Source organism: Salipaludibacillus sp. CUR1 (assembly GCF_021028955.1).
Classification (GTDB): domain Bacteria; phylum Bacillota; class Bacilli; order Bacillales; family Salisediminibacteriaceae; genus Salipaludibacillus.
Map to the genome: position 1 here is coordinate 459,104 of NZ_JAIWPE010000096.1, position 51,775 is coordinate 510,878.

General features: G+C 40.6%; 57 protein-coding genes (1 of these 57 only partly in view). 10 read left to right on the plus strand and 47 right to left on the minus strand.

Translation table 11 applies throughout. The annotated features are described in order from the left end of the window. Positions 1–586, plus strand: the 3' portion of a protein-coding gene (gene trpS / locus K8O68_RS21020; RefSeq protein WP_230898695.1) for a tryptophan--tRNA ligase. 401 nt of this gene lie to the left of the window's left edge; the window shows 586 of its 987 coding nt (coding positions 402–987); its start codon lies beyond the left edge, outside the window; its stop codon occupies positions 584–586. 27 nt (positions 587–613) lie between these two features. Here trpS and K8O68_RS21025 read toward each other — a convergent pair whose 3' ends face one another. The 3 genes from K8O68_RS21025 to K8O68_RS21035 all read right to left on the minus strand — a co-directional run bounded on the left by K8O68_RS21025 (position 614) and on the right by K8O68_RS21035 (position 2,575). Next, on the minus strand, positions 614–1,372 hold the full coding sequence (locus K8O68_RS21025) for a DUF3603 family protein (protein WP_230898696.1): 759 nt from the start codon (positions 1,370–1,372) through the stop codon (positions 614–616). Between the two features lie 77 nt (positions 1,373–1,449). Next, complete coding sequence (locus K8O68_RS21030; protein ID WP_230898697.1) at positions 1,450–1,671, minus strand: YuzI family membrane protein; 222 nt, start codon at positions 1,669–1,671, stop codon at positions 1,450–1,452. An 88-nt stretch (positions 1,672–1,759) separates the two neighbouring features. Next, positions 1,760–2,575 (minus strand): DUF2268 domain-containing putative Zn-dependent protease, encoded by an 816-nt coding sequence (locus K8O68_RS21035; RefSeq protein WP_230898698.1) that lies wholly within the window; start codon positions 2,573–2,575, stop codon positions 1,760–1,762. Between the two features lie 104 nt (positions 2,576–2,679). Here K8O68_RS21035 and K8O68_RS21040 point away from each other — a divergent pair, with 104 nt between their 5' ends. Beyond that, entirely contained in the window at positions 2,680–3,402 is a 723-nt protein-coding gene (locus tag K8O68_RS21040) for a Crp/Fnr family transcriptional regulator (RefSeq protein ID WP_230898699.1), read from the plus strand. A 94-nt stretch (positions 3,403–3,496) separates the two neighbouring features. Here K8O68_RS21040 and K8O68_RS21045 read toward each other — a convergent pair whose 3' ends face one another. The 11 genes from K8O68_RS21045 to K8O68_RS21095 form a co-directional block, all read right to left on the minus strand. Next, the gene (locus tag K8O68_RS21045; protein WP_230898700.1) at positions 3,497–4,120 is read right to left on the minus strand and encodes a response regulator transcription factor; all 624 of its coding nucleotides are present in this window, start codon (positions 4,118–4,120) and stop codon (positions 3,497–3,499) included. A 20-nt stretch (positions 4,121–4,140) separates the two neighbouring features. Beyond that, entirely contained in the window at positions 4,141–5,277 is a 1,137-nt protein-coding gene (locus K8O68_RS21050; protein WP_230898701.1) for a sensor histidine kinase, read from the minus strand. Beyond that, on the minus strand, positions 5,270–6,133 hold the full coding sequence (liaF, locus tag K8O68_RS21055) for a cell wall-active antibiotics response protein LiaF (protein WP_230898702.1): 864 nt from the start codon (positions 6,131–6,133) through the stop codon (positions 5,270–5,272). The genes K8O68_RS21050 and liaF overlap by 8 nt, the downstream gene beginning before the upstream one ends. A 364-nt stretch (positions 6,134–6,497) precedes the next feature. Next, the gene (fabF, locus tag K8O68_RS21060) at positions 6,498–7,739 is read right to left on the minus strand and encodes a beta-ketoacyl-ACP synthase II (RefSeq protein WP_230898703.1); all 1,242 of its coding nucleotides are present in this window, start codon (positions 7,737–7,739) and stop codon (positions 6,498–6,500) included. A 44-nt stretch (positions 7,740–7,783) separates the two neighbouring features. After that, positions 7,784–8,716 (minus strand): beta-ketoacyl-ACP synthase III, encoded by a 933-nt coding sequence (locus K8O68_RS21065; protein WP_230898704.1) that lies wholly within the window; start codon positions 8,714–8,716, stop codon positions 7,784–7,786. A gap of 292 nt (positions 8,717–9,008) precedes the next feature. Further along, complete coding sequence (locus K8O68_RS21070; RefSeq protein ID WP_230898705.1) at positions 9,009–9,353, minus strand: hypothetical protein; 345 nt, start codon at positions 9,351–9,353, stop codon at positions 9,009–9,011. A gap of 28 nt (positions 9,354–9,381) precedes the next feature. After that, complete coding sequence (locus K8O68_RS21075; RefSeq protein ID WP_230898706.1) at positions 9,382–9,936, minus strand: DinB family protein; 555 nt, start codon at positions 9,934–9,936, stop codon at positions 9,382–9,384. A gap of 19 nt (positions 9,937–9,955) precedes the next feature. Then, positions 9,956–10,912 (minus strand): BMP family ABC transporter substrate-binding protein, encoded by a 957-nt coding sequence (locus tag K8O68_RS21080; protein WP_230898707.1) that lies wholly within the window; start codon positions 10,910–10,912, stop codon positions 9,956–9,958. A 137-nt stretch (positions 10,913–11,049) separates the two neighbouring features. After that, positions 11,050–11,217 carry a hypothetical protein gene (locus K8O68_RS21085; protein ID WP_230898708.1) on the minus strand — a complete coding sequence of 56 codons (168 nt, stop codon included), beginning with the start codon at positions 11,215–11,217 and terminating at the stop codon, positions 11,050–11,052. A 315-nt stretch (positions 11,218–11,532) separates the two neighbouring features. Beyond that, positions 11,533–11,712 (minus strand): YjzC family protein, encoded by a 180-nt coding sequence (locus tag K8O68_RS21090; protein ID WP_230898709.1) that lies wholly within the window; start codon positions 11,710–11,712, stop codon positions 11,533–11,535. A 112-nt stretch (positions 11,713–11,824) separates the two neighbouring features. Then, positions 11,825–12,547, minus strand: a complete 723-nt coding sequence (locus tag K8O68_RS21095) for a YwiC-like family protein (protein WP_230898710.1) — start codon at positions 12,545–12,547, stop codon at positions 11,825–11,827. A gap of 176 nt (positions 12,548–12,723) precedes the next feature. Here K8O68_RS21095 and K8O68_RS21100 point away from each other — a divergent pair, with 176 nt between their 5' ends. Then, positions 12,724–13,287: a hypothetical protein gene (locus K8O68_RS21100; protein WP_230898711.1), complete on the plus strand. Its 564-nt coding sequence runs from the start codon at positions 12,724–12,726 to the stop codon at positions 13,285–13,287. Here K8O68_RS21100 and K8O68_RS21520 read toward each other — a convergent pair whose 3' ends face one another. From K8O68_RS21520 to K8O68_RS21145, 10 genes are all read right to left on the minus strand, one after another. Next, on the minus strand, positions 13,288–13,419 hold the full coding sequence (locus K8O68_RS21520) for a hypothetical protein (protein ID WP_255717403.1): 132 nt from the start codon (positions 13,417–13,419) through the stop codon (positions 13,288–13,290). It lies immediately after the preceding gene. A gap of 29 nt (positions 13,420–13,448) precedes the next feature. Then, a complete protein-coding gene (locus tag K8O68_RS21105) occupies positions 13,449–14,159 on the minus strand; it encodes a Crp/Fnr family transcriptional regulator (RefSeq protein WP_230898712.1) in 711 nt (236 codons plus the stop codon). A gap of 180 nt (positions 14,160–14,339) precedes the next feature. After that, positions 14,340–15,866: a NarK family nitrate/nitrite MFS transporter gene (locus K8O68_RS21110; RefSeq protein WP_230898713.1), complete on the minus strand. Its 1,527-nt coding sequence runs from the start codon at positions 15,864–15,866 to the stop codon at positions 14,340–14,342. 84 nt (positions 15,867–15,950) lie between these two features. Further along, on the minus strand, positions 15,951–17,243 hold the full coding sequence (locus tag K8O68_RS21115; RefSeq protein WP_230898714.1) for an MFS transporter: 1,293 nt from the start codon (positions 17,241–17,243) through the stop codon (positions 15,951–15,953). Positions 17,244–17,319: 76 nt separating this feature from the next. Continuing rightward, positions 17,320–17,526 (minus strand): hypothetical protein, encoded by a 207-nt coding sequence (locus K8O68_RS21120; protein WP_230898715.1) that lies wholly within the window; start codon positions 17,524–17,526, stop codon positions 17,320–17,322. Beyond that, a complete protein-coding gene (locus K8O68_RS21125) occupies positions 17,519–18,052 on the minus strand; it encodes a Rieske 2Fe-2S domain-containing protein (protein WP_230898716.1) in 534 nt (177 codons plus the stop codon). Before K8O68_RS21125 ends, K8O68_RS21120 begins: the two co-directional genes overlap by 8 nt. 39 nt (positions 18,053–18,091) lie before the next feature. Next, positions 18,092–18,634 carry a 4Fe-4S dicluster domain-containing protein gene (locus K8O68_RS21130; protein WP_093050053.1) on the minus strand — a complete coding sequence of 181 codons (543 nt, stop codon included), beginning with the start codon at positions 18,632–18,634 and terminating at the stop codon, positions 18,092–18,094. 41 nt (positions 18,635–18,675) lie between these two features. After that, positions 18,676–20,799: a formate dehydrogenase subunit alpha gene (fdhF, locus tag K8O68_RS21135; RefSeq protein ID WP_230898717.1), complete on the minus strand. Its 2,124-nt coding sequence runs from the start codon at positions 20,797–20,799 to the stop codon at positions 18,676–18,678. Continuing rightward, a complete protein-coding gene (locus K8O68_RS21140) occupies positions 20,800–21,945 on the minus strand; it encodes an MFS transporter (protein WP_230898718.1) in 1,146 nt (381 codons plus the stop codon). A 395-nt stretch (positions 21,946–22,340) separates the two neighbouring features. Further along, positions 22,341–22,631, minus strand: a complete 291-nt coding sequence (locus K8O68_RS21145) for a HesB/YadR/YfhF family protein (protein ID WP_230898719.1) — start codon at positions 22,629–22,631, stop codon at positions 22,341–22,343. A 136-nt stretch (positions 22,632–22,767) separates the two neighbouring features. Between K8O68_RS21145 and K8O68_RS21150 the strand changes: the two genes are divergently transcribed. After that, positions 22,768–23,460: a Crp/Fnr family transcriptional regulator gene (locus K8O68_RS21150; protein WP_230898720.1), complete on the plus strand. Its 693-nt coding sequence runs from the start codon at positions 22,768–22,770 to the stop codon at positions 23,458–23,460. A 414-nt stretch (positions 23,461–23,874) separates the two neighbouring features. Here K8O68_RS21150 and moaD read toward each other — a convergent pair whose 3' ends face one another. From moaD to ctaG, 6 genes are all read right to left on the minus strand, one after another. After that, entirely contained in the window at positions 23,875–24,114 is a 240-nt protein-coding gene (moaD, locus tag K8O68_RS21155; protein WP_230898721.1) for a molybdopterin converting factor subunit 1, read from the minus strand. Continuing rightward, positions 24,111–24,581 carry a molybdenum cofactor biosynthesis protein MoaE gene (locus K8O68_RS21160; protein WP_230898722.1) on the minus strand — a complete coding sequence of 157 codons (471 nt, stop codon included), beginning with the start codon at positions 24,579–24,581 and terminating at the stop codon, positions 24,111–24,113. The genes moaD and K8O68_RS21160 overlap by 4 nt, the downstream gene beginning before the upstream one ends. Next, positions 24,574–25,104, minus strand: coding sequence for a molybdopterin-guanine dinucleotide biosynthesis protein B (mobB, locus tag K8O68_RS21165; protein ID WP_230898723.1), 531 nt, complete (start codon positions 25,102–25,104; stop codon positions 24,574–24,576). The genes K8O68_RS21160 and mobB overlap by 8 nt, the downstream gene beginning before the upstream one ends. Next, the gene (locus K8O68_RS21170) at positions 25,101–26,396 is read right to left on the minus strand and encodes a molybdopterin molybdotransferase MoeA (RefSeq protein ID WP_230898724.1); all 1,296 of its coding nucleotides are present in this window, start codon (positions 26,394–26,396) and stop codon (positions 25,101–25,103) included. The genes mobB and K8O68_RS21170 overlap by 4 nt, the downstream gene beginning before the upstream one ends. A 173-nt stretch (positions 26,397–26,569) precedes the next feature. Further along, complete coding sequence (locus tag K8O68_RS21175; protein WP_230898725.1) at positions 26,570–27,202, minus strand: SCO family protein; 633 nt, start codon at positions 27,200–27,202, stop codon at positions 26,570–26,572. 17 nt (positions 27,203–27,219) lie between these two features. After that, positions 27,220–28,134, minus strand: a complete 915-nt coding sequence (gene ctaG / locus K8O68_RS21180; protein WP_230898726.1) for a cytochrome c oxidase assembly factor CtaG — start codon at positions 28,132–28,134, stop codon at positions 27,220–27,222. A 166-nt stretch (positions 28,135–28,300) separates the two neighbouring features. On the opposite strand from ctaG, the gene K8O68_RS21185 reads away from it, so the two are divergent. After that, the gene (locus K8O68_RS21185; protein ID WP_230898727.1) at positions 28,301–29,125 is read left to right on the plus strand and encodes a Cof-type HAD-IIB family hydrolase; all 825 of its coding nucleotides are present in this window, start codon (positions 28,301–28,303) and stop codon (positions 29,123–29,125) included. A gap of 96 nt (positions 29,126–29,221) precedes the next feature. Then, positions 29,222–29,677 (plus strand): GNAT family N-acetyltransferase, encoded by a 456-nt coding sequence (locus K8O68_RS21190; RefSeq protein ID WP_230898728.1) that lies wholly within the window; start codon positions 29,222–29,224, stop codon positions 29,675–29,677. Between the two features lie 56 nt (positions 29,678–29,733). Here the strand turns inward: K8O68_RS21190 and K8O68_RS21195 are convergent, their stop codons facing one another. The 4 genes from K8O68_RS21195 to K8O68_RS21210 form a co-directional block, all read right to left on the minus strand. Continuing rightward, positions 29,734–30,039: an AzlD domain-containing protein gene (locus K8O68_RS21195; protein ID WP_230898729.1), complete on the minus strand. Its 306-nt coding sequence runs from the start codon at positions 30,037–30,039 to the stop codon at positions 29,734–29,736. After that, a complete protein-coding gene (locus tag K8O68_RS21200) occupies positions 30,036–30,758 on the minus strand; it encodes an AzlC family ABC transporter permease (protein ID WP_230898730.1) in 723 nt (240 codons plus the stop codon). Before K8O68_RS21200 ends, K8O68_RS21195 begins: the two co-directional genes overlap by 4 nt. Positions 30,759–30,936: 178 nt before the next feature. Continuing rightward, the gene (locus K8O68_RS21205; RefSeq protein WP_230898731.1) at positions 30,937–31,206 is read right to left on the minus strand and encodes a NifU N-terminal domain-containing protein; all 270 of its coding nucleotides are present in this window, start codon (positions 31,204–31,206) and stop codon (positions 30,937–30,939) included. Between the two features lie 833 nt (positions 31,207–32,039). After that, entirely contained in the window at positions 32,040–33,155 is a 1,116-nt protein-coding gene (locus tag K8O68_RS21210; protein WP_230898732.1) for a transposase, read from the minus strand. 87 nt (positions 33,156–33,242) lie between these two features. Between K8O68_RS21210 and K8O68_RS21215 the strand changes: the two genes are divergently transcribed. After that, entirely contained in the window at positions 33,243–33,380 is a 138-nt protein-coding gene (locus K8O68_RS21215; protein ID WP_230898733.1) for a ribbon-helix-helix domain-containing protein, read from the plus strand. An 84-nt stretch (positions 33,381–33,464) separates the two neighbouring features. Here K8O68_RS21215 and K8O68_RS21220 read toward each other — a convergent pair whose 3' ends face one another. Next, positions 33,465–34,070 carry a hypothetical protein gene (locus K8O68_RS21220; protein WP_230898734.1) on the minus strand — a complete coding sequence of 202 codons (606 nt, stop codon included), beginning with the start codon at positions 34,068–34,070 and terminating at the stop codon, positions 33,465–33,467. 172 nt (positions 34,071–34,242) lie between these two features. Between K8O68_RS21220 and K8O68_RS21225 the strand changes: the two genes are divergently transcribed. Then, positions 34,243–35,196 carry a hypothetical protein gene (locus K8O68_RS21225; protein WP_230898735.1) on the plus strand — a complete coding sequence of 318 codons (954 nt, stop codon included), beginning with the start codon at positions 34,243–34,245 and terminating at the stop codon, positions 35,194–35,196. Next, positions 35,189–38,119 carry a DEAD/DEAH box helicase gene (locus K8O68_RS21230; RefSeq protein WP_230898736.1) on the plus strand — a complete coding sequence of 977 codons (2,931 nt, stop codon included), beginning with the start codon at positions 35,189–35,191 and terminating at the stop codon, positions 38,117–38,119. The genes K8O68_RS21225 and K8O68_RS21230 overlap by 8 nt, the downstream gene beginning before the upstream one ends. 123 nt (positions 38,120–38,242) lie before the next feature. Here the strand turns inward: K8O68_RS21230 and K8O68_RS21235 are convergent, their stop codons facing one another. The 12 genes from K8O68_RS21235 to K8O68_RS21290 form a co-directional block, all read right to left on the minus strand. Further along, positions 38,243–38,758: a BsuPI-related putative proteinase inhibitor gene (locus K8O68_RS21235; RefSeq protein ID WP_230898737.1), complete on the minus strand. Its 516-nt coding sequence runs from the start codon at positions 38,756–38,758 to the stop codon at positions 38,243–38,245. A 104-nt stretch (positions 38,759–38,862) separates the two neighbouring features. Beyond that, the gene (locus K8O68_RS21240) at positions 38,863–39,705 is read right to left on the minus strand and encodes a YitT family protein (protein WP_230898738.1); all 843 of its coding nucleotides are present in this window, start codon (positions 39,703–39,705) and stop codon (positions 38,863–38,865) included. A gap of 147 nt (positions 39,706–39,852) precedes the next feature. Then, positions 39,853–40,122 (minus strand): hypothetical protein, encoded by a 270-nt coding sequence (locus tag K8O68_RS21245; RefSeq protein ID WP_230898739.1) that lies wholly within the window; start codon positions 40,120–40,122, stop codon positions 39,853–39,855. 73 nt (positions 40,123–40,195) lie between these two features. Next, positions 40,196–40,339 (minus strand): lmo0937 family membrane protein, encoded by a 144-nt coding sequence (locus K8O68_RS21250; RefSeq protein ID WP_143051210.1) that lies wholly within the window; start codon positions 40,337–40,339, stop codon positions 40,196–40,198. A 131-nt stretch (positions 40,340–40,470) separates the two neighbouring features. Continuing rightward, positions 40,471–40,848, minus strand: coding sequence for a rhodanese-like domain-containing protein (locus K8O68_RS21255; RefSeq protein ID WP_230898740.1), 378 nt, complete (start codon positions 40,846–40,848; stop codon positions 40,471–40,473). Positions 40,849–40,883: 35 nt separating this feature from the next. Beyond that, positions 40,884–41,993 (minus strand): AI-2E family transporter, encoded by a 1,110-nt coding sequence (locus tag K8O68_RS21260; protein ID WP_230898741.1) that lies wholly within the window; start codon positions 41,991–41,993, stop codon positions 40,884–40,886. Positions 41,994–42,153: 160 nt separating this feature from the next. Continuing rightward, positions 42,154–43,197, minus strand: a complete 1,044-nt coding sequence (locus K8O68_RS21265; protein WP_230898742.1) for a LacI family DNA-binding transcriptional regulator — start codon at positions 43,195–43,197, stop codon at positions 42,154–42,156. A 301-nt stretch (positions 43,198–43,498) separates the two neighbouring features. Continuing rightward, positions 43,499–44,341, minus strand: coding sequence for a sugar ABC transporter permease (locus K8O68_RS21270; RefSeq protein ID WP_230898771.1), 843 nt, complete (start codon positions 44,339–44,341; stop codon positions 43,499–43,501). A 23-nt stretch (positions 44,342–44,364) separates the two neighbouring features. Further along, on the minus strand, positions 44,365–45,675 hold the full coding sequence (locus K8O68_RS21275; RefSeq protein WP_230898743.1) for a sugar ABC transporter permease: 1,311 nt from the start codon (positions 45,673–45,675) through the stop codon (positions 44,365–44,367). A 72-nt stretch (positions 45,676–45,747) separates the two neighbouring features. After that, a complete protein-coding gene (locus K8O68_RS21280) occupies positions 45,748–47,073 on the minus strand; it encodes a sugar ABC transporter substrate-binding protein (RefSeq protein ID WP_230898744.1) in 1,326 nt (441 codons plus the stop codon). Between the two features lie 402 nt (positions 47,074–47,475). Then, positions 47,476–49,179, minus strand: a complete 1,704-nt coding sequence (locus tag K8O68_RS21285; RefSeq protein WP_230898745.1) for a methyl-accepting chemotaxis protein — start codon at positions 49,177–49,179, stop codon at positions 47,476–47,478. Between the two features lie 137 nt (positions 49,180–49,316). After that, on the minus strand, positions 49,317–50,195 hold the full coding sequence (locus tag K8O68_RS21290) for an AraC family transcriptional regulator (RefSeq protein ID WP_230898746.1): 879 nt from the start codon (positions 50,193–50,195) through the stop codon (positions 49,317–49,319). A 130-nt stretch (positions 50,196–50,325) separates the two neighbouring features. Between K8O68_RS21290 and K8O68_RS21295 the strand changes: the two genes are divergently transcribed. Beyond that, on the plus strand, positions 50,326–51,714 hold the full coding sequence (locus K8O68_RS21295) for an MATE family efflux transporter (RefSeq protein WP_230898747.1): 1,389 nt from the start codon (positions 50,326–50,328) through the stop codon (positions 51,712–51,714). The last annotated feature ends 61 nt before the right edge of the window (positions 51,715–51,775 follow it).

Genomic DNA, 51,775 nt, shown 5'->3' on the forward strand with positions numbered 1-51,775 from the left:
TCTATATAAAACAGATATTGTACCGGTTGGTGAAGACCAGAAACAGCATCTGGAATTAACGAGAAATCTCGCTGAACGGTTTAACCATCGGTATAACGATATATTTACCGTTCCTGAAGTAAAAATACCTGAAGTCGGGGCGCGGATTATGTCTTTAAATGAACCGACCAAAAAAATGAGTAAGTCAAACCCTAATCCTAAAAGTTATATTTCCATGCTTGACGACGAAAATCTAATCGTGAAAAAAATAAAAAGTGCTGTCACAGATTCAGACGGAGAAGTCCGGTATGATCCTGAAAATAAACCAGGCGTTTCCAATCTACTGACTATCTTCTCTCTATGTTCGGGCATCTCTATTAAAGAGCTGGAAGATAAATATAAAGACAGTGGTTACGGAGTATTTAAATCTGAAACAGCTGAAGCTGTTGTTCAGACCCTCAAACCAATTCAGGAAAGATATGAGCAGCTGATGTCCTCCCAAGAACTGGACGAAATCCTTGATACCGGGGCAGATAAAGCAAACAGAACCGCTTTTAAAATGTTAAAAAAAGCAGAAAAAGCAATCGGCCTCGGCAGAAAAAGGTAATATTTTGGGGGACAGTCCCCCCAAATATTACCTTTTCGTTTTTTTCTTTTCCTGAGGCTGTTGAAGTTCCCACAGTTTCTCGAAAAAGGGCTGGCCTTTTATCATTGCCTGACAATAATTTTCATGACGCTTAGACCATCCGTGTTTTATATCATTAAATAAACCGTCCCAAGCTTCATCAAAAGACATTAATTGTATCTCATGATATTTGTGCGGAGCCCATTCAGTATACCAGTATCTTAATTCAGCCAGTTCAGCCTGGCAGTACAGCTGATCGAAAGCCATAAACAGGAGCTGCTTTAATTGTTTCTCCCGCCTGACCAGTCCGTGCATCAAATGCGGTTCGGGAGACAGCATATGATATTGTTTATCACATTCCAGGTAATCCATATAGTAATCTGATACAGGATGATCCTCCACCAGTTTTCTCAGCTGTTCTTCCTGTCTCGGAACCATCCGGCTTTTGCGAATTGGCGTATGATAACCTAAAGTATCAACGATGAGAGCCCTTGTCCCATTTGTTGCTATAAAACAATACTCTAACGCATTCCGCTCATTTTTCTGCCGAATAAAGCTTTGTTTATAAACGTCTGCAAGCAGCTCCTCAGGAAGTTCCTGCAGAGTATTTTCAATATAATCAAGCAAGGTATCAGTTATTCTGACTACCGCCACTTGATCCAGAAGTTCAATCCTGTCGCTTTTTTTCCATTCAAAAAATTCACAAACATTGTAGCTGTTCTCTTCTCCCTCAAACCAGTTTACCCAAACATCCCTCATGTGAAGCATGGACAGACCTCCTTACTTATTCTTTGCCAACAGTATTCGCAGATCGTATCCATATTATTCCACAAAGGCTTTATTTCTTATATTTTCTTTCTCTTATGTCCTCTTTTCATTGGAAAATAGACAATTATCCAAATGATAAATATACCGGCAGCAAACATATACGTTTCAATTCGCTGTACCAAAAATAATAAGAAGTTCTGAAGGGAGTAACCAACCGTTAACAAATTCAAATAAGCTACTAAACTTACGCCCCCAAAGACGGCGAGAGCGAATCCTATAATTAACATAAAAAACTTCATGAAGCCCCTCCCTTCACAGGACCTGGCGATTAACCACCTAAGGTAGTCTATGAAAGGAAAACAGGCATTAGGACTCGCAAACGAGATTTCATCCCTTTACTTGCTTATTTTTAGTAAATTTACCTGTTAAAAACTGATGATCTTTCATTTCGAGCAAAACCCGGGAGTCTGAAGATTGATCATCTTTCAAATAATTACTAATAATTTCATAACCGAGCTGGTATCCCATTAATGGGGGAATCCCCTTTCTCGATCCATACAATAAATCTGCGTGGTTTTGCCTTCCCCGAAGATTAATATTCTTTGAATAAATATCTTTCCACCAGGTTTCAACCATTTCTGAAGGATATCTCTTTGTCCATGGAGCTGAATATTCTTTCCCCAGACGGTTTTGAACTTCCCATTCAGCCAGTCCTTCCATAATCATTGATTCCAATAAAGTAATCGAACTCTCTTTTATTCTCTGATATTTAATCCGGCAGGCATGATGGTACTCATGCAGCAATAAAGCTTTTTGATCATTTTCCGGAAGCGAATCTTTCCAAAAAGCTATAATATAGTCAGGAAATGTGCAGCCGTTTTTACCATCAAGCTCCTCCATTATGTTTGTATGACGCTGGTTCAAGGGAAATAAAAATATATCAATTTCAGGACCCTTAAACTCTTTTTTTAAAACCAGCATATACTCTTTCAAGTTAATTAAGTTTATTTTTTTTCTCCATACCATCCAGTCCCGTTTTGTCTTTAAAGATACAGGCGTCATTCCCTGGGACATAAGAAAATTGAACCATTCTTCGTTGATTTTTGTTTTATCTTTATCAAACAGCGGCTGGAAGGCCTTGCTTAACGTTATTTTGTCCAGATGGTGGCGGAGCACCCAGGAAGACGTATCATATAGTCTCACTATATACCTCCCAAAAGTTTTTAGTGATTTGCTTCACTTTTTTAAAATATTTACTGTGATATGCTACCATTAAGGTATGCGAACCCAAGAAAGGTGGGTACTCAATGTCAAAAAAACTATATAATTACAAAAATTATAATCCTTTTTTCGAACAGCTGTCCGAGGAAAACCAGCAGCATCTCTTATTACATGGAGAAAAGGTTACGGTTCCAAAAAACAAAATATTATTTTATGAAGGAGAAACAGTAAAATATATATATTTAATTACTAAAGGGCACGTTCAAATGAGCAAAATGACAATGGATGATAAAAAATTTGTTATTCATATAAAAAGGGAAAATGACATTGTTGGGGAATTCAGCCTCTTTAATGACATGCGTGCAAGTATGACAGCGGAAGCAAAAACACCTGCCACACTTATCCGCTTCGACAAGGATATACTCGAAGGGCTGTTTATTCAAAACGGGGAAATTGCCACGGCTTTTATTAAACTTTTTGCAAGAAATACGCAAGCCACCCAGGCCAAATTTTCTGATTTGCTCTTATATGGCAAGACGGGCGCATTTTATTCCATCCTTATTCGCTTCGCACACTCTTACGGAGTTGAACATCCTGAAGGAATTAAAATAGATATGAAGCTGACTAACCAGGAGCTTGCCTATTTTATCGGATCAACAAGGGAAACAGTCAACCGGATGTTCAACGAGCTTAAAAAAGACGGTGTAACCGAGATTGAAAATGGCTATATAGTTATAAAAAAAATAGAAGAGCTAAAAAAGCACCTCCATTGTGAGAAATGTCCTTTGGAAATATGTACATTATCCTGATGGGAAGCAGGCTGGGGATTGCAGCCCATCCAGCCGCCGTCCTCCCTTCCCGGAGGACGGCTTTTTTGCTGCAGAGGAGAATAGAAAGTTTTTTCTATACAAGATGATGTTTATGGGCATATATTGCCGCCTGAGTACGGTCTTCCAGTTCCAGCTTTGCCAGTATATGGCTTACATGAGTTTTCACCGTTTTTATACCTATAAATAACTCTTCCCCTATTTCTTTATTTGATTTACCTTGACCAATCAGGCAAAGGACTTCTTTTTCCCTTTTGGTCAATTCATCATGTTTCGGCTTATTATTCATATGCCGGAACATTTTCTGAGTCACCTGCCCCTGAAAAGTCGGCTCTTCTTTTACAGCTTTACGTATAGCTGAAGCAATTTCATCTGCTGTTGATGTTTTCAGCAAGTAACTGAAGGCTCCTGCTTCCATTACAGGAAACAGCATTTCATCATCAAGGTAACTTGTCAAAACTATAATTTTTGCCCGGGTTTTTGAAAGGACCTTCGTTGCTTCAATCCCGTTCATTTTCTCCATAAGCAAGTCCATCAGTATAACGTCAGGATCGAATTTAGAAGCAGCTTTAATGGCTTCTTCCCCATCTCCGGCTTCCCCGGCCACTTCTATATCATCTTCCACGTTTAAGTATGTAACCAGCCCCATCCGTACCATTTCATGATCATCTACCACGAGCACTTTGATCTTCCTCTCCATCTTCTCTCCTCCTCAACCTTTTATTGGTGCTTTGTCAGCGGAACTCTGAATTCAAGCTTTGTCCCTTTTCCCGGGTACGAAACAATCGTTAAATGACCGCCAAGTTCAACCATCCTTTCTTTCATTGAACTTAATCCGTAGTTCCCTGTCTTTTCTTTCTGCACGTTATCCGTATCAAAGCCCCGCCCGTCGTCTTCAAGTACGATTAGCAGGCGTTCCCCGCGAAGAAAAGCATGCAGCTGAACTTTTGAAGGATCGGCATGTCTTAATGCATTGGACAAACCTTCCTGAAGGACACGGAAAAGCTGCTCTTCGGTTCCTTTTTCCATAGGAGGAACCTTTTTTAAATCGCATTCAAAAGTCAGATGAGGATGCTTGCTCAATAATTCTTTCATTAAACTTTCCATCGCCTGTTTTAACGATTTTCCTTCCAGGGTGACAGGGCGAAGGTGCATAATTAAAGCCCTTAATTCCTGCTGGGCGTGATGAACCATTTTTTCCGTTTGCTTAAACAGATCTTTCGCTTTTTCAGGCCTTTTATCTAAAACTTTCGGAAGAGCTCCAAGGGACATGGATACAGCAAATAATTCCTGGCTGACCGCATCATGCAAGTCCCTGGCAAGCTTCCTCCGTTCTTCCAGACCTGCTCCTTTTTCAGCCTCTTCAATCAGCTTGGCATTCTCGTTTAACAGCCTTCTCATAGATACAATCTGCTGCTGCAGGTCATCTGTTAACTCATTAACTTCATCAGCAAGTTTTTTAAGTTCATCATTTCTTTCCACAGTTATTTTCCTGTTTAAGGAGCCTCTTTGAAACTGTTTCAGCTGATGAATAATATGTGCAAGCGTCCTTTTAAGTGACAGGCCGTAAGAGTAATAATACACCCATCCCGTAATCAGAAATATAACCATAATAATAACTATTAAAAAAGCAAAAATAAGTCTGTCAGAAGCTAAGCCTGTAATGTCGTATAAGAAAGTTGAGGGGGCTCCGGGAGTATGCGGAAGAAAACTTTGTAAAATAAGAAAAAGAATAAACACGGCTGCTCCTGCTGTTAAGACCACTTTAGTCTGTATTCTGAGAAGGTCCCAAAGAATTCCCTGCAGAGATTCTTTATTCTTTTTATTTTTCTCCTGAATCTTTCCGGTTTCAGTCAACTGTGAGAACCTCCACATCTCCAATACTCAGATCAACATTGAGTATTAATCTTTTTTCTGACTCATGGAATCCCGGGCTTGTGTAAGTAGCATTCCTGCCTGTCCCTCCATGAGAATCATCAAAGAGCGTCACTTCACCAACTTTCACGTAAACACCAGCTTTTACAGCCATTTCTTTCGGAACGTAAATTTCCACTGAACCTATCCAGCTGGATACGTCAATTATATTGTCGCCTTCCTTTAGGATCGCTTTAGTCAAATCAAGTTCAATACTTCCTATTCCCATATTTATATCCATACCATCGGGTTCCCATGGCTGTTTGCCAAGAGAAATATCTCCAATAAAGGTCCGGTGTGTTTTTCTGTCTTGTCCAGGTCGCCCCACTGTTCCGCTGAAGGGTCCAAAATTAAAATCAGCAGAGCGGTCTTTGTTTTTACCTTTCCTCTTTTCTCTCTTAACTTTTTCTATATCATCAGGCCCTAAATTAATTACTACATTACCGTCACGGTCAAATAATACTTTAAAACCTATATATACGATCAGAAGAGGCCATATCCAGCTCCATAAATCTCCCAGACCATAGCTGAACCACCCTGCATTGTTTCCTAATAGAACAGCTCCGGCTGCTGTGACAATGAGTCCCCATATAATTTTGCCAATATGCCATCTGTCTCTTCTTAAACCGTGAAAAAAATAGACGAGTCCCTCAAAAAGAATTTTTAATCCGAAGAGAACAATAATTGCCGGCCAGAAAGTCGAAAAAAGACTAGTTACTTCCGTATCAATAAAACCAGTATTTGCCAGAAGAAAGACGATTCCTGTACTTAATATGAGGATTCCTATGAAATTCTTCATCTAACGACACCTCTTTTCAAATAAGAAAACCGGACGATCCATCGCAGCTTTCTTATCTTTTATTGTATCCTTTTATATCATTTCCGCCAATTGATTTTTATGTGATATTCTGGCAGGCAGTTAACTTCCTTTAATACTCCTACAGGCATTAAGTTCCTGCAAATCCCTGTATCCTGCCTAATTAAACTTTAACTTCAAAAAGGACGCAGCTAAACGCCCTTCAGACGGTCTTCTTCTCAACCTTAAGTCTGATTTTTACAGTTGGCCTCTGTGACCCGCGAAATAAGCTTAAGCACACTCTAAACTTTCTTATAACAAAAAAATACCCAGGAAACCGCAGTTTCCTGAGTAGTAAGTTCTTATATTACTTTTCATAACGTTTAAACAGCAAGGAAGCGTTATGTCCTCCAAAACCTAGTGAGTTGCTCATGACCACTGGCACATCCTGTTTCCTCGCTTTATTTGGCACATAGTCCAAATCGCAGTCAGGATCAGGTGTTTCATAATTCATAGTTGGAGGGATAATCCCCTCCTGAATAGCTTTCACAGAAAAAATGGCTTCAACTGCACCTGCCGCCCCTAAAAGATGCCCAGTCATCGATTTTGTAGAACTGATTGCAAGGTTATGTGCAGATTCTCCAAACACTTTTTTAGCTGCAGTCGTTTCGTATTTATCATTATACTCGGTACTTGTTCCATGGGCGTTTAAATAAGTGACTTCAGATGGAGACATTTCTGCGTCTTTGAGCGCCTGCATCATTGCACGCGCAGCCCCTTCCCCTTCAGGAGCAGGTGCTGTGACATGATAAGCATCTCCAGTAGCTCCGTACCCTGCAATTTCAGCGAGGATCGTGGCTCCCCGTTTCTCAGCGGATTCCAAGGACTCTAGAACGAGAATACCTGAGCCTTCACCCATAACAAATCCATCTCTGTTCTTATCAAATGGGCGGCTTGCTTTTTCAGGGTCAGGATTAAGCGATAAAGCCCTGGCAGATGAGAAGCCTGCCATAGACATTTCTGTGATAGGTGCTTCTGCTCCTCCGGTTAACATGACATCTGCATCCCCGCGCTCGATCACTTTATAAGCGTCGCCTATAGAGTTAGCTCCGGAAGCACAAGCTGTAACTGAGCAGGAGTTTATTCCTTTGGCCCCAAGCTGAATCGATACTTGACCGGAAGCCATATCAGGAATCAGCATTGGAACGAAGAATGGAGAGACACGGCGGTAGCCCCGTTTTTCATAAAGACGGAATTGTTTTTCATAAGTTTCCATTCCGCCGATACCGGAACCGATCCACACACCTATTCGATCTGCGTTTGAATCATCAATCGTTAACCCGGCATTCTCAACTGCCATTTTTGCACTGGCAACCGCAAACTGAGTAAACCTGTCCATCTTTCGGGCATCTTTTCCATCCATAAACTGAGAAGGGTCGAAGTCTTTTACTTCGGCTGCTACTGTAGCAGGAAATTGTCCTTCTTCAAATTTTGTGAGGCGATTAATTCCTGACTCGCCGTTAATCAGTTTGTTCCACGTTACATCTATATTATTCCCCAAAGGGGAAACGGCGCCTGCGCCTGTAATAACTACTCGTCTTTTTGACATTGTTGGAAACCCCTTTCCTTTTTCTCCCATTATATCATTTTGTTTTATTTTCCCCATTTAATAGCTGCAGCGCCCCAGACGAGGCCTGCTCCAAAACCAACCATCACTACGACATCTCCCTCTTTGATTTTACCATTCTCCAATTCATGGACCATGGAAAGAGGAATAGAAGCAGAAGATGTATTTCCATATTTATTAACTGTCATCGACATTTTTTCAACCGGAAGATCCAGTCTCTGTCTGGCAGATTCCATAATTCGGATGTTTGCCTGATGAGGAATTAGAAAATCAACGTCCTCTTTAGTTAATCCGGCTTTCTTTACTACATTTAACGAAGATTCCCCCATCTGCCTGACTGCAAATTTGAAGACTTCCCGTCCATTCATAAGAAGATGGTCTTCCATTCGGATATGCGCTCCGCCTGTTCCGTCAGACCCTAATTCAAAAGAAAGTATTCCCCTGTCTTCAGCCACCGGTCCAAGAACGGCTGCACCTGAACCATCCCCAAACAGGACAGCGGTATTCCGGTCTTTCCAGTCTACTACCTTAGAAAGCTTTTCTGTCCCGATAACCAATACATGTTTATAAGCCGACGTCTCTATGAACTGTTTACCAGTAACAAGCCCGTAAACAAAGCCGGCACAAGCCGCACTTACGTCCATGGCTGACGCTTTAGTTGCACCAAGCTGTGTTTGCAGCATAGAGGACACAGATGGGAAGCTCTGGTCAGGAGTGACCGTAGCTACGATAATCATATCCAGTTCTTCAGGATGTACTCCTGCATTCTCTAGCGCTTCAACTGCTGCATAGTAGCTCATATGCGATGTATCTATATCATCAGAAGCAATACGCCTCTCTTCAATACCTGTGCGGGAACGAATCCATTCATCATTTGTATCTACTTTTTTCTCTAAATCTTCATTAGCGAGGACATGCTCCGGAATGTATTTACCCATTCCCCATATTCCTGCTCGCATCTCTTTTCCTCCTCATCACATTCATGATCAAGTATGATTTTATAGTTATTATTATGACCTAGTGCTAAAAAAATTGCAACGTTTTTACTGCACAGAAAAGCCTCTATTCTTAATGAACACGCTGGTTACTATTCGTTACTGAATGAGCAAGTAAAACAAACCTAAAACAGTTTTGTAAAAAACACCGCAAATTCAAATAAAAAAACACCCGGAACCACATTCTTAAAAGATTGTTCCGGATGTTATTAAAGTGACTATAATTTTGTTTCTGCCTTTTTGCACTTTAGCACGTTTAATGGTTCTCGTTACTGTCAGAATCCAAATTGATGGCATGCATTAATTCTTCGAACATTTCATCAACTCTTTTAACCAGATCCTTTTCCCCTTTTTTAGAAGGTGTATAATTTTTCAGTTCTTCATATGTTTGCAGGAACGAATCGATATCTTTTGATCCTAATTGTGCAATCGACGTGTAACATAATAAGGTTACGTTCGGCTTTTCTTCCTGATGAAATAAAGGAACCAATGGTTCCAGCAGTTCTTTTGCTTCCTGATAATTTTTGCTGTGCACAGCCTCATACCCTTTGACGATACGGTCTGCCATCTTTTTCACTGCTTTTGACTGCTGATCTGACATAAATCAATCTCCTAACTGGCTTTAAAAATTATATAGATAAGTATGGAGTGTTAAAGTGATCCCATTTTTCCCGTCTTCCGTTAATCCATTTTAACAGCATATACATTTGGCCTAAATGATAACTTTCATGGTGATTTAAATGATATAACACCCATTCAGGCGAGTAGACCTTTTCAGTGTCTCCATCTTTAACCTTTAATATCGCTTTTCTAAACTCAAAATCCGACAAACTGTGGTAATATTCACGGGTTAACATACGGGCTTCACCGAGTCTGGCTAATACCCAGCTTTTCTCCATCCCTGTCGGAGCTGTTATTTCCTGTTTTTCTTTAAAGTCAAACTTTTTCCGGTCTTCAGCTGTTAAACCTTCACCAGTCAACACCATTTTATTCCACCATAACTCAATTTGAGCTAAATGCAGCGCATAACCTCCTAAAGTCGGGAAATCGTGCACCTGATGATGAAGATCTTGTTCATCTAATTCGTCCAGAAGCGTTAGCAGACGTTCTCTTGTTAAAATTAAACCTCCGAGTAAATGAAGTGATTCTCTTGAAGAGACTGGCGCCAGTGTGTGTTCTTCCATTATTATCACCCTTTACAATTTAATTAGTTTCATGAGGCAATTTTCCTGTCTGGATATATGTGTCAACTTGCTCTTCAAGCCACTCCTTAATGTCTTCAGGTACTTCCTGACCGAAACTGCCCAGTGAGATAACTTCCTCCTGAAAATCAAAATACTTATTCCCGGTCTCCAGTTCACCGTTTTTAAACTGAGTGGCAACATATTCATATAACTTCTCTACTTCCTGCACGGTACTTGTCAAAATAGTCGACTCGCCCAGGTCTATCTGATCCCCTACATAACCGATCGCATACAACCCTTCTTTCTTGACTTCTTCTACGACCCTGACGTGGTATCCGTCACCTGCCGGATAAAAAATATCAGCGCCTTTATTTTTCATTTCATGGAAAACCTCTACAGCTTTTTCTTCATCTGCCCAGCTTTCCACGTACTCTATTAGTACATTGACTGAAGGTGAATGATAGTTAGCACCATCTTCGTAACCCTGGACCTCAGGCTGGAATGGAAAGGCAGCGATTGTTCCGACCGTTCCCTCTTCAGACATTTCACTTGCTAACATACCGGCAAAATACCCCATTGCATACCCGTCAAAATGCAGGCTTGTAATGTTGTCCCCTTCCACTTCACCGTTAAAGCTCACGAAATGAACCGAAGGAAAATCATCTTTTACTTCCATGAAAATATCTGCATAAATATGGCTGTGACCGATAATGAGCCCTGCCTCTTCCTCTGCAAATTCTCTTATTGCTTCTTTAACAGCCCCACTTGAGCGAATGTCCTCTTTTAAGGATATTTCGAGATCCATTGCTGACTGGACCTTTAAAATACCCTGATACCCTTTACTGTTCCACCCTCTGTCATCGACTGGATGAGGCAGCAGTACCCCGATTTTATCAAGGGGTTTTTCCTGAGCCTGGGCGCAACCAGCCAGAAGCAGGAATAAAGCGAAAACAAACAGTAATATCTTACGGTTCATCTTAATAGCCACGCTCCCTGTTATAGTTGTTGTTATAATACTTAAACCGTGTTTCCTGAAGTGATAGAAGGAAGCAGAAATTGTTTATTATTAAATGTACTATTCTACACTCTGGCTGTTTTTTCCTCCTATAGGTTCTACTCGTGTCTTTTCCTATACTGGTGGAAAAGCCATTCTGTTACACCGCCTGCCAGTAACGAACTGATAACAATAACTTCCACAGGCCAGTCAACTGCTGAATTAAGGGTAAAAAATACAGCCAGTGCTACTACTGAAAAAATAACAACCCCTATAGTTAATCTCATATTATTCTCCTTTCCAGCTATTATTAGAGTCGCAAAAATGATTAAAGAAAACAAGCAGAAAAATGGGCAGGCTTTCTAAAACCCTATCGGGACAGCCTTCTTATGAATCCAATTTTCACTTATATATTCCTATGTTGCACTTATAACTGTGTATAAGCCTTCGCCGAGAGTGGCCCGGTATTTTAAAGGACAAGCCACTGGCAAGTGCCCGCCTGACGAATTATAATCACTTCTTTTCTCAAAAAGAACAGCCGAACAAAATTTTGAATTTTGTTCGGCTTTCTTTATGATTACTATTTTTTTGTCCCAGCCTCTTCATGGTTTTCGTTTGTAAGTCCAGATGCGGTCTTTATTCCTTGTCTGAGGAAAAGTGTCGCCTGCCTCCAGTTGAATTTGCTGAGGCTTCTGCACCATGCTCCCTGTTTCTCCTATTTCTACATACATCCCGTTATTCGGAGCTTTGTCGCCCGGCTTAAACTGATGACGCTGTCCCATCTGTTTCACCTCTGAAAATGTAATATGCCTTATCTTTCCCGCTTACACGCAGATCATACGCTCATGCGCACAAGAAGACAGCGTACAGTCACGACATGGTATCTCAATTAACTTAAATATAATAGCCAGTAACGATAAAAATGAAAAAAAGCAGACTGTTGGCGATTTCTACTATTCCAATGCTCATAGGTTTATTTAAATATTTTTCAGGAAGAAAAATAGTCTTCAGTGTACTTAAAAAGAATGCCGCTGCGGCACCGAACCATCCAGTCAATATGGTAGCAAAGGTGATTAAGATGTGATAACCGTATGATGTTTTACGGAATAACATATTCTTTTTTTCCCTGATTAGCGATTTAACGTGGAAAACACTCGCTATAAAATAAATAATAGTGATGGCTGTATATAAATAGGCTTCACCGGCCAGTGTGCCTTTACCGAGCTGGTAAGCGAACAGAAGGAGAGCAGCCAGAGCTGTAATCGCGGCAGCATCATTCAAAAAGCTCCGCTCTTTCTTTATTTTTGCAAAAAAGATATTAATACAAAATAATGGCAAAATACTTAAACCAATTAAAAGCAGCGTTATATCAGAGAGTATATAAGGAATTAAAATGAGACTTCCAAGACCTGCATAAACAAAAAATGATGGCCATACATCCCGGTATTTAGGCTGTCTGACAAACGTCAGCAAAGGCGCCTGGGCAAAATACACGGCTGTTAATCCGGCAAAAAATAAAAGATGATGATAATTTAATCCGGAAATAACTGCTCCGATCCAGTAAGGAACGATGAACATTGCCCAAGCCCCATGTTCCCTGGGTATATACCATTTCATAATAACCCCCTCTTTTCTTTAATGACCTAATTTAAGTTTACTAAAGGAGACTTTTTTTGTATGTGATACGCGTCACAATTGCTTTTAACTTATGTGATTTTTCCCACAGCGGAGGTTTTACTGATTTGTTATCATGGTTATATCAGAAACTGTAAATGCACCGGGAGGTTGTCAATATGTTAGTTGTACGTTTAAATTATAAAACCGAAAGCGGAGTTTTCCCTGTTTTATCCAAATACGGGTTTCAATTTAAAGGTAATGCCTACGAAAAAAATTTAAAATCAGCCGCTTTTTCAGTAGTTATGACTCACAAGAATGACGAGAAAGTGCTGGAAGCTGTTTGCGAAGACGAAATTTCGTTTGACGGATGTAAAGAATTGTATGCTCTTATTGCCCACTTGTCTGAACACTTGCAGGCGGAGGTGGATGATAAAGAAGCCATGCTCGGGTATGATTCAGAAGGCAGACCCGCCTACTTATATCACGGATTTACGGCTTGGAGAGAATTTATAAATAAGGCTAAGCACCGTTCAATGGAAGGCTTCACAGTAGAAGTATTCGATGGTAAAAAGTTACTGGGAAGAGGTATTCTCATTCAGTCAGATGTTTCTTCTCGAACTAAACAAGGGCAGAAACAGACGCCATTCTGTACAATTATCTCTTCTGAAGGAGAGGAAACCTTTTTAGGAGATCACCTGAATATTATTCCCGTTACTGACGAGACAGGATTTAATATATAATTAATGATGACGTTTGCCGCTGAAGAGGAAGTAAACCAGCCACACATGTGCCTGTAAAATAACCTTTTCTGCGGCAGCTCCGGTTATCTGAATGACTGCTGTGCCATTCGCTGCCGTGCTTTTTTTAATCAAAAAAAAAGGCTCTCTCATAAGTAGCCCTTTTAGATGGTGCAGATTTCTACGGGGCAGTCCCCGCAGTGTAAATAGTCTTTTAAAAATTCTATTTTGTGGATCGTAATATAACCGTTTTTCATGGACAGGACACCTGTTTTTTTCAAGTCATTTAATAATCTGTTTACACTTTCTCTCGTTGTTCCTATATAATTAGCAATGTCCTGATTAGTAAGGTGGACATTAATAAATATTCCATCTTCACTCATCATTCCGTAGGAGTTGCTGAACCTGATCAGCGTAGAATAAATGGCACCAGTTTTTCCACAAAGAATAAGGTCTCTGAACTTAGCCTGGGTAGACTGAGTATGCCTGGCAAACCATTTCATAAAAGCGACTGCTATTTCGCCATTTTCGCGAAAAAGTTCTTCCAGCGTATGGCGGTCAAAACGGACGAGTGTGGCATCTTCAATAACTTCAGCTGTGACACTGATAGCCATTTCATTGAATAAACCCACTTCACCAACAAGTTCATCTTTTTGCTTTAAATGCACGGAGAATTCTTTTCCTTCAGATGTCATTTTGCTTAACCTGACTTTTCCGGATCTGACGAGGTATACATGTTCAGGAAAATCGCCTTCATAAAACAGAAAAGTGCCGTTTCTAACATTAATTTGCAGTCCATTTTTTAAGAGAAGTTCTCTGTTTTCGGCAGACATTTCGTTAAAAAAACGTTTCATTTTTAATTCTTGTTTTTCCATGTTCTTCCCCGCTTTCTCTTAAAGAATGTCCCAAAGCATTCCCAACGAATTTGTTTTTCTATATTTACATGTTAACACTATTAAGAAAGTATAAAGTGGAAAAAGATGTCTAATTTATGACTTTTAGTAAAATTAAATGCCCTGCGGATGACCCGCCAGGGCATTTTACTATCATGATCTTCAGGCCGAAGCCGTTTTTCTTTCAGGCGCTTCCCCATCGGTTCCTTCAGATTCTTCGTCTCTGCTAAGCGCTTTATCAACTGAAGACAACTCATATTCTTCCCCGTGAGCTCCCTTAGGCTCATCTAAAAAGAACAGACAGAATAAGAAACTTCCAAAAGCTCCAGCCGCTAAGATAAAGAAAAAGGTTTGCGGAGTTACAAGAGTATAGATTGTTAAATAAACAACAGCCCCTACATTTCCATACGCCCCGGCCATACCGGAAATCTGCCCGGTAATCCTTTTTTTAATAAGAGGGATGACAGCAAAGGTGGCTCCTTCTGCCCCCTGTATAAAAATTGATGTGGCAACTGTTACAGCGATGGCAAGGATCAGCGGCCATTCAGAATTGATAAACGCCATGCCGAATAGCCCTGATGAAATACCGAACATGTAAAATAGCATCACTGTTTTCCGTTTTGACATCTTATCCGATAGCCAGCCCCCAAGCGGTCTGGCAAACAGGTTAACAAATGCAAATGATGATGCAATCAGTCCTGCAGCCATTGGCGAAAGATTAAATGTAATCAGAAAAAATAATGGCAGCATAGAAACGATAGCCAGTTCCGCTCCAAAGTTAGCAAAATACGTGGTATTGAGAGCGGCAACGTTTCTGAATTTGTATTTATCGTCCTCCGGAACCCCGTTCCTTAAGATTGGCAGATTGACTCGGAGAATTTGGGTAATCTGATAGACAAGCACTACAAATAAAATGGCAAATACGATATACATCGCCTGTTCTGAAACGAACTCAAGATTTTTCAGCCGCCAAGTTAACAAACCTAAAGCCCCTGCAAGCGGAAGCGTCCATAAGATTAACTGGATCATATCCCCGTATGTGCTGACTTCCATAGCTGCCACTTTCCTCGGCTTTTGATATGTTTTGCCTTCCGGAGTATCAGAGACGGAAAACCAATAAATGATTCCGTAAACTATACAGGCTACCCCGGTAAAGGCAATAGCATAACGCCAACCTTCATCCCCGCCGAACGCAGTAATAGCCAGCCACGGCAGAACGATTGCAGCTACAGCTGAACCGAAGTTCCCCCATCCAGCATAAAACCCTTCTGCAAAACCGACGCTTTTAGGCGGAAACCATTCAGACACCATACGAATGCCTACGACAAAGCTCGCGCCTATGGAGCTCAATAAGAGCCTGGAAATAAACAGCTGTGTCCACGTATTACCAAATGCAAACATAAAAGTCGGAATGGCCATAACAATTAATAAAATTGAGAAGACCCGGCGCGGGCCGTATTTATCTAACAGCATTCCAATTACAATGCGGGCAGGAATAGTTAAGGCAACGTTCAGAATAGCCAGTGCAGCGATGTGATCTGTTGTCAGCCAGCCTACTGAAGCGACCATTGTACCGGAGAGAGGTGCCATGTTAAACCAGGCGAAAAAAGAAACGAAGAAAGCTCCCCATGTTAAATGCAGTGTTCGTGTTCTGGGATTATTAAACTGGAATAACTCTTTGATTTTCATAGACAGCGCTCCCTTTTATGAAGAGGCAGTGAGCTGGTGATTTTACAGTAGTCCGAATCACTCAGCCCTGCTGCCAACCATTTATCAGCACTTCACTTCAGCACCTTTTCTTGAGTAATAATACCAATGAATTCCAAGACTAATAACATAATAAACTATAAAGATAATTAACGCCAGATTTGCCATTCCCGTAAGGCTGATTGACCAGCCAAACAGACTGGGAATTAAGAATGCGCCATAGGCAGCAATAGCCGATGTAAACCCAAGCACAGCCGCTGCTTCTTTTTGCTCAAAAATAAATGGAATCATTCTGAAGGTCGAACCATTGGCAATTCCTGTAGCAATAAATACGATAATAAACATAGTCAGGAATCCGGCAAAGTTACCTGCGTTATAGAAATACATAACACCTAACGTACCAGCTATGAGAAGAATTATATCCCAAAATGTTACAAAAGCTCCACCCAGTTTATCAGAAAGCCAGCCTCCTACAGGACGGATCAGCGCACCAAGGAGCGGGCCGATAAAAGCAATCTGGAACACATTCACTTCCGGAAACTCGGTACGGGTCAATAACGGGAAGGCCGCAGCATAACCGATAAAAGATCCGAAGCACATCGTATACAGCCAAGTCATAATCCATGTATGCTTGTTTTTAAATATTACTGCCTGTTCTTTAAAAGAGGCTTTCACGCCTGGAAGGTTATCCATACCGAAGAATGCAGCAATCACTGTCAATACGATTGGAAGGACCCAAATAAAGGCAGCATTCTGCATATATACTTCTGAACCGTCCCCCATCACTTGTGAGCCGCCGCCTAAAGGACCGAACAGTGCAATAGTGATAACGAGCGGCGATAAAAGTTGAACAGCACTGACACCAAGGTTTCCAATACCAGCGTTTAAACCTAAGGCAGTTCCTTTCGCTTTTTTAGGGTAAAAGAAACTGATGTTAGACATACTGGAAGCAAAGTTTCCGCCTCCAAAACCGCAGAGTGCAGCAAGAATAGCCATTGTAATGAATGGTGTTTCCGGATTTTGTACTGCCACTCCTATCCCTATTGCAGGGATAAGAAGAGAAGCCGTACTTATTATTGTCCAGTTTCTCCCTCCGAAAACAGGGACGAGAAAAGTATAAAATATTCTTAAGGTTGCTCCTGTTAATCCTGGAAGAGCGGCTAAGAGAAATAACTCACTTTCTGTATAGGTGAAGCCGATATCATTTAAGTTAGCTGCTATGACAGACCAGATCTGCCAGACAGCGAAGGCTAAAAACAAAGCTGAAATGGAAATCCATAAATTCCGCCTGGCATGGTATTTCCCTTCTTGTTCCCAAAAAGCCTCATTTTCCGGCTCCCATTTTTTAATTCGTGGCATGACGATCTCCCCAATCTATGTTAAAGTTTTCACATTTCCGGTCCAGCCGGGTCCTCTATATCTAATTAACCTGTCTTTATTGCTGATTTTCTTCTGCATATTCAAGTTTTCTCCAGTTAAGAAATACAAAAAAAGCTATAAATGCTGAAACAACGGAAATCCCTGAATAAATAACAACTTGATTAAATTCTTGTCCTAAATAAGATTCCACTGTCCATTGAACCATTACGACGTTGACTGCTATTGTCACAAAGATAAGTATCCAGCACATTTTTTTATCCATGGCGGTACTTCCTTCCCGTGGCATAAACTATTCCATTCTCTACTTCAATTTCGATTAACGGCAGCTCCCTCTGGGGCGGCCCTTCTACCGGCTGGCCGTTATTGACATCAAAGTACCCTTTATGGCATGGACAAAGCAGAATGTCTTCTTCCTTCTTATAAAAGACTGGGCACATAAGGTGTGTACAGGCAGAATTATAAGCAACCAGATCTCCGTTCACGGTGTGGACGAGAATCGCCGGGTCATTGTCTGTCGGATAATTAAAGGTCATTGACTCCCCTTCACCTAATTGATCCAGACGGCCTATTTCCACCCGCTCATTCTCCTCTTCAGCCATTCCCATCATCGCTCGTACGCTGAAGGGTACGGTCGACAGCCCTAAAGCTATCGACGCTCCTGCAGCAGTTTTAAGAAATGCACGGCGGTTATATTTCAGATCATCTTTCTGATCCACGTTTTTCGTCAGGTTTACCATGTCAGACTTTGAGTTTTTAAGATTCCGTCCTTTTTTACACTCGTTAGTCATTGTCCCTTCTCCTTTCTTTGAGCATGAATAACTCAGCTCTTAATCGGAATAGACCCCGAAGAATTCAGGCACATAATCCCATTTATTATTTTCTGAAGGTTTCTTCCCTTCAATTAAGTTCATCTGGGTACGGCGTCTTCTTAAATCCATCATCTCGTCATGATCAATAAAACGGATTGCATCAGACGGGCAGACAGAGGCACACATTGGTGCAATTTCATGCTGTGTTCTGTCATAACACATATCGCATTTGTACATTTTGTTTTCTTCAAAATCGAACTTCGGTATTCCAAATGGACAGCCGAAAGTGCAGTTTCTGCAGCCAATGCATTTCTCCTCCATTGCTGAAAGGACGACACCTTCTTCAGTAATTTGAATAGCGTTGGCCGGGCACACCCTTGCACAGGCTGGATCTTTGCATTGCATACAAAGCATAGGGTACGTTTGCCGGTTTTCAAAGAAGTCTACATATTCCACATAATTACGTTCTTTAGCATCATGTCCGCCGCATTCACGGCAGGCCGCCTGACACGCCCGACAGCCAATACAGCGTTCAAACTCCAAGTACATTACTTTTCTCATTCTTATAACCTCCTGCTGTTTTGGTTGGCCGTTTTGTTTTATTAAGCTTTTCTCAGCTTGACGGCACATACCTTGAACTCCGGCATCCTTGATGTAGGATCAAGAGACGGATTTGTAAGTTTATTTACTGACAGTTCTTTGCCCCAGTGGTATGGGATGAATACGTGGTCTTTCCGTATCGCTTTAGTTATTTTTGCTTTAACTTTCATATTGCCGCGCCTTGTTTCCAGGTAGACGTAGTCGCCGTCCATGAAAGCGTATTGAGAAGCAAGTTCAGGATGCATTTCAACGTAAGGTTCCGGGCACTTTTCCATTAAAAACTGGGTTCTCCTCGTCTGTGTGCCGGATAAATAATGAAAGACAACGCGTCCAGTGGTTAACGTATGCGGATAATCCTCAGTCGGAACTTCACCTGGTTCCTGCCACAATACTGCCGGGAGATTTGCTTTTCCGTCAGGTGTGCCAAAAGATTCTCTGAACATAGTCGGTGTACCAGGGTGGTCCTCGTCCGGGCAAGGCCAGAAGACCCCATCCTCTTTCTCAATCCGATCGTACGTTATTCCATAGTAATCTGCCTTGCCGCCTTTAGAAGCAAGCCGGAACTCTTCATAAATTTCAGGTACATTTTTATATGGAAAGAATTTTCCTTTTCCCATTCTCTCTGCGATCAGCTGCATAATTTCCCAGTCTGTTTTAGATTCACCGAGTGGCTCTCTCACTTTTCTGATTCTGATTACACGGCCTTCAAGGTTGGTTGTTGTCCCTTCGTCCTCAGCCCATGTGGTAGTAGGTAAGACGACATCTGCAAATTCTGCTGTTTCTGAAAGGAAGAAATCAGAAACGACCATGAAATCCAGCTTTTTAAAACTGTCCCAGATATAATGGTTATTTGGAGCAGAGACGGCCGGATTGCTGCAAATAACATGCATTGAACGGATGTTTCCATTTTGGATCTCGTCAAACATCTCATACGCTGAAACTCCCGCTTCAGGCATTTCTTCAGGCTTAATTCCCCAAACTCCGGCTACATATTTTACATGCTCAGGGTTATCTATTTTCCGGTACCCTGGAAGTGCATCGGCTTTCTGACCATGCTCTCTTCCCCCCTGACCGTTCCCCTGGCCTGTAAAAGTAGCCACTCCGGATGCAAACTTTCCAATTTGCCCTCTTAACAGAGCCATGGACGTATATAAGGCAACGTTATCTACTCCTTTGTTTTGCTGCTCTACGCCCCGTGCGAACATAACAACAGACCGTGGAGACTGGCCATATATATGGGCTGCTTTTATGATTTTTTCTGCCGCTACACCTGTTAGTTCAGACGTATATTCCGGCGTGAAAAGTTTGACGGCTTCTTTCAAGCCAGCATAGTTATTACATCGTTCATTAACATAAGTTTCATCAACGTATCCTTCGCGTATTAGAAGATGCAGCATGCCGTTTGCAAGGGCTGAATCTGTTCCTGCCTTTAAATCCAGATGGACGTCTGCAATTCTCGCTGTCGGCGTCTCCCTTGGATCTGCCACAATCATCTTTGCCCCTTTATCTCTCGCCCGCCATAACCACTGAATTGTGGTTGGGTGGCATTCTGCTGTATTGGTTCCCGCCATGAAGAAACAATCGGTATGTTCAAGTTCCGGCCAAGGTAAGGTTGATCCCCGGTCAATTCCCAACGTTTTCATGAAGCCGCCTGCTGCTGAAGACATACAGAACCTTCCGTTATAATCAACGTATCTTGTTCCTAAAGCGACGCGGGCATACTTTCCGACGAGATAGCATTTTTCGTTGGTCATTGAGACTCCGCCAAACACTGACAATGCATTTTTTCCATGTTCAGCCTGCAGCTTTTTATAATTTTTTTCTATAAGATCCAAAGCTTCTTCCCAGCTGCTTTCAACAAATTCTCCGTTTTTCTTAATAAGCGGTTTTTTAATTCTTTCCGGGTGGTCTACAGTCTGATAAGCTGTAACCCCTTTAGGACACATTTTTCCCATCGTCACCGGCCAGTCGTAACGCGGCTCTACCCCTACGACCTTTCCGGACTTTTTATTTACTCTAATATGCATTCCACACTGCATGCCGCAATAGCAGCAATGAGTTGTAATAAGCTTTTCACCGTCGTGCTTCAGATTTTTAACTCCTGGTTTTACCACAAATTGTGTCATTTATAATTCCTCCTTGCCTGAATGGGCTGGCTGATAAAAGTCTTCTGACCGTTTCCGGCCAAATCCCGGCATGTGTATACCATTATTTGTTTGGACAGGGGCTGCTTTCCCCGCTCCCTTAGGTAAGTTCAACTGGCTCATTACCCGAAGTTTCCTGCGGCAGGCCGGACAGTAGTCAGCCAGCCAGTCTCCCTCATCATTTTTTAAATCAAATGCCTGAGCCCCTAAGATGGCTTTTACATCTTCTATCTGCTCATCGTTCGAATAAAGTTCTCCGCAGCCTGAACAGTCTCTCGTATCTACTCCCGGAGTTTCCTGATAGTTCATCGGCACTGAAGCAGCCATTGGCCTCATAGGGAGATGCACAAGCTTCCCGAATGGAAAATACACAAGGAAAACGACGACTGTAATCTGATGGATTAAAGCTAATTGAGGGTGCATCCATCCGCCTAAAAGTTTGTATGAGACTGTCAGGAACAAACCTGTTAATGTTACTGCGAGAAGCAAATATAGAGGAAATAAATCAAATTCTGCCCTCTGAGTGACTTTAAGATCTTTATCACGAATTCTTCTGATGATTGCCATTGCAAGCCCTATTAACAGCATCGATGCTGTTATATTCAAGCCTTCAAAAAACATTTGGGCAAGCCAGCCGTCTGCCGCCATTTGAATTGTCGGGATGTTAAAAACAACCATTTGGTAAGTTGACGAATCGACCAGTTTAAAGTGCATCCATCCCAGTGTGAGACCGAAAGTGATCGCCAGAGAGCCGATGCATCCCCAGGCGATCAGCCAATGCTGGATACCTCTGTAGACGCCTCTCTTAAAAATATATTTTTGGAGTAAAATATTATCTATTAAGGTTTTAAAAATGGCTTTTCCATTTCTCTTCTGGCTGTTCTTTGACTTCATTTTTTGAATAGACCGCTTAATGACTTCATGTGTAGCCGGTCTCATTATCCAGGAAGTCAGCCGCACGGTCATGCCGATAAAGAAGATAAACGTTGAAACCATATAACCGAACAGCATCCAATCCATATGTGAAAATTGCCCTGTTCCAATCCACATGGACATAAATAAGATGACAACTACAATAAATGAGTACATACTTGATTTTGAATAAAATGATTTTTCTAATTGACTCATTATGGAACCCCCTTCTGAAAAACCTCGTTTAGTCAGGTGAACTATGTGATCTGCCCAACAGGTTGTTTTTCCTCATTCATAATTAATTTGTTAATTTCATTTTAGTGTCTGGGGGGAGGAGTCACTGTGCAATCAGTCACAGCGAATGTGTGATTTTCGTCACACCAAACAGGTAAATATGGCGATTTTATTAACAACAATCGTAAGAATGGCTCAACAGCAGTATTTATGAAAAAAACGATGGTTCGGAAGTTCACATAAATGTCAAAATGACAGGCTTGAATAGGGTAGACTTTTAAAGAAGCGACTTTTTAAACATAAAACATAAAAAACCGTTAATGAAAGACTGACCTTTCATTAACGGTGCGCTTTAATATTTATTATATTTAACTTATTTAATCTGCATAGTTATAAGAGACTTCCTGTTTTTCTTCATCATAAGTCACTTTTAAATCTTTTCCGTCGAAATACCATTCATCTTTTTTTTCTACGTAAAACAAAATACCATCTTTTTCAACTGAAGCCGCTTCTTCTTCCGGGGCTTTAACGGTAACGCCCAATGAAAAGCCTGATTGAAAGTTTCCGCACCCTCCATATCTGGCAAAAAACTGTACATGATCACCTGAAGTGACTTCCAGTTCATTTTTAAACCAATCCAGTGCCTGTTCGCTTATTATTACTTGCATTTTTTCCCTCCACTCTCATACTCTTTTTCATATGTTATTCCCTTATATTAATCAGGGAAAACACTTTATAAATAGGGTCTAATTTTTGGTAAACTATAGGTAACAACTGAATTAATTGAAAGAGCAGGTGATTATTTTGTCTACCAAGTCTTTTTTGCATAATATACCGGTATTTGCGCCATTGCCTGATACCATTAAAGTGAAACTTGAGGAAATTATCCTGACTAAAGCCGTTACAAAAGGAGAAGTCCTGTTTAGGGAAACAGAACCAGCTGAATCCTTATACTTTATCAATGAAGGAAAAGTTAAATTAACTAAAAGCAGTGCGGACGGTAAAGAAATTGTATTAAATATCAGGCAAAAGGATGAGATTTTTGCTGAAGTGGCTTTATTCAGCCCTGAGGAAACGACTTATCCGGCCACTGCTACTGTTTTAGAAGGCGGGAGCGTCTCTTATATCCGCAATGAAGACCTGGAAATGATGCTTCTGGAACATCCTGAATTAGGTATGCCTATTTTCCGTATTATGGCAGAGCGGTTAAGAATCTCCCAAACGACGTTACGGGATGTGGCTTTGTACGGAAAGTTGAGCGCTTTAGCTGCCACTCTTGTAAGGTTAACAGAAGATTACGGAATTAAAAAGGAAGACGGTATTTATATAGATATTAAGCTGACCCATGAAGATTTAGGAAATTTTTTCGGTGCTACCCGGGAAAGTGTGACACGAATGATGAATCAGCTGAAAAAGCAAAAAATACTCTCTAAAAAACAAGGTTATCTTGTTATTCATGATTTAGAGGAATTAAAAACATACATGCATGATGCCTGATTACCTGCGTCTTTCCCCGCTTTTTTTCACCGGCAGGTATTTTGGGCTTATGGAGTAATGTTTTTTTACGGGGGTCAGAAAATTACATTAGTACCTCTTCTTTTAATGATAATTAACTGGTCTTCAGCAAAAAAGAAGCGGCTGCTCGGGCAGCCGCTTTTCGTTCATATGATTGGGGGTCATAAGAACTTTAGTCATTCACATGTTTTGGGTTTGTTACGCCTTGTTCGGTTTGGCAAACACTGGTTTTGGGGTAGCCAGCTGCCAAATACGTTGGGTTCTTAAATAAAGGAAGTAAAACTATGCACCGCCCAAAAACGATGAGCAATGAACACTTCTAGTGTAAAAAAATCAGCCGGATTATTCCGTGATTCCCGTCACACTCTCACACCTTTTTTGTGAACGTTCTATGACTTATCCGCCGCTTACCGGTGGAATAAAAGCAACCAGGTCGCCTTCACGGACCACGTCCTGATCGTCTGCGTATTCTTCGTTAATAGCCATCATAGCTGAATTGAACGCGGAGACTTCCGGATATTTTTCCAGAAGTGTGTTTCTGACTTCTCCGGCTGTCATTTCGGTGCCATCTATTTCAATCTGGCGCGTTCCCACCTTTTCTTCCAGCTCAGCAAATAATAATATCCTTATACTCAATTTAAATCCCCCTTTTCAGGTTTTCCTTCAGGGTACGGCTTATGTTCAAGCTGGTCTCCCATCCATTTTTCCCCATCTTCCCAATGTTCTTTTTTCCAGATAGGCACGATTTCTTTTATTCTTTCAATTGCATATCTGCTGGCTGCAAAAGCATCCGCCCGGTGAGGAGTAGAGACAGCTATAACAACAGCAATATCTGAGATAGCGAGCTCACCAATCCTGTGAGTAATAGCAACTTTTGATTCAGGATATTCTTTCTGAATTTCCCCGCCAATCTGGGCTAATTTTTTTTCAGCCATTGAGATATAGGCATCATATTTTAAATACACGGTTTTTTTCCCTTTTGTCAGTTCTCTCACTGTGCCGATAAAAGTATTTATCGCACCTGCATTTCTGTCTTCAACTTTATTTATTACTTCATTAATTTGTATTGGAGTATTTATAATTTCAAAATTATTATTATTCATCGTAGTCCCCTTTCTCCACTCGTTTTAAAAACCATTTGAGGTAGTCCTCCATATCCTCCATATAAAAAACAGGGAAAGTAAAGTTGTCAGAAACTAAATCCACAAGGCTTTTATCCCTGCATAAAACACATTTGATGTTAACAGCTTTCTTTAACAAAGGTAAATCATTTTCTGTCCTTAACAAAATGGTTTTCGGATATTTTTCTTTTTTATATCCTTCAATTAGAAGGACATCTAAAGATAAAACATTATAAAAATTAATAAAATCATTTAAACTGAATGCCCGGTTGTGCTGGAGTGTCAGAACCATCTCGCTGTCACTTGCGGCAAGTGTTCCACAGGCCCCCGCCTGTCTGTGTTTAGCTGTGTCTTTGCCAGCCGGCTCTTTAGAAAGCGGGGTACGGTCTCCATGATGCTTAATCGTGGCACAAGAATAGCCTGTCTTAGTAAGCATGCGGATAAGTTTAGCGGCTACGGTCGTTTTTCCTGAATTTGAATAGCCAACTATCTGATGTTTAATCATAATTTCTCATCCCTGGATTTTGCCGGGTCTTTTAACGGATTCTCACTTCCTTCGGAGGCTAAAAGTAAAATATCCACTTCATCACCTGATTTATACCCCCTTGAGCCTCCAGGAACTGCTACGAGGGCATCTGTATACGCTAAAGAAGTCACTACTTGCGACTTATCCATCCCGACCGGGCTGGCAAACACTTTTCCTTCTTTGAACTCAACCTTGCTTCTAATAAAACGGGTAAAAGGGTTAGGTTTTGGAAAGTCAACTGTTAACTTACCCTTTACTGTTTCTACATAGGGTTTTCCGGAGTGGAGATAACTGCGAATCCACGGTCTCGTGTATAATTCGAATCCTACAAAACAAGCTGAAGGATTTCCTGACAAACCGAATAATAGTTTTCCGTCCTTTTCAGCTACTGTTGTAACGCTGCCTGGCCTCATTGCAATTTTATTAAAGAGCACGTTTGCTCCAAGTCTGTTATAGATTTCAGGCAGAAAATCGAAGTCGCCGACAGAGACGCCCCCGGTTGTAATGAGAGCATCTACTTCGTTTAGCGCCTGTGCCACCGCATTATAACAGAGGTTAAAGTCATCTTTCAGCTTTCCGTAATATTTAGGCTCTCCTCCGGCCTGACGAATTTGAGAAATAATCATATAGGCATTGCTGTTACGGATTTTTCCAGGCTGTAAGTCGTCATCTATCTCAAGTAACTCAGTTCCTGTCGCATAGATGCCTATAACAGGCTTTTTGGCAACTGGAACCCTGTGATAGCCAAAAGTCGCCAGTACTGCGATGACCCCTGCCGTAATTTTTGTACCTGACCTGACTACTACTTCGCCTTGTTTGGTTTCCTCGCCTTTTTTTGAGACATAGTCGCCTGTCTGAAAAGGGCGCTTGATTTCAATGTAAGTCTTATCTTCTTGTGTGAACTCTTTTGCCAATTCAAACATGATAATGGCGTCTGTATTTTCAGGCATGACGGTACCGGTCATAACCCTGATTGCCTGACCGGGCATTACCGGCCCCTTAGCAACGTGACCTGCCCCTACAGTGTCTATAACTTCAAGCTGCACAGGATGAGTACTGTCTGCTTTTTCAGTATCTTCACTTCTTACGGCAAATCCATCCAGAGGGGACCGGTCAAAAGGCGGGATTGGATGGTCCGCAATAATATCTTCAGCTAAATAACGGTCTCCCGCTTCCATGAGCTCAATTAATTCTTTTTCGCCTTTCTTTTTATGCTTCATGACACGGCTTACCGCTTCACTCACCTTTACAGGTGTTCTAAGCTCATACATCGTGCCATCACATCCTTTCTTTGCAATCTCATTCTATTTTAACAATCTTAATGGTAGATTATAGGGACAATTTCGAAACTTTTTCCACAATTTATTATTTATAAACGTTAATTAACGCTCTGTAAGTGTTATTTATAATAAAAAAACTGCCTTGTTGACAAGGCAGCATCACTTTATTTAGCTTGGGTAACTGACTTTATATCTTCAACTGTGGCTTCTAAATCAAAATTATTTTCACCACTGTACATTCGGACAACTACACCTTCCGGGTTTACAAGGTAAAATCTTGTCGGATGCATAATGTCCTCTTGCTCGGGCAGTTCCTGTATTTGGGCTTTGAGTGACTCTAATGCAAATTCCCTTATCTCTTCCGGTGTATATCCCGTAAGGAAATCCCAATTTGAAAAATCTGCTCCGTAGGATTCACCATAGTCTTCCAGTCTTTCAGGTGTGTCAAACTCAGGATCGACTGTAAAAGAAACAATCTGGATATCTATTCCTTCATCCTCCAGTCCTTTTTGCAATGTAACCATATTAGGCGTCATTGTCATACAGACTGTGGGGCAGCGTGTGAAAATTGTTTTTGTAACCCACCATTCTCCTTGCAGCGTCTCATTGTTTACGACTTCTTCATACTGGTTAACTGCTTCAAAATCGACGAGTTCCCAAGGCTCTTCTGCCTGGGAGACATCAATAACTGCGTCTCCCTCTGTTGATTCAGAGGTGTCTTCATACAAAAAACTGCATCCTGTCGAAAGCAGAATAAGTGTTAAAAGACTCCCCGAAACAAACCACCACCTGCTCATATAATCCCTCTCTCTTTTTAGCCGTTAGTCTGGTACATTTCATATTCTTTAAGGTTTAGCTTCGGAGTATTTTCCCTGTCACGCTTCATCCAGAGCCTGAAGGTGTATCCCATTGCCACCCCATAAGCAAGCTCCTGAATGACTTTCATCATTGCGCCGCCAAACTGCTGATCATGCCTTGGGCTGAGCAAAGTCAGTGACTGCTCACCGGAAAACACTTCAAAAGGAATATCTGCTCCCGGAGGCAGGCAGTAAGCCATCGCTGTAGCCCACACAGACGGATCTGTATAGGTCGAATACAGCGGCTCCCCGGCAAATATAATGAGTACACAAGCAGGAGTAAAAAGAACCCCGCTCATGAACATATAGCCAATCCGTTTCAATTCGGATAAATCATATTTAGTTTTAAACCGCGGTATAATATGCCACCACATTAAAATGGCAGCCAAAAGCATAGCATTCTGATAAATATTATGATACCCTTCATTCGTCATAAGGTAGTCAAATGTCGCCGGCAAATGATAAAACGAAAAAATGGCATTAAATAAAATCAGCCCGAGTATAGGGAAACCGACAATTGTAAAAACTCCTCTGACCACTTTAAATCTCGCAAAAAACTTAAAAAACCAAGAAGGGATCCCTAATAATATTAACGGAGGAGCAACAAGATATACTATTGCCATGGAAAGCATATGCATGCTTAACATAATATGCCCCAACACATACAAAGGCCCGCCAAAACCTAAATAGATTGCTAATAAACCAAGGTGAAAATATATTTTACGTCTGAGAGAAACCGGTTCAGAATCCGGAAAACGATGCCTTAATTTAGTAATAATCAAAAAATATACTAAACTGACAACTCCCAGAACAACTAAAAGCTCAGGTGTCCAGATCGTCCGCGCAGTGAATGTAGAGAAAAATTGTTCCATGTCCTTATCCCCTGTCATTTTTTAAGATAACTTCTTCCACACGTATTTTAACATAACTCAACCATGTTATAGTATATTTATAACATGATTTTGTTGGAAATCCTATGGATTTGCTTATTTAAAGAAAAGCCTAGATGGCACATTATACTTACAGGAGGAACGTTTTATGAAACCGCATCTTATCGCTGTGGACCTGGATGGAACTCTGCTCTCAGATAAAAAAACTATTTCTAAACAGAACAGGTCTGCCTTATTCCGCTTAAGAGAGCTTGGCCATAAAGTCGTCATTGCAACCGGCCGTCCGTACAGGGCCAGTAAAGATTATTATCAGCAGCTTGCACTCGATTCTCCTATGGTTAACTTTAACGGGGCTTTTGTCCATCATCCGCAGAATCCGCACAGTTTTAAAACGAGGCATACCCCGCTTGATAAAAAAGTAGCTGAAACGATTATAGAAACGTGTGAAGCGTTACGAGTTAAAAATATCATGGTTGAAGTGAAGGATGACTATTATTTACGTTATTTAAATAAAGGGTTTGCTGAAGCCTTCACCTTGAATCAGTCCCCGGCTGCTTACGGCCACTTAAATAAGGTGGTCAATAAAGAACCCACTTCTATATTGATTCACCCGGATGATCAGCAGCATAGCGACCTTAAAAATTTATTATCAGAGGCACATGCCGAAGTTATTGAACAGCGTTCGTGGGGGGCCCCATGGAACATTATAGAAATTGTTAAGTCCGGTTTGAACAAAGCAGTAGGTTTAAAAGAGATAGCCAGTCATTTTGATATACCAAAAGAGAGAATCATCGCTTTCGGCGATGAGGATAATGATTTGGAAATGCTGGAATTTGCCGGGTGCGGAGTGGCAATGGGGAACGGAATTGATGAATTAAAGAACGTAGCAGACGTCACGACGGCTACAAATGAGGAAAACGGCGTATCCGCCTTTTTAAATGACTATTTTTCTCTTAACAACAGGTCTGAATGACACTAGCATTAACTGCGGGTCTTCAAGCCTGGAACACAGGTCCAGAAAAAGCATAAGACCGGCTGCTGTAACAATGAACTAAGGGAGAGAAGAAATGTGAGAATATTTAAAGTAGAAAAACCCGCCAGTATTGAACAGATTAAACAAATCACTTCTTTAATGATGGAGCAGATGAACAGCTTAAGTATTAATATGACAGAAGAATCTCTCTTAAAAACAGTGGAAAAAGCTCTCAAGGCCGACTCGGGAGCAGAGTTTTTTGTGGCCGAAAAAGAAGGGAAAATAGTCGGAGGAGCTTTTCTTAATACCGGGATCGGGTTAGATAAAGGCGGCGCCTACGTCTGGCTGAATGATTTGTATGTAAGAAAAGACTACCGCCGCCAGGGAATTGCCCGAAAACTACTTTTAAAAGTACTTTATTGGGCTGAACTTGAGGAGTTCAAAGGAATTGAACTCGAAACCGGTATTAACAACGCTGCCACAAAGAGATTGTATAATTCTTTAGGCTTTTACGATATTGTCTCCAAACGTTACGGGAGGACTCTGACTTAACGGTTATTCAGCTATGTGGTGCGGGAAGGACTCGTTGCTTGCTTCTCAGTTTCTTTTTAAACCACTAGCTGGATAACTGCAAGAAATATAATGGATCCTCCTACCACTGCAATGAGCGGAGCTCCCAGATAAGCCAAGCATACGGCGGCAGCTCCGCCTGCTATTCCGAACCAGATTGAATCATGAATATACAGGATCCCTGGAAAAATTAATGCGCCCAGCACAGCATAAGGTACACGTGCCAGCATCCGTCTTGACCAGCCCGGCCAATTTTCAGTCTGTAGCGTCAGCAGTGGAAGTAAACGGGGAATATAAGTAACAATCCCCATTCCTATAATTATCCCCAGCATGGTCATATTCATGTTTTTCTCCTCCTTATTACTTTTTGATCTATTCCCTCATATACTATAACAGCCAAAATTGTAGCACTCATAAGTGACCAGCCTGTAGAGAGCCATAGCTGAAACACGGCATTAAACACAGCCCCTAAAAAAGCCAGCCTGATGACAACCTTCCCCTCTTTTTTTACTGAAGGAATCAGTAATGCAATAAACAGAGCGTAGAGGGCGATTGCCATGCTTTCCGTGAGCAGTTCAGGTAAAAATGAGCCGGCAAAGTAGCCAATTCCCGTAAAACCTACCCAGCTTCCATAAGCGATCATGCCTACTCCTGTTATGTAATGGGTCCTGATCGGAGCCTCACTTGTGGAAGATACAGCGAACACTTCATCAGTGAGCAAGAAACCGTATAAAGCTCTGTTCAGTTTAGACCCTGATTCTGCCCGCTCCCTAATGGAGGCGCTCATTAATAAATGTCTAAAGTTTAATATAAAGGTAGCTGTAATAATTTCAGCAGCTCCTGATCCTAATGCCATCATTGATAAAGCCATATATTGTGCTGCTCCAGCAAACACGAGCATACTCATAAGCACTGCTTCAATACCTGATAGACCGGTTGCGCCAGCGAGCAAACCAAATGTGACAGCTACCGGCATATATCCAAAAGCTATAGGGATTCCTGCCGCTATTCCTCGTCTGAACCAGTTTATCTCAGTTGAATCCAGCGTCTCTGCTGATTCCATTATTTTTCCCCATTTCTGTATGTAGTTGGCAAATGTCTTCTTTATTTTAAAATATTACTGTAAACTGTCAAGCTTATTTCAGACGGGCCTGGAAGGCCGGCCAGTCTGCCTGGTGTCTTTTAAGCCACAAAAAAACAGGGAGAATTTTCTCCCCGTTCCTTGTGCCTTCGGAAAGCCGTCAATCATAAACCTTTCCAAAAGCCTCTTCGATTTTCGGAAGCAATGAATCCCAATCAGCATCCATTTCTTTATTGACCGTTACAAAGTCCTGAAAACCAAAAATGTTATCTACACCTTCGAGTCCCAGTAGTTCTTTTGCTAACGGATGATCTGTATCTTCCCCTTTTTTAAAAGAAGCACTTCCTGACCCTTCAAAAAGAACCTTATTTGCAGTAAATTTCATTGCGTTTGGATTTGGAGTTGGTTCGCCTCTTACTTCTATAGACATAATAAAAACCTCCCTCTATGTAAGTTAATTAATTTTAACATGTTTTATTCCTAAATATAAAGTTATCCATACTGATTTAAGAGAGCATACATAAAAGAAAGAAAGAAGCTGGGACAAAACTAAATTAAACTTGGGATAACCTAAGAATGAATTCACAATAGACCATAAGATGAGATGAGGTTCATAAACGCACTCGCTTGCCGCAGGCATCTCTTCAGCTCCTCGCAAAAATCGCCTGCGGGATCTTCAAAAGATGCTTTTCCTGCAGGCGTCTCGTGATTTTTGAACATAATCAATTTTTAGCTTTTTTGATTAAAGGACAGAAGGCGGCGACGCCACAGGGGGTAAGTCAGAAGATCCAGTTTAACGGGCTGTAAAAACACCGCTAAATACATTATTTTTCCGGTGAACGAAGGCGAGGACACCCAGAGGATGAGCGAAGTCTGAAAATCCACTTTCCCGAAGCAGTTCTTCGGGTGAGTTGAAGACAAGCCCTTGGGTAAGCCTTCGCCGAGAGTGAACCCGCAGATTAAATAATTAGGGTACAAGCCCCTGGGCAAGTGTCCGCCTGGCGGACTGAAATCACTCCTTTTCTCAAAAAGAAAGCCGAACAAAATTCGAAAATTTTTTTCGGCTTTCTTTTTTGATTACTATTCTATTGTCCAACCCTAATGGCCACACTCTATTGTTACCTATATAAAGACTCGTGAACTACCCACCACTTATCACCCTTACGGGTTGATTGAAGCGGGGGCTTCTTGGGTAATCGCCACTTTTGGTAGCTGACGAAATTGACCAAGCTAACCCTCTTGTTCCAAGAGTTTTTATTTTTATTAGACTATCGCTAATAGGCGTAAGCCTTCCTGTTTGATATTGATTGCTGAGTTGTGGTCACGATCTCCTTCGTACCCGCATGAACAAGAATATGTTCTTATACCCATTCGCATTGGTTGAGTATCCCCACATGAAGAACATAGTTGAGTAGAAGGGAACCATTTATCTATTTTCACAAATAGTTTCCCTTGTTCCTCTAGCTTGTACTTTAGGAAGGATGTAAACTTCCCCCAACCATTGTCATGAACCGATTTACCGAAATGAAGGGCTTGTGACATTCCTTTCATATTCAAGTCCTCAATCACTACCACATCATAGGTAGTGGCTAATTCTTTGGACTTGTGATGTAAGAAATTCTTTCTTTGATTGGCTGTTTTGTCATGAAGTTTTGCCACTTTTAAGCGTTGTTTTTCCCAACGACCAGAACCTTTCTTTCTACGAGATAAAATACGTTCTTCTTTGGCTAACTTCTCTAATGACTGCCGATAGAAACGAGGGTAATTGGCTTTCTCACCCTGCTCACTTTCTACATACAGACCATTCATAGCGTAATCCAAACCAACAACGTTCTTGATAGACTGTGGAACAGCCTTACATTCATACTCTGTAAGAATTGAAACAAAGTATTTACCTGTATTTGTGCAAGTTAATGTACACGATTTGATGACATGATGTTCAGGAATTTGACGATGTTGTTTTAGCTTTACCCATTTTAATTTAGGTAACTTCAATAAGCCATTTTCAAGGACAATGTTCCCATTAACGACATTCGTTGTGTAACTTTGTTTTGATTTTCGAGATTTGAATTTCGGAAACTTAGAACGCCCTTCATAGAAGTTTTTATATGCCTTTTGAACATTAAGCTGTGCGTTTGCCAGTGCAAGGCTATCGACTTCTTTCAACCACTCAAATTCGCTTTTATATTTAGCGGGAGTAGGAAATTTAGTTGTTTTAAGAATCGCTTTGTCATCCTTGAACTTCTCATAGTTTTCCATACGTTCGGAAAGCATTTTGTTATATACGAACCTCACGCAACCAAATGTTTTAGCCAACAATTGTTCCTGAACCAAATTAGGGTAGAACCTAAACTTATAAGCCTTGTTCCTTTTCATCATGCCACCTCCTTATGTACGTCATTTTTACGTATATATTGATTATACCGTATAAATACCGTACAATCAAGAGGAAGGAGAGTGACAGTTATGACTGATAAAGAACGAGTGGAAATCCGTATGCCGAAGGCTATATTAGAAAAAGTGGACAAGTATCAAGAGGAAAATGGCATCCCTACAAGGACTGCTACAATTTTAGAGTTGTTGAGAAAAGGAATGGAAAAGTAGTTTTGGCTAACGCCAACCGAAATTCATCCCCCACTTTACACTACGTAGGAAGTGGGGGGACTTCTTTCTGAAGTTCGTTAAAAATTAACATTGGGATTTAACAGAGCTGAGCTGTTTTTTGTTTAAGGCCAGTCTTGAAAGTATTTTCTTTAAATGTGTAATACTGCTTAGGTCGTTTTTATCGAGCGCCTCTTTTAATTCCATTAAATAATAATCAATCTCTGCATTAACAACAAACTGTTTAATTGAAGAATGCTGATTTTTATTCTGAGTTGATATAGAGCTGACGGAATCAGCAGCTGTAATTTCTTCTCCGTCTTCCGTTTTAAGGACTGAGACTATTTTTCCCTGGTCGAAATAACTTACACAGTGGATCCCATCTACAAAAGTCCGTACGACCCCGCTCCCGCCGCAATCGGTAATCAAATCTTCTATCGAAAGAGCCAGTTCTTCTGTGATTACCTCAAGCTCTTTCACTTCCACAAGTGTTTTTCTTTCACTTTCCAATTTCATAGGAATTAAAAGACGATCTTCTCCAGTCTGAATAACTAACTCAATACCGTTCTTGTCATGTCTCCACGTTAACTTATAATTTGAGGATAACAATTTATGAATAAACGACTTTAACATTGGACGGGGCAATTCGATCCTGATATCTTTAAACTGAGCACGGAAGGCAGGTTCGCTCATACGTATACTCCTTTCAATTTTCCTGAGTAAAAAGTAAATTTATATTATCCATTTTATGAGAGGCAAGTAAAAAAAGACTTTAATTTTTATCAAATTGGACGATTTGTTCATTTTCCTGCTTCCGTATACAATTGGAACGCAGCCGAATAAAAAGCGGGAAGGGATGATTACTATGAAAAAAGATATTAACAGCTGTATAATACCCTCCCTTACTGAAACAGAACTCAACAGACTGAGGCAGGAAATACATTCTTTCTGTGATCAGTGGATTAGTGATGCCTCTCTTACTGAGAAATTGACTGACTGGATTAAAAATATAACCCCTGACCGCGAGGACATAAACGACCCATTGGTCTCAGAGAAAAAACACTTAGTGCTCCTTATATATATTTTTCTTGAAATGAAAAACTTTCTGCTCACACTTGGTTTTTATACGTTCCGAAAACATGAGGCAGAAAAGACCCTTCAAAAAATGGTTGAGCAGTTTTCCTGCCAGGCTGTTTTAGATGTGCAGCAGGATGACCTGCACCAGCCGCTTATTGAACAATTTAACAGGGCATTTCCTTCTGTTAAACTTCCCTGTTACAATCAAAAAAAAACCGTGGAAGAAAAACAGCAGCACATACAATGGCTGAGGCGATGGCTGGCAAGGCCTCATTTCTCACTCTATAAAGAGTACTACAATCGTATCGGCAGTCCGGAAAATAAAGAAGAAGCCAGAACTTACGCCATTAATAGTCTGACCGTTCAAATCAGCCATCCCCCTACCAGGCGCACACTGTTTCAAATACTTACTTACCACAAAGAGTTTGATTTAGGAGTTACACTTTTAAGACGGCACCGGCTTGACCCTCTGTTGCAGAGTATTGAAGAAAAGAACTTTGTACAGGAAATGTCTGCACAAAGGCCTGAGCTCACCCTTCCACTCTATATGCAATGGATTGAAAGCCTTGTGGAAAAGAAATCAGCTAAGCATTATAAACTGGCATTCGTATTTCTGTCAGGACTTAAAGAAAACATGTTGATATTAAATCAGGAAAAAAACTGGTCTTTATTTCTGTCTCTTTTACAATCTAAATATAACAGTTACAAAGCATTTAATGAGGAGTTGAAAAAATATGGCTGAAAGTCCTGCACTGACAGGGGAAATTATGTTAGCTGCGGAGACAACCGGTAAGGAGAAAGGTATATTCCTTTTTAACGGGAAGCTTTCCCAAACGGAAGAATACAAGTGGACACCCTCTAATCTGCTGACAATTAAACAACGGTTATTTTATACCCATTCTTTGTCTTTTTATGGAGTGGCTTTTAGTATCAGGACAATTAAGTTACAACTAAAAAACGAAAAGCAAACTGATATAGCGGGTGTATGGATCCCTGCGGGGCAGGTGCACCTTCTTGCAGGCCTTGACCAAACTGACCAGGAATACGCCTTTCATCATTCACTTTCCTCGTTTCTTTCTTTTATAAACGAATTGACAGACCGGTTAAATATTGAGGATATTTACCCTGGGAGGGACGGTCTCTGGCGGTTTTCCAGTCATATCAGCAATAAATTAAGCAATTTAAAAATTCCGTGTATGGATAAGGCGGCCACTGGAACAAAGCTATTCACAGAAGAATCCCTCTCCTCTTCTTTATTGCCTGTAATGGAAGAATGGCTCCAAGAGTATTTTTTAAGCTCTGAAAAATTAGCGGGGCTTTATTTGAATTACAAAAAAAGAGTAGCTGAGCATACTTCTGACAAGCATATAAAAAAATGGACAGATAGTCTTGAAGAAAAAGAGAGGGTGTATTCACTTCCAAAAAATATTTACCCTGTGGCTTTGAAATATTGGAACGGAGAAACACCCGAGCCTTTCCAGCTTCAGCTTGCCATCCATAAGCCCATTTCTTCAGATCAGGGCTGGAAAATGGAATGGTTTGTAAAAGAGTGGCAGTCGGGCTATATGATTGCCCTGGAGCATATTGCGGCGGGTTCACATCCATTCCGGACTAACCCTGTTCCATGGCTGAAAAGCCAGATTATCCAATCCAGCCATCCACAGGTGTTTTTTTCTTTTAAGGACCCATCTTGTTATCATTTGGAGGTCTCACAAAAAGTGTTTGCAGATTTCTTACTTAATGAGGTCTCCCAGTTAGAAAATCAAGGTATATCGGTTCTTATCCCTGAGACTTTAAAAAGAAAAGTTCTTCCCCGGGCAAAGGCTGTTATTTCTATGTTTGAAGATAAAGATGATCAGGAGCTTTATTCACCGTGGGTAAGAAGCCATATAACCTGGAAATTGACAATTGCTGATAAAGAAATTAGTGAAGAGGAATTCAGGAAATTAGTGAATCAGCAGCAGCGCATTCTTCAAGTAAATAACCAGTGGGTAATATGGGATGCAGAAATGGCAGAAAAACTTCTTGATGGGATCGATAAAACGATTCATGATAATTCCTTCTCTTTTTTTGATGCTTTGAGAAGAAGCCTTATACAGAAAAGTGACGTAAAATCACTAACGGACGTCTCTGTACCGGACGAACTTATTGAGTGGCAGTTAAACAGCCAGGCAGAGAAATTGCTTAATTTTTCTGAAAGAAAAAATAAAGATGCCGTTTTAGCCTCTTATTGGAAAGAACTTTTAAAACCATACCAGCAAACAGGGGCCCATTGGCTTCTGACTATGAAAAAACTCAAATTTGGCTGCTGCCTGGCTGATGACATGGGACTCGGAAAAACCTTGCAGACGATCGCTTATATTGATGAACTCGCCACGCACACTAAACTGGATGAGCCCTTTCTTATTGTTTGTCCTTCCAGTCTTGTCCACCACTGGATAAAAGAAATAAGAGAACATACTGATAATATTAATCTCTTAGTATATGAAGGCCTTCCTGATGAAAGAAGGCAGCTTTTAATTAATGACAGGCAACCGCACCCCCGCGTTGTCATAAGCTCTTATGCTGTGGCAGCTAAAGATATTTCACATCTGCAACATGTTAAATGGACGAGCTGTATTTTTGATGAAGCGCAGCATTTGAAAAATTCACGGACAAAACAGCGGCACGCTTTGAAAGCTCTGTCTGCCAGGCATAAAATAGCCTTAACAGGCACTCCTGTTGAAAATCATCCGTTTGAAATCTGGAGTCTGATGGATCTTTTAAATCCGGGCCTTTTAAAAGATAAGGTGTGGTTTTCTGAACACTTTTTACAAAGCAGGGACAAAGACAGGAAAGAAGAAAATATGACTAAACTTCGAGCCATCATTCGTCCTTTTATGCTAAGGCGAACTAAAAATGAATTTTTGAAGGAATGGAAGCTCCCTGAAAAAAAAATCACAGAGCATACTGTTAGTCTGACGAAAGAGCAAATGGTATTATATGAAGCTGTCACAAAAGATTGGACCGATTCTGTTGAAGACCAGTCTGAAGAATTCCAGCGAGCCCAGCTTTTTAAGACAATGACAAAATTAAAACAGATCTGCAACCATCCCGGCCAGCTGACAAAGGCTTTAGACGGACGTTCATTTTCGAAAGGACGGTCTGGCAAATGGGATTTAGCTGTGAAGCTGATTGAAGAATGGATGGCTCAAGGGAAACGTGGATTAGTCTTTACTCAATACCGTTATATAGGATACTTGTTTCAGTCTTATGCAAAAGCTGAGTGGGATCTCTCCATTCCTTTCTTTCATGGGGGACTCAGCTCAACAGAAAGAAAAGAAATGATAAATACCTTTCAGAACTCTCCGACTGTCCCTTTTATGGTCATTTCTTTAAGAGCCGGCGGTTTCGGGCTGAACCTTACCGAAGCTACGGAAGTCCTGCATTTTGACCGTTGGTGGAATCCTGCAGTTGAAGCCCAGGCCACCGATCGTGTTCACAGGATTGGCCAGACTAAGCCGGTAAATGTTCATACAATTATTACAAAAGGGACAATTGAAGAACGGATTGCCGACCTCATTAAAGAGAAAAACCACCTTCACAAAGCAGTGATAGATGGTCGGCCTTTACCGATATGGACGTTGTCAAAAGATGAACTGACTGAGTTATTTACCTTCCAATAAATGGGGGGGCTGACCCCCGCCGTCGACCACCACTTAATAGCACAATGAACAAAATCTCACCCCAAATTTTAGAAGCGATCTAAAATCCGGGGTGTTTTTTTATTCCTATGCCTGATCCAGCATTTACCGATTGTTTTCATAAGGGATAACTAACTGATATGGCTGTTCATCCACCGGCTGTCCATCTATTTGGTAAATATTTAATTTTGTGCCGATTTTCAAAGATTCAAAAGTTAAGTCACTGTAATTCCATTCATCTTCAAACGTTAGAGAGTCGCCAGGTGACAATTCTTCTGTAATAATTGCCTGGGTAAACATTTTTCCTTCTGCAAAATTATAAAGCTTTGTTCCTTCTTCATCACGGATCACAATATCAAACTGATGACCGGAAGAAAATTCGACCACTTTTGATTCGTCACTTGTGTTTTCCAGGGATAGCCGGATCAGTAACGAATCATTTTTTTCCTCTGTCTCTGCTGTAAAAGTCAATCCTTCTTTTTCCACCGTCTCTGTTCCTCCTCCTTCATTTCCTGTCGAACTGTTTTCGTTGGAAGCATTATTATTTGCCTGTCCGCAAGCAGTTAACATAAATGAGACTATTAAAAAAATGAAGATAATTGCTTTTTTAAAGCGCCCCATGTTTTTCCTCCTCCCAAATAAATGCTGTCAGTGATTTATTATGCTCGTTCCTTTCATTTAATTCTTGTCTTTTAGTCGTTACCTTTCCTTGAAAGTTTCAAGCATTAGTGATCTTTCCTGAACATACCGAAGACTCCAGTCGTTTGAACGATATTTGTAAAGGCTTGCGGATCCACTTCCTCAACAACCTGCTTTAGCAGATATAATTCATACCTTGTAATAACAATCATTAACATTTCTTTATCTTCTCTTGAATAGCCTCCTCTAGCGGGCAGTCTTGTAACACCTCTGGTTACCTTTTTATGAAAGGCTTCCTGAAGCTCATCCGCTTTGCTGGTCACAATCATCGCTGTCAATTTAACGTGGCGGGTATGTATCGTATCAATAATACGTGATGCAACATAAAGAGTCAGCAATGTGTATAAAGCTTTCTCCATGCCAAACATAAGACCGGAAGCCATTACAATAAAAGCATTCATCGCGAAGAAATAAACACCTAGCGGCCGGTCGCTTTTCTTTGCTGCAAGCAAAGCCAGTATATCGACCCCAGCAGATGACGCTCCCCATTTAAGGACTACTCCTGCACCTATTCCGCCTATAACTCCTCCGAATACAGAATTTAAAATAATATCGTTTGAAAAACTCTGGACAGGAATAATCTCCAGAAAAAGAGTCGTAAATGCAACATTAACAAAACTGTATAACGTGAATTTTTTCCCTACTTTATACCACCCTATGGCAGCCACAGGAATGTTTAATATAAACAGTAAAATCCCTGTCGATAAAGGGAAAAATACAGCTAAAATTTGCGCTAAACCTGTGAATCCGCTGGCAAAAACGTTTGCGGGTATTAAAAATAAATTAAGACTCATGGCTAAAACCAGGCCGCTTAAGGCTGCCACCGTGAAAATTTTACTTTCTTCTAATACATTTATTTTTTGAAACATCTCTCCTGCCTCCTTTACTGCTATTCTATTTTCCTTCATTATAACAGGCTTCCTTCTCTTTAAACTTCGAGGTTTAATAAAAATAGCAGTACAATTCGGTTCCCACATAAAGAGAAGCCCCGATAGACTCCCGGGGCTTCATACGCCTTAACTTTTCAGCTTTTCATTGTAGTAATTTACAGAATACATCGCTCCCTCATTAACCATCGAGTTATCTTCCACGTCATGAGGATCCGAATGGCCTACTTTTTCTTTTAAATAAGGATCATGCTCTTCTTTTGTTTCTTTTTTAAGCTTAGATTTGACGCGGTTTAAGTTATGGGTTAATTTTTCCCTGTTCTGGTCTTTTCCTAAATAATAACTTCCGGCAGCAATAGCCGTAGCAAGCAGGGTAGATGTAAGCCATCTGTTTGCCAATTTGCCCACCTTCCTTTCTCATTTTTTGATGATTAGTTTAAATTTCCGGTGGTCAGTTCTTTAGTTCATTCCGTCAGGCCTTGCGTCCGGTAATTAAATTTACAATCGCTACAATAAGCGCAATAACCAGCAGCAGGTGAATTAAACCGCCGCCTATTTCAAAACTGAATCCTAATAACCACATTAAAATAATAATACCTACGATTGTCCAAAGCATGTTGTTTCCTCCTTTAATTACTAGCGTGTTTAAAATGCGTAAAATTCTTCTGCCTTAGTTTGTGATATAACCAATAAAGGAAAAAACAAAACCTTCTGCGTGTTTTGCAGAAGGAAAATAGGTAATTTTATCTACTTTTTAAACTTTTTTAATTCCTCTGGACTTTTAATCTCAGCCTCCGGACCAGCCGATGTTTCTCCGTCCCAGTCAAGCATACCGCCATCAAAGTTTACGACATTTTCTATTCCCTGCTCTTTCAGGAACAATGAGACATTTTGAGACCGGTTCCCGCTTCTGCAGACAAAAATATATTCTTTATCGTTATCAAAGCCTTCGACTAAGTTGGGAATTGTATGCATAGGGGCAAGGGGAACTCCCGGAATGTGCCCGGCGTCATATTCGTCCGGTTCTCGTACGTCGATAACTATCTGCTTTGGATCTTTAACAGATAAAATGTTTTTTAATTCTTCTTTATCAACTTGCTTAATACCATCCCTCAAATTACTCATATCCATCACCTCTTAAAATTAATATAGTTTCACCCTCAGCTTTTATTCTCATTCAGTTCTACATCAATCTTCCTTCTAAGCTGCAGTAACCGGTACATATGAGAAAAAATCACTTTTGTTACTGCGTACAGCGGCACTGCCAGTATAAGCCCTAACAGGCCGGCAAACCTTCCGGCTACAAGTATGAGAACAATGATCGTCAAAGGGTGCACAGCCAGTTTTCTTCCCATAACCTGGGGTGAAATTAAATTACTCTCTATTTGCTGGACAATAACAATCGCCAGGACGACCCATAAAACCATTAGCGGGGAATCTATAATCGCCACAATTACAGCAGGCACTGTCCCAATCCACGGACCGACAAACGGTACGATATTTGTAAACATCGCCACTAGAGCAAGAATTAAAGAATAATCTATGCCAATGATTAAAAAAGCAATGTACATTAATACACCTACACAGAAACTGACAATGATCTGCCCCTGTATATAAGAACTTAATTTATCGTCCATATCTTTAAGAATCCGGCGTCCTTCAGCCTGCTGTTTTTCAGGCAAGAAGCGAAGCATCTGATCAGGTGCCTTTTCTCCATCTTTTAATAGATAAAACAGCACAAATGGAACGACGATAAAAATTAGTATAACATTAGTCACGACTCCAATAAAACCGGCAATATTCGTCGTTATGAAATCAAAAGCTTCATAAAGGTAATTAGTCAGGTTAGTTGTAAGTTCCTCTATAGAAAAATTCTCTGTCTGCTGGAACCTGGCAACCCATTCATTATCCTCCAGCTGAATCAAAAGCCTTCTCAGTTCTTCAAATAGCATCGGCGCATTTTCAACCAGGTTGGTTACCTGCCTCTGAAGAATGGGTCCCACTACTATCACAAGAAGACTAATAAGCCCTATCAGCACTAAATAAATGGCCACAATGGCCATTGGTCTCGGCACTTTGTAATTATGTAACAAATGGACAACCGGCCTTAGTAAATAAAAGAGCACCCCGGCTATCAAAAATGGAATAAACAGTGTTTGAAAAAATACAACTAGAGGCCGGAATATAAAAGATATATGGGTTCCGACTAATATAATCAGAAACAATAACAGGATAGCTGCTAATACATTAAAAAAACGCGACTGAAACAATGCTCTTCCCTCTTTTCTATCTATCAATAGAGTAAATTATAACACATGTTTGCGATGTTAAAGCAGGATGTCAGGTGTTCCTGTTAATTTATTTCACCAATTAAAAAGGCTGCCCTTAGAAAGGAAAATTTCCTTACCAGGCAGCAGGGTTTTTATGTCATCATTGTTTTGTAAGGCGCTTAACAATACGCTGGCATGTTTGCCTTTTAATCAATTTATGCGGAATGATAACATGTTTAGGTTTTGTCTCAGGATTTAAAATCTTTTCGATTAAACAATTGGCTGCTTCATATCCAAGGCTGAAAATGTTAATATCCACTGTTGTCATAGGAGGAGAGGACAGCTCTGAAATCATAACATTATTAAAGCTTATAATTGAAATATCATCCGGTACCCGGACTTCCATTTCACTCAGCATTCTCATCACACCAAATGTCATAATATCGTCAGCTACAATCAGAGCAGTCGGACGTTCACTGAGGCTCATTAAATCAATAACCGCTTCCTGTCCGCCTTCCTGCAGTTCTTCATGGAATACGACATATTCTTTCTTAGGTTCAATACCGGCATTAGTTAATGCTTTCTTATACCCTTCCATATGATCTAAAGTCACGACCGTTTCAAGATTCCCTCCGATAAAGGCAATTCTTTCATGACCTAACAATAGCAGATACTCTGTAACTGTTTTTGCGGCTTTAAAATTGTCATTATTGACATACGTTACTTCTTTCATTTCGAGATCGTACGGCCGGCCAATCACTGAGAACGGAAATTTTTCGTTATATAAGTAATTCATGACCTTATCGTTTACTTTAGAATATAACAATATAATTCCGTCCACCCGTTTCCCTTGCACCATATCCTGCACTTCTTCAAATATCTCATCATCTGATTGTCCTGTAGAAAGATACAGGCCATATTCCAGCTGGTGAGCTTTTGTACTTATCCCGCGAATAACTTCAGGGAAAAAAGGGTTCTGAAACGTTTTAGTTGCAGAATTAGGCATAATTAACCCGAGTGTTTTAGTACTTTTATTTGCCAGACTGCGCGCGTTAAAGTTTGGATGATATCCAAGCTCTTTCATCGCTTCACGTACTTTCTCTTTTGTCCGCTCACTGATTCTTGGGCTGTTTGCAATCACCCGGGATACGGTAGAAGGGGCGACATTTGCAATTTTAGCTACATCTTTAATTGTCACTGCCATCACTTTTACTTCCCTTCTGTTATGAAGTTCTGCTCTGACGTTTCAGAAAGCAGACTTCAGTATTATGAACCACACTTACTGCAGCTGTAGTATTATTTTATAGTTTGAACCCTTACTTGTTAAAAAATAATCTCTGAAAATAGTCTCAACTTAAATAAAGGTGTTTATAACTTGATTATATAATAACTTAAAATAAACTATCATGCTGTTTTTTATAAGTAAAAAAAGAACCTGATTTCTTTTTTTACTCATCAGTAATTAAGAAACGGGAAAGAGAGCTAGTCTCTATCCCCGTATTGAATTACCCTTTTGTTGCTCCGGAAGCAAGACCGGAAATTAAATATCTCTGCAGGAACAAATACACTAACGCAATTGGTACAGCAATTAAAATAGCACCGGCTGCAAAACGTGTAAACGTGTTCGCAAACTCGTCATTAACAAAATTAAACAAGCCAAGAGCAAGAGTGAAATTTTCCGGACTCCTTAACACGATCCTCGGCAAAATGAAGTCCATAAACGGAGCCATAAAGTTAAATAAGGCAACAACTGCTAAGATTGGTTTAGCTAACGGAAGCAGAATCTGGAAAAAGATTCTGAAGTGGCCCGCCCCGTCAATTTTAGCGGACTCATCCAGTTCACGCGGCAGAGTATCAAAGTAGCCTTTTACAAGGAAAGCGTTCATAGGAATCGCTCCACCGATATAAATTATGATAAGCCCTACTAAACTGTCAAGTAAACCAACAGTGTTTAACAGGATATACAATGCCACCATCGCCATGAGTACCGGAAACATCTGTAAAAGAAGGAAAGCATATAACCCGTTTTTTCTTCCTTTAAATCTGTATCTGGAAAAAGCGTAGGCGGTTAATCCAACCGTAAAGGTTGCCAAGACTGACACTGATAATGCTACTATTAATGTGTTTTTATACCAGGTCAGGTAGTTACTTCGCGGGTCAAAAAACAGCCATTCATAATGGACAAGGGACCAGTTTTCAGGAATCATTTGTGCACCGTAAAGTCCCCTGCCTGGATTAAATGAGACTCCTAATGTCCATAACAAAGGATACAGGATTATAACAAACATAATTCCAATGATTGTGTAAATCCCGATCATTTCCAGTAAATTTTTCCGCTTTTTGCTCATTGGTTTTCGATTTTTTGTACTCATTAGAAAGTCCCCTCCTCTTTAAAGGAACGTGAACGACGGAATTGGAAGAATGCAAATGTCGCTACGAGCAATCCTAGAATAATTGAAATGGCTGCTGCCATATTAAACTGCTGGTTTTCAAACGTTAGCCCGTAAATCCATGAAATAAGTATATCGGATCCGCCAGCCGTCTGTCCGCGGACAGCAGGTCCCCCCTGGTTAAACAGGTAGATAATATTAAAATTGTTAAAGTTAAACGAATACTGCATAATCAGTAAAGGTGCCGTGGCAAACATTAAGTGAGGGAACGTTATATTGCGGAATTTCTGCCAGCGGTTCGCTCCATCGATATCAGCCGCTTCATACCAGTCACTTGATATCCCCTGAAGGACTCCGGTAAATAAGGCGTAAACAAACGGAAACCCAAGCCAAACCTGAATCAGAATTAAGGCTACCCTCGTCCAGAAAGGATCTTGAAGCCATGGGATCCTGGTATTAAATAATGGCTCAATAATTTGCAGATTTATGGCTCCGAAGTTATCGTTAAAAATAGCTGAGAAAATAATAATAGTTACAAATGCCGGAACCGCCCACGGTAAAATAAATACTGTCCTGATAAGCTTTTTAAACTTAACCCGTGGATCGTTAACAAGTATTGCAAGGAACATAGCAAGAGCAATTTGCAGTGTGGTTGCTACAAATGTCCAGATCAGAGTCCAGGACAGAACGTTTATAAATGTGTTACGCCATTCGTTAATTGTAAACAGGTTAATAAAGTTCTGGAAACCTACCCACTCTAGCAGATGTCTTGGCGGCGCATTATATAAGTTATAGTTAGTAAATGCCAGGAAAACCATAAACAACAATGGGAAAACAACTACAAACATAAGCAGGAATAACCCTGGTCCTACTAAAAGATACGGGAAACCGGTATCCCATGCATTTTTAAATCCTTCCCTGATGTTAGGAACCTTCCAGCCTAATTGTATTCTCTTTGCGTCTTTAAAGGCGTCCTGGATGTTTAAAATGTAAAAAGTTAAAAAGAATGCGGTGAAAATAAGAGAGAGAATTCCGTTACTTAAGAAGACACGCGAGTCATCCTCACGAGGAACTTCTCCTAATGTCACCAGCCCCTGTAGCCCTGTAGAGATGAAATCAATCATCGCAATGACAAAAGCAGCAAAGAGAATGAATAAGGCGGCACCTTTTCCATAACGTTTGTTATAAGCCTGTCCCAGCCCCGGAATAATTGAAAGCAGCGCAGCTACAGTCGGATTATGCTTCGGGTTTACTATACTATTATCTCTGTCGTGACTGTTTTTTGTAGCCATAATAGCTTCCTCCTGATTGAAAGATTCGGGATTGGAGATACAAGCTCTCCAATCCCTCCTCACTTTTGGTTATTAATTCATAATCGCAATTTGTTCGCGAATTTGCTCAACTGCTTCGTCAAGCACTTCCTGCGGGTCGTCTCCTTGGGAAACAAATTCAAGCGCATCACCGATTGGCTCCCAAACCTGAGACATTTCAGGAATGTTAGGCATTGGCTCAGCGTGCTGAGTCTGTTCAAAAATTGGAGCCATCAAATCGTCTTCAATTTCTACAGCTGTGTGTGCCGGAAGCTCACCAGCTACTTCAAAATAAGTTTCAGAGTTTTCAGCGTTCGTAAGGAATAAAGCCAGCTCAGTAGCCCAGTACTGATCTTCAGTATAATAATTGACTAACCAGCCTTTGTTTCCAGAGAAAGAGCTTAATACTTCTCCGTCCTGTTCAGGAAGTGGAGAAATTTCAAGGCTGTCTCCTAAAGCATCTTCATACTCAGGAATCGCCCAAGGGCCTGTCACAACCATACCTGCCTGGCCGTCTGTAAACAGTCCGTTCATAATATCGCCGTCAATACCGCTAGGCATGAGGTCTTCTTCAAACCAGGACTGAATAACTTCAGCACCTTGTACAGCACCATCACTGTTTAAACCAATATCCTCAGGATCATAAACACCGTCTTCATCCTGGGCAAACACATAGCCGCCAGGAGCAGTTAAGAACGGATACGAGAAATAGAAGTTAGTCGCTTCCATTAAGAATCCGTAAGTGCTTCCGTCAGTCAGGTCACGTGCGACGTCCATTAATTCATCCATTGTTTCAGGAGCATCAGGAACTAAATCAGTGTTCCGGAAAAGAGCATAAGTTTCCACTACAGCAGGAATACCATATTGGATCCCTTCGTAGCTGAATGACTGAACCGCTTCTTCGTTATACTCAGAAAGGCGGTCAAGCTGGTCATCGGTCAATTCAAGTTCAGCAGCCAAACCTTGAAGGTGAATATCACCCATACGGTCATGCGGCTGGAAGAAAAGGTCAGGACCTTGTCCGGCTGGTCCGTCCAAAGACATACCTTCCGTCTGATCCAGCATAGAATATGGAGTAATGTTAACATCAATGCCATACTCGTCAGTGAAACGTTCTGAAATTTCTTCATAAGCGTCTAATTGGGCATCTTCATCATTCACCCACATAGTGAGCTCTTCAGGCTTTTCTGGCGCATCTTCGTCTGCAGCGCCTTCATTTCCTTCTGCATCATTGTTATCATTAGTGACGTCTGCATTATTGCCGTTGTTTGCATCGTTTGCCGGTCCGTCTGTTTCATTGTTGTTTCCACAAGCAACAAGAGCGATCGACAACACAATCAGAAGCATTAACGATAACAGTAACGATTTGCCTTTAAACATGTGATTTCCCCCTATAAAAAATTGTTTTTGTTTGTGCAACCTGTTTGCCTTAATGTTGCATAGCCTCTTCCGGAAAATGTCTGCTGAACTATTTCAGCCTGTTAAGTAATCGCTTGCAAAACCAGGCTTCAATATATCCCGCCTTACTGTCCTGCCCTCTATCGGCTTTAATTATGAGTCCTCTTTAAAAGAGATCTATCATAACTTTATTGAAAGTAAGTTTACCGGAAAACAGAAATGCAAATCGAGACAACCGTTTGCACTAAGTGGTATAAAACAATTCCACGAGAGGCCCGTGAAATCGTTTGCACCATCTTATGATTTTATTATACTATCATCTTTACAAAAAACACAACCTTTTTTATTAAAAGTTTATATCAATTGTTACATAACTGTGTCTTATTAACTCTTCAGCTTCTGCGCCATCTCTTCCAGCTTCTCTGTTTCAGCAGCAAGTCTTTCCTGAAGCACGGTCTGATTAGAAATAATCGAGTTTACACTCCCGCTTTTTCCTTGCAGTACGTTCGCACTGTCTGCTAATTCTGATACAGAGTGAACAACCTCAGCAATTGCTTCATTTATTTGAGAAATTGATTCACTGATCTCATGGTGTTCGCCTGAAATTTTTGCGCTTTCTAAAGAAAATTCTTTAAATAGCCTGGCAGAGGCAGCTGTTCTCTCTCTGGCGCTTTCACTGTTTAATATGAAATCTTCAAAAGAGCCTGCTACATCTTCTGATTCTTTATGTAAGGTGCTTAAGACTTCTTTTGTACGCTTTGAAAAATTGTTTGTCCCTTGTGAGAGCTTACGAATTTCTTCAGCTACGACCGCAAAACTCCTTCCTTCTTTTCCTGCTTTAGCCGCTTCTATCGACGCATTAATTGCAAGGAGGTTAGTCTGCTCTGCAATATCGTCAATTCCATTTAAAAATGAAGAAATGTGGACGAGCTGTTCTTGCATTCCTGCAACCCTTCCCGACGTATTTCCGGTTTTTTCTTTAAGTTCCTCCATGGATTCTTCCAGTTCCTTCATTAATAATGTCCCCTGGATTGAAGCATCTTCTATCCTCTGAATCTGCTTATTCATATATTCAATTGAAGATTGAATTTCCTGGGAACTTGCTGAAACTTCTTCTGTGGTAGCAGAAATAGTCCCTGTAAAACCACTTTGCCGTTCCATGCCACCCGCAAACTCGTCCATTGTCTTTTCTATTTTCTTCATCCCTTCCAGTTGAACCACTGACATTTCGGAAGTCTCTTTTGCTACCGATAATACATTTCCGCTTATTTCATCATTTTTCTTTAATAGAGCTGATAACCTTCCGCCCATATCTTTAAGCCTTAAATCTATTTGACCGAACTCATCGTTCCTGTCAATTATATGATCATAGCTTAAGTTTCCATCAGAGTATTCATTAATTCGCTTTCTGACAATTTGCACCCCTCTGCTTAAATTTCTGCTGAACAGAAGCAAAGATATAAGAGGAACCATTATCAATACTGTAAGAGCTGTCATTGTGACTCTTTCAGTTACGGCTAAAGAAGACTCCAGGGCTAAAGAGGCTCCTTCTCTTTCAGCCTCCAAATAATTCTGCATGCGCTCATTAACATTATTCACTGACTGTTCGTTACGTGTAATGACCGGAGATACTCTGTTCCGGATCTCCTCTATTTCATTTCCTACATAAATGGTTGAAAAATAAGTATGGTAAGTGGCATCATAAGATTCCACGACATCTTTTAAAAACCCAAAATAATGTTCTAATTCTTCATCTCCGGCAATACTCTTTTCCAAGCTCGAGTAAAGAGTCCCTGTCTCAGTTAAAACCTGCTGAACAGATTCAATATGGGCTTCGTTGTAACCTGAAGTGGTAAGCTGGTATTTTAATAAACTCACCTGTTTCAGCCCGTTGACTAATTGAGTATAATCCTGCTGAAAAGCAGCTGTCTCTTCCAGGAGCCCACTCTGGTTTTGAACATCCTGGCTGTAATAATAAATTACTCCTCCAGAGAGAATGCAAACCAGTAATATAAAAACAGTCAGCCCATATAGCCTGTAAATCAATTTTCTTTCTTTTCCCATCTTTCTCTTTTTAGTTTGTTTCATATTGTCCCCCCGCCAATTATATGTTTAACATGCACCATCGCAGACCTTTAGAACCATGTATCGTCGTCGCGCAAGCGCTTGCATCTAGTTAAATTATACCATGGACCAGTCAGGAAAAATATAGTCCTATTCTACATTTACCTATTATTGTCAGTTAAATTAACCTGTCTTCTATATTGCCCGGGAGTCATTCCTTCCTTTTTTCTGAAGACTCTTGAAAAATAACTAACATCTGAAAAACCCGTTTCTTTTGATATAGTCTGAAGGTCTTTGTTATCTTCCTGTAAAAGTTTTTTGGCTTTTGAAAGCCTGTAATCATTTAAATACTGAACAGGTGTCATCCCGATGGTGCTCTTCAGTGTCCTTGACACATAATCCGGATGATAAAGAAGTTCCTGCGCAATTTCTTTTACGCGAAAGGCAGGATCGCTGTAATGTTCCTCTATAAACTGAATGGAGAGGCTGGCGATTTTCTGTGCACTTGTAGGTAATTCCAGCGCATTTTTTTGTATATGAATGATAATGTCAAAAAAATGTGTCTGCTGTTTCATTTTTTCTCCGGGGTCGTTTGTGTCATTAACCTGTATAAGTTTCCAAAACATCGCTTCGGCCTGTTCTTTTTGTGTAAATTTACCGAAACGAGGAAGATAAAGTTCATAAAGGTCTGATTCCGTATAAGTATTTTTCCTTTTAACAATATGAGACCAGTCAAGTTCGCCCTCTTCCACCAGTTCGTAAGAAGAAGGAAGAATGAAGTGGATCCAGAAAAATTCTGTATCTTCTTCGCAAGGTGCCTGTCCTGAATGCTCTTTGTAGGGTGCTAAAATGAGGTATTCACCTTCTTTTACTACTGCCGTTTTTTCTTCTTCCTTCATATATAAAGCTCCCTTAGTAACAAATAAAATATCAAAGATGTGAAACTTACGCCGAAAGTGTGTTTTTCCTTTTCTAAATATTCCTTTCGCTCCTTTAATAAATACGGGAAGCGGGGGGACGACTGTACGAAGAGTATCCATAACTCTGCCTCCTATTAAGTCGGTTTTGTCCAAGACATTTCGTTTTTTTGAATATAAAGTTACTATACACTCATTTATTATTAGAAGATAACCTTTTAGAAAATTTTAAAAGCAGAAGCAGGTGTTTGTATTGAAAGACCACCAGACTGATAAACGTCATAAATTAACCCTTTTTGCGCTGACTTGGCCGATCTTTATAGAAATTCTTCTACATATGCTGATGGGAAACGCAGACACGTTAATGCTTAGCCAGTACGACGATGATGCGGTAGCAGCGGTAGGTGTGTCAAACCAGATTATGAGCGTTATTATAGTGATGTTCGGGTTTGTCGCTACGGGAACTACTATACTGATTGCCCAAAACCTGGGGGCAAATAATAATAAAAAAGCTTCTCATATTGCAGTTGTTTCCATATGTACAAATGTCATTTTCGGTTTCGGATTGAGTCTCGTATTATTTTTATTTGGACGGCAAATTCTGCTCGCTATGAACCTTCCGGAAGAATTAATGAGCACAGCTTTAATCTACTTACAAATCGTCGGCGGTTTTGCATTTGTGCAAGCATTACTAATGACCTTATCGGCAATTGTTAAGAGCCATGGATTTACTAAAGATGCTATGTACGTCACTTTAGGAATGAATGTGGTCAATGTGATCGGGAATTACATATTAATTTTCGGGGCTTTTGGAGCCCCTTCAATGGGCGCTACCGGTGTTGCTTTAAGCACGGCTTTCAGCCGCGGTTTGGGTACAGTCATTCTCTTTATTGTATTATATAAAAGGGTAAAAGGAGATTTGCCATGGGCTTTTCTTGTTCGAAGATTTCCTAAAGAAGAGCTTCGTGATTTACTGAGAATAGGTATTCCGTCGGCAGGGGAGCACCTTTCATACAATACATCACAGATGGTCATCACCTATTTCGTGGCGACGATGGGCACTGCAGCATTAACAACACGTGTTTATGCTTTGAATATCATGATGTTTGCTTTTCTTTTCTCTATTGCTATCGGGCAGGGGACTCAGATCCTTGTAGGTCATTTAATAGGTGAAAAAAGATATGAAGAAGCCTACAAACGTTGTTTAAGGAGCCTCTGGATCGGTATGAGCGTCTCTACTTTTACTGCTTTTACTTTTGCTGTATTCCGAGAACAGATTTTAAACATTTTTACTGATAATACACAAATTATCCAACTCGGAAGTATTCTTTTAATCCTGACCGTTATATTGGAACCCGGCAGAGCTTTTAACCTTATTGTCATCAACTCCCTCAGAGCTGCAGGAGATGTTAAATTTCCTGTTTACATAGGGATATTGTCTATGTGGGGAGTGTCTGTAACCATTTCATACACCGCCGGTATCTGGCTTGGCTTAGGCCTTATCGGTGTTTGGATTGCCCTTATAATGGATGAATGGTTAAGGGGTCTTCTCATGCTTCGCCGCTGGAAAACTCGAAAATGGGAAAAGATGTCTTTCGTTTCTGAAGATAAGGACAAAGAACATAAAACACAGCAAGGCTGATATTATATACGTTTAAATGTATAAATATAAATATATGAAAATTATTCATTCGTTTTATCAT

Excerpts from the sequence above, each read along its gene's own strand:
- K8O68_RS21145 (WP_230898719.1), bottom strand. The coding sequence starts at position 22,631 with ATGCAAGTAATAATAAGCGAACAGGCACTGGATTGGTTTAAAAATGAA.
- K8O68_RS21240 (WP_230898738.1), bottom strand. The coding sequence starts at position 39,705 with ATGTTTCAAAAAATAAATGTATTAGAAGAAAGTAAAATTTTCACGGTG.
- K8O68_RS21210 (WP_230898732.1), bottom strand. The coding sequence starts at position 33,155 with ATGATGAAAAGGAACAAGGCTTATAAGTTTAGGTTCTACCCTAATTTG.
- ctaG (WP_230898726.1), bottom strand. The coding sequence starts at position 28,134 with ATGGAACAATTTTTCTCTACATTCACTGCGCGGACGATCTGGACACCT.
- K8O68_RS21095 (WP_230898710.1), bottom strand. The coding sequence starts at position 12,547 with ATGAAATGGTATATACCCAGGGAACATGGGGCTTGGGCAATGTTCATC.
- K8O68_RS21255 (WP_230898740.1), bottom strand. The coding sequence starts at position 40,848 with ATGAGTAATTTGAGGGATGGTATTAAGCAAGTTGATAAAGAAGAATTA.
- K8O68_RS21105 (WP_230898712.1), bottom strand. The coding sequence starts at position 14,159 with ATGGAAAAACAAGAATTAAAAATGAAACGTTTTTTTAACGAAATGTCT.
- K8O68_RS21280 (WP_230898744.1), bottom strand. The coding sequence starts at position 47,073 with ATGTTTAAAGGCAAATCGTTACTGTTATCGTTAATGCTTCTGATTGTG.
- K8O68_RS21230 (WP_230898736.1), top strand. The coding sequence starts at position 35,189 with ATGGCTGAAAGTCCTGCACTGACAGGGGAAATTATGTTAGCTGCGGAG.
- fdhF (WP_230898717.1), bottom strand. The coding sequence starts at position 20,799 with ATGACACAATTTGTGGTAAAACCAGGAGTTAAAAATCTGAAGCACGAC.
- liaF (WP_230898702.1), bottom strand. The coding sequence starts at position 6,133 with ATGAAGAATTTCATAGGAATCCTCATATTAAGTACAGGAATCGTCTTT.
- mobB (WP_230898723.1), bottom strand. The coding sequence starts at position 25,104 with ATGATTAAACATCAGATAGTTGGCTATTCAAATTCAGGAAAAACGACC.
- K8O68_RS21200 (WP_230898730.1), bottom strand. The coding sequence starts at position 30,758 with ATGGAATCAGCAGAGACGCTGGATTCAACTGAGATAAACTGGTTCAGA.
- K8O68_RS21030 (WP_230898697.1), bottom strand. The coding sequence starts at position 1,671 with ATGAAGTTTTTTATGTTAATTATAGGATTCGCTCTCGCCGTCTTTGGG.
- K8O68_RS21125 (WP_230898716.1), bottom strand. The coding sequence starts at position 18,052 with ATGACTAACGAGTGTAAAAAAGGACGGAATCTTAAAAACTCAAAGTCT.
- K8O68_RS21045 (WP_230898700.1), bottom strand. The coding sequence starts at position 4,120 with ATGGAGAGGAAGATCAAAGTGCTCGTGGTAGATGATCATGAAATGGTA.
- K8O68_RS21290 (WP_230898746.1), bottom strand. The coding sequence starts at position 50,195 with ATGGATACTCTTCGTACAGTCGTCCCCCCGCTTCCCGTATTTATTAAA.
- K8O68_RS21250 (WP_143051210.1), bottom strand. The coding sequence starts at position 40,339 with ATGCTTTGGACAATCGTAGGTATTATTATTTTAATGTGGTTATTAGGA.
- K8O68_RS21040 (WP_230898699.1), top strand. The coding sequence starts at position 2,680 with ATGTCAAAAAAACTATATAATTACAAAAATTATAATCCTTTTTTCGAA.
- K8O68_RS21090 (WP_230898709.1), bottom strand. The coding sequence starts at position 11,712 with ATGGGACAGCGTCATCAGTTTAAGCCGGGCGACAAAGCTCCGAATAAC.
- K8O68_RS21275 (WP_230898743.1), bottom strand. The coding sequence starts at position 45,675 with ATGGCTACAAAAAACAGTCACGACAGAGATAATAGTATAGTAAACCCG.
- K8O68_RS21080 (WP_230898707.1), bottom strand. The coding sequence starts at position 10,912 with ATGAACCGTAAGATATTACTGTTTGTTTTCGCTTTATTCCTGCTTCTG.
- K8O68_RS21265 (WP_230898742.1), bottom strand. The coding sequence starts at position 43,197 with ATGGCAGTGACAATTAAAGATGTAGCTAAAATTGCAAATGTCGCCCCT.
- K8O68_RS21160 (WP_230898722.1), bottom strand. The coding sequence starts at position 24,581 with ATGAATAATAATAATTTTGAAATTATAAATACTCCAATACAAATTAAT.
- K8O68_RS21175 (WP_230898725.1), bottom strand. The coding sequence starts at position 27,202 with ATGAGCAGGTGGTGGTTTGTTTCGGGGAGTCTTTTAACACTTATTCTG.
- K8O68_RS21225 (WP_230898735.1), top strand. The coding sequence starts at position 34,243 with ATGAAAAAAGATATTAACAGCTGTATAATACCCTCCCTTACTGAAACA.
- K8O68_RS21170 (WP_230898724.1), bottom strand. The coding sequence starts at position 26,396 with ATGTATGAGCTTAGAACACCTGTAAAGGTGAGTGAAGCGGTAAGCCGT.
- K8O68_RS21205 (WP_230898731.1), bottom strand. The coding sequence starts at position 31,206 with ATGTCTATAGAAGTAAGAGGCGAACCAACTCCAAATCCAAACGCAATG.
- fabF (WP_230898703.1), bottom strand. The coding sequence starts at position 7,739 with ATGTCAAAAAGACGAGTAGTTATTACAGGCGCAGGCGCCGTTTCCCCT.
- K8O68_RS21130 (WP_093050053.1), bottom strand. The coding sequence starts at position 18,634 with ATGAGAAAAGTAATGTACTTGGAGTTTGAACGCTGTATTGGCTGTCGG.
- K8O68_RS21140 (WP_230898718.1), bottom strand. The coding sequence starts at position 21,945 with ATGAGTCAATTAGAAAAATCATTTTATTCAAAATCAAGTATGTACTCA.
- K8O68_RS21270 (WP_230898771.1), bottom strand. The coding sequence starts at position 44,341 with ATGAGCAAAAAGCGGAAAAATTTACTGGAAATGATCGGGATTTACACA.
- K8O68_RS21285 (WP_230898745.1), bottom strand. The coding sequence starts at position 49,179 with ATGAAACAAACTAAAAAGAGAAAGATGGGAAAAGAAAGAAAATTGATT.
- K8O68_RS21115 (WP_230898714.1), bottom strand. The coding sequence starts at position 17,243 with ATGCCACGAATTAAAAAATGGGAGCCGGAAAATGAGGCTTTTTGGGAA.
- K8O68_RS21120 (WP_230898715.1), bottom strand. The coding sequence starts at position 17,526 with ATGGATAAAAAAATGTGCTGGATACTTATCTTTGTGACAATAGCAGTC.
- K8O68_RS21075 (WP_230898706.1), bottom strand. The coding sequence starts at position 9,936 with ATGGAAGAACACACACTGGCGCCAGTCTCTTCAAGAGAATCACTTCAT.
- K8O68_RS21110 (WP_230898713.1), bottom strand. The coding sequence starts at position 15,866 with ATGAAAATCAAAGAGTTATTCCAGTTTAATAATCCCAGAACACGAACA.
- K8O68_RS21195 (WP_230898729.1), bottom strand. The coding sequence starts at position 30,039 with ATGAATATGACCATGCTGGGGATAATTATAGGAATGGGGATTGTTACT.
- K8O68_RS21025 (WP_230898696.1), bottom strand. The coding sequence starts at position 1,372 with ATGCTTCACATGAGGGATGTTTGGGTAAACTGGTTTGAGGGAGAAGAG.
- K8O68_RS21065 (WP_230898704.1), bottom strand. The coding sequence starts at position 8,716 with ATGCGAGCAGGAATATGGGGAATGGGTAAATACATTCCGGAGCATGTC.
- K8O68_RS21070 (WP_230898705.1), bottom strand. The coding sequence starts at position 9,353 with ATGTCAGATCAGCAGTCAAAAGCAGTGAAAAAGATGGCAGACCGTATC.
- K8O68_RS21100 (WP_230898711.1), top strand. The coding sequence starts at position 12,724 with ATGTTAGTTGTACGTTTAAATTATAAAACCGAAAGCGGAGTTTTCCCT.
- K8O68_RS21215 (WP_230898733.1), top strand. The coding sequence starts at position 33,243 with ATGACTGATAAAGAACGAGTGGAAATCCGTATGCCGAAGGCTATATTA.
- K8O68_RS21235 (WP_230898737.1), bottom strand. The coding sequence starts at position 38,758 with ATGGGGCGCTTTAAAAAAGCAATTATCTTCATTTTTTTAATAGTCTCA.
- K8O68_RS21085 (WP_230898708.1), bottom strand. The coding sequence starts at position 11,217 with ATGAGATTAACTATAGGGGTTGTTATTTTTTCAGTAGTAGCACTGGCT.
- K8O68_RS21220 (WP_230898734.1), bottom strand. The coding sequence starts at position 34,070 with ATGAGCGAACCTGCCTTCCGTGCTCAGTTTAAAGATATCAGGATCGAA.
- K8O68_RS21185 (WP_230898727.1), top strand. The coding sequence starts at position 28,301 with ATGAAACCGCATCTTATCGCTGTGGACCTGGATGGAACTCTGCTCTCA.